The following is a 57,671-nucleotide window of genomic DNA, read 5'->3' as shown; positions in this document are numbered from 1 at the left end:
GCGCTCTATCCTAATGAACCGCACCAGATCGGGGCTGAAATTCTGCGCGTCGAGCATCTCACGGCCTGGCATCCGGTGAACCGGCATATCAAACGCGTCAACGACATCTCGTTTTCCCTGCACCAGGGGGAAATTCTGGGTATTGCGGGGCTGGTTGGCGCCGGGCGTACCGAAGCCGTGCAGTGCCTGTTTGGCGTCTGGCCGGGTAAATCAGAAGGCCAGATTTTCATTGATAACAAACCGGTCACCCTGAGTCACTGCCAGCAAGCTATCGCTCACGGCATTGCGATGGTGCCCGAAGATCGTAAAAAAGATGGCATCGTGCCGGTGATGGCGGTGGGGCAAAACATCACGCTGGCAGCACTTAGTCAGTTTTCGGGCGCGCTCACCCACCTTGACGATGCCGCCGAACAACACTGCGTGCTGCAATCCATCAGGCGGCTGAAAGTAAAAACCTCGTCGCCTGAGCTGGCGATTGGCCGGCTCAGCGGCGGCAACCAGCAAAAAGCGATTCTTGCGCGCTGTCTGCTGCTCAATCCGCGCATTCTGATCCTCGATGAACCCACGCGCGGCATCGATATCGGTGCGAAGTATGAAATCTACAAGCTGATTAATCAGCTGGTTGGGCAGGGGATTGCGGTGATTGTTATCTCATCGGAATTGCCGGAAGTCCTCGGTCTGAGCGACCGGGTGCTGGTGATGCATGAAGGGCGCATCAAAGCCGACCTGATTAACCACAACCTGACCCAGCAGCAGGTCATGGAAGCCGCACTGAGGAGTGAACAGCATGTCGAAAATCAAGCAGTCTGAAATGAAACTCACGGCGCACCCGGCCTCACCTTTTGCAGGTTTACGCACCCTCAATCTGCAGGTTTTTGTCATGATTGCGGCGATAGTAGCCATCATGCTTTTCTTCACCTGGACCACGGACGGCGCTTATCTCAGCGCCAGAAACATCTCTAACCTGCTGCGGCAAACGGCCATTACCGGGATTCTGGCCGTTGGCATGGTGTTCGTTATTATTTCGGCAGAAATCGATCTTTCCGTCGGCTCGATGATGGGGTTGCTGGGTGGCGTAGCGGCCATTTTCGATGTGTGGCTGGGCTGGCCTTTACCGCTAACGATTGCTGTCACCCTGCTGCTTGGGCTGGCGCTGGGCGCGTGGAATGGATGGTGGGTGGCGTATCGCAAAGTGCCGTCGTTTATCGTCACGCTGGCCGGAATGCTGGCGTTTCGCGGCGTGCTAATTGGCATGACTAACGGCACCACCGTTTCACCGACCAGCGCGGCGATGTCACAAATCGGGCAGAGCTATTTACCTGATGGCATTGGCTTTGGTATCGGCACATTAGGACTGGTCATTTTTGTGGCCTGGCAATGGCGTATGCGCACGCGCCGCGAAGCGCTAGGGCTGGCAACTCCCGCCTCGACGGGCGTCGTCGGGCGTCAGGCCATCACGGCGGTCATCGTGTTAGGAGCCATCTGGTTACTTAATGACTATCGCGGCGTGCCAACGCCGGTGCTGATCCTTACCTTATTGCTGCTGGCGGGGATGTTTATGGCGACCCGCACCGCGTTTGGGCGGCGTATTTACGCGATTGGCGGCAATATTGAAGCGGCGCGCCTCTCGGGTATCAATGTCGAGCGCACTAAGCTTGCGGTATTCGCCATTAACGGACTGATGGTCGCTATTGCCGGGTTGATTCTTAGCTCGCGCCTGGGCGCGGGCTCTCCGTCCGCCGGGAATATCGCTGAGCTGGACGCCATTGCGGCCTGTGTCATTGGCGGCACCAGCCTTGCAGGCGGCATAGGGAGCGTGGCGGGTGCGGTGATGGGCGCCTTTATTATGGCTTCGCTCGATAACGGTATGAGCATGATGGACGTCCCCACCTTCTGGCAATACATCGTCAAAGGGGCCATTTTGCTGCTGGCGGTGTGGATGGACTCGGCCACGAAACGCAGAGCGTAACTGTGGCAACGATCACAATGCCGGGGTAAGGTCCCCCGGCATTGGTGCCGTTGTGGTATTGCAGATACGGTTTTGTTATCAGGAATGAAAAGCATGTTTGAGAAGCGTCATCGCATTACGTTGTTATTCAATGCCAATAAAGCCTACGACCGCCAGGTCGTGGAGGGGGTGGGTGAATATTTGCAGGCCTCTCAATCCGAATGGGACATCTTTATCGAAGAGGATTTCCGCGCCCGCATCGACAATATCAAAGAGTGGCTGGGCGACGGGGTGATTGCCGATTTTGATGATAGTGAAATCCAGCGTTTGTTAGACGGGGCTGATGTGCCGATTGTGGGGGTGGGGGGCTCTTACCACTTACCTGAACACTATCCGCCGGTGCATTACATCGCCACCGACAACCATGCGCTGGTGGAAAGCGCCTTTTTGCATCTCAAGGAGAAAGGCGTTCAGCGCTTCGCCTTCTATGGTTTGCCGAACTCCAGTGGCAAACGCTGGGCGATGGAGCGTGAATATGCTTTTAACCAGCTTGTGGCGCAGGAAAAATACCGTGGAGTGGTGTATCAGGGAATAGAAACGGCCCCTGAGAACTGGCAACACGCGCAAAACCGCCTCGCGGATTGGGTGCAAACGCTGCCCCCACAAACCGGCATTATTGCCGTGACCGATGCGCGAGCGCGTCATCTTTTGCAAGTCTGTGAGCATCTGCATATTCCGGTGCCGGAAAAGCTCTGCGTGATTGGCATTGATAACGAAGAGCTGACCCGCTATCTGTCGCGGGTGGCGCTCTCATCGGTGGCGCAGGGGACAAGGCAGATGGGCTATCAGGCGGCTAAATTGCTGCATCGTTTACTGGATAATGAACCGCTGGCGCTACAGCGTGTGCTGGTGCCGCCGATGCGCGTGGTGGAGCGGCGTTCAACGGATTATCGTTCGCTGCACGATCCGGCGGTGATTCAGGCGATGCATTACATCCGCAACCATGCCTGCAAAGGGATTAAAGTGGAGCAGGTGCTGGATGCGGTAGGCATCTCGCGCTCCAATCTGGAGAAGCGCTTTAAGGAGGAAGTGGGCGAGACGATTCACGCCATGATTCATGCCGAAAAACTTGAAAAAGCCCGCAGCTTGCTGGTGTCCACCTCGTTGTCGATTAACGAAATATCGCAAATGTGCGGTTACCCTTCGCTGCAGTATTTCTATTCGGTATTTAAAAAAGAGTACGACGCAACGCCGAAGGAACACCGGGAAAGATATAGTGAAATATTAGTTTGAGTGAGGGTTGAGGCTAAAAAAAACGCCTTCATAGAGAAGGCGTGAATTATTACTTATTATTAACAATCTATTTTTAGTTAATTAGTTCGGTGCCATAAAGCGCTGATTGGATTGGTACATGGCAAACAGGTAGTTATTATAGCTGCTGCCGCGTGTGGAATACCCTTTCAGCTTATGGATCATATTACTGGCGGTCACTTCTTGATCCGCTTTACGCAATTGGGCGCGTGATTTACGGAAAGATTTATAGGCCGGGTGCGTATTCAGATTTGTTACGTACGCGTTAACGCCTTCTTTAACCGAATTGTAATGCAAATAGCCTTTAACTTTGCCAGGTTCGTTGTTGCAATGGCGCTTGCTGCACTTCATGCCGAACAGGTTGTTATTACTACGGGCAAGTTTAGAGGTGCCCCAGCCGCTTTCGGCTGCGGCCATCGTTGCCACCATATTGGTAGGAATAATGTCGACTTTTTCCATCAGCGTGTTCCACGGCACGTGCTTAGTATTACCATTCCACGCAATTTTATAGCGTTTAGTAATATCTTTCAGACGCGTACGCTCTGATGGTGACCAGCGTTTTTCATACTGCTTAGAAACCAACCAGTTACGGTCAGCAGTAATCGCTGCATTTTGACTTGTAATGTATGGCATGAGCGTCCGGAGAAACGCTTTTTTTCTCGGTGTTCCGGAAGGGTATTTTCGCAAATCAGGGAGCGATGCAATTTCACTATTGCGAGAATACTCTTTTTTACTGCTTGCCAGTTTCTTACCGTGTGTCGTAGTGCTTTTAGCGTTAACTAAATGGGCTTTATGCGATTTTGGCTCATGTTGACTTGCTAATACCCCAGTTGAAAAACTGCAGGTCAGTAACATCAGTATCGCAGCCCCAAATCGTCGGAATGGGGTTGATATCATTAGATCTCCTGGTCGGATCGTTGCGTTTGCCGTGCCTTATTTGTCAAAGGTTTCGAATAAACTAAACGCGGATACTAACAAAAATAGACTCCCGGAGCACCAAAAGAAATAATCCGATTCCTAAACGCTGTCGCCTGGAATGTTCTTCCGACGCTAAAAAGTAGCGAAATATGCGATGCTTATCGCATATTTTTAGCTAATAGATCGCGCCTTTACTCCCCCTGGTTCCTCATCCCCAATAATCCCCTGAGAGGATGAATTCAGTTAATTAAAACGGTGCCAGACTGAATAAAAGATCATCACCGGCTTAACCCTATGAAAAAATTACCGCTGCTCATTCTACTGTTCCCGGGGCTTGTGCAGGCCGCCTGGAACGCCCCCGGTTTGCCTGACTTTAAAATCCAGGGGCCGGGGCTGTTTGTCAGTGAAGGAAAGCTCGCAAAAGGGGCTTTGCCGCTAACGTTTACGCACGAACGGGCATGCTGGCAGCCTGCAGAATCAATAAAGCTCAACCAGATGCTGTCACTGAAGCCCTGCGCAGGAGAAGCTCCCGTATGGCGCCTGTTTCGTGCAGGTGAATACCGCATGCAAATCGATACGCGCAGCGGAACGCCAACGCTCAGCATCAGCGTGAAAGATGAGAAGCAGGCCGCTCCGGTTGATATTACCCGCCAGTGCCCGGTATGGGACGGTAAGCCGCTCACGCTGGATGTCAGCAAAACCTTTGCCGAAGGCAGCGAAGTGCGTGATTTTTACAGCGGCACGACGGCCACGGTTACGCAAGGCCAGATAACCCTGATGCCCGCAGCGAACAGCAATGGCCTGCTGCTACTCGAATCTGCCGCCACCCAACAGGCTGCGCCATTCAGCTGGCGCAACGCCACGATCTACTTTGTGCTGACCGACCGCTTTGCAAACGGCAATCCACAAAACGATAACAGCTATGGCCGCCATAAAGATGGCAGACAGGAGATAGGCACGTTTCACGGTGGCGATCTGGCCGGGCTAACGCAAAAACTCGATTATTTACAGAGGCTGGGAGTTAACGCGTTATGGATTAGCTCGCCGCTTGAGCAAATTCACGGCTGGGTTGGCGGCGGCACGAAAGGGGATTTCCCGCATTACGCCTACCACGGTTACTACACCATGGACTGGACAAAACTCGATGCCAACATGGGGACCGAAGATGAACTGCGCACGCTAGTGGATGAGGCGCATAAACGCGGCATCCGCATTTTGTTCGACGTCGTGATGAACCACACCGGCTACGCCACGCTTGCCGATATGCAGGAGTACCAGTTTGGCGCGCTGTATCTCAAGGGGGATGAGCTGACAAAAACGCTCGGCAAGCGCTGGAGCGACTGGAAGCCCGGCCCCGGCCAAAGCTGGCATTCCTTCAATGATTACATCAACTTTGGCGATAAAGCGGCCTGGCAAAACTGGTGGGGTAAGAACTGGATCCGCACCGACATTGGCGATTATAACCCCCCAGGCTTTGACGACTTAACCATGTCGCTGGCCTTCCTGCCGGATTTAATAACCGAATCAACGCAGCCCGCGGGTTTGCCGATTTTTTATCGCCATAAGCCTGATAGCGGCGCGCAAGAAATTGCGGATGCGACCGTGCGTGATTATCTGACCCATTGGCTCAGCCAGTGGGTGCGTGATTACGGCATCGACGGTTTCCGGGTGGATACCGCAAAACATGTCGAAAAAGCAGGCTGGCTGCAGCTTAAAGAGCAGTCTGTGGCGGCACTGGACGACTGGAAAAAAGCTAACCCGGAGAAGAAACTCGATGACGCCCCGTTCTGGATGACCGGTGAATCCTGGGGCCACGGCGTAATGCACAGCGATTACTACCGCAGCGGCTTTGATGCGATGATCAATTTTGATTATCAGGAACAGGCGGCAAAGGCCGTGGATTGCCTGGCTGATATCGATCTCACCTGGCAGCAGATGACGACAAAATTGCAGGATTTCAACGTTCTTAGCTACCTTTCCTCCCACGATACCCGCCTGTTCCGCGAAGGCGGCCCGCGTGCGGCTGAACTACTGTTGCTGGCACCGGGCGCGGTGCAGATTTTCTATGGCGATGAAACCGAGCGCCCGCCTGGTCCGACCGGTTCCGACCCGCTGCAAGGCACGCGTTCGGATATGAACTGGGGGCAAAACGTCGCCACGCTCGCGCACTGGCAGAAAATCAGCCAGTTCCGCGCCCGCCATCCGGCAATCGGGGCGGGAGAGCAAAACACGCTGAGTATCAAGCAGGGGTACGGCTTTAGCCGCGCCGCAGGCGATGACAAAGTGATGGTGGTGTGGGCGGGTAATCTTTAACTTTTTTGCGCTGTATGTCCTCTCCCTAACTCTCTCCCTCAGGGAGAGGCCGGGGTGAGGGTAGCCCGCTCTTCAACATTATGTGCTGCCCACCCGTCAATCTGCAGCATATTGCTCAGTGTCGGCTATCCTTAATGCGTTTGCACCGCGTCTTTTCCGGCGCTATGGTTAGCTTCTTTTGATAGTCAAAGACCTCTACGTTATGACGTTTTCACTTTTCGGCGACAAATTTACCCGCCATGCAGGCATTACTCGCCTGATGGAGGACCTCAACGACGGATTGCGTACGCCAGGCGCGATTATGCTCGGCGGCGGCAACCCGGCGCAAATTCCTGCCATGAACGACTACTTCCAGCAGCTGCTGGCTCAGATGCTGGCAAACGGGAAAATGGCCGATGCGCTATGCAATTACGATGGTCCACAGGGGAAAAGTGAGCTACTTGACGTGCTGGCGCAGATGCTGCGCAGCGAATTAGGCTGGGATATTACATCGCAGAATATTGCACTGACAAATGGCAGCCAGAGCGCGTTTTTCTACTTGTTTAACCTGTTCGCGGGGCGCTACGCCGATGGCAGCAGCAAAAAAGTGCTGTTCCCGCTGGCACCGGAATATATTGGCTACGCGGATTCCGGCCTTGAAGAAGAGCTGTTTGTCTCGACGCGCCCGAATATTGAACTGCTGCCGGAAGGCCAGTTTAAATACCATGTCGACTTCGAACACCTGCATATTGGCCCGGATACCGGAATGATCTGCGTGTCGCGCCCCACCAACCCGACCGGCAACGTCATTACCGATGAAGAGCTGATCAAGCTCGATGCGCTGGCAAATCAGCACGGTATCCCGCTGGTGATTGATAACGCGTATGGCGTGCCGTTCCCCGGTATTATTTTTAGCGAAGCCCGTCCGCTGTGGAATCCGAACATCATTCTGTGCATGAGCCTCTCGAAGCTCGGCCTGCCGGGCAGCCGCTGCGGCATCATTATCGCCAATGAAAAAATTATCTCCGCTATCAGCAACATGAACGGCATTATCAGCCTGGCTCCGGGCGGTATCGGGCCGACAATGGTGTGCGAGATGATTAAACGTAACGACCTGCTGCGCTTGTCTGAAACCGTGATTAAACCGTTTTATTACCAGCGTGTTCAGCAAACTATCGCCACTCTTCGCCGCTATTTGTCGCCAGAACGCTGCCTGATCCACAAACCGGAAGGGGCGATTTTCCTCTGGTTATGGTTTAAAGATCTGCCGATTTCCACCGAACTGCTGTATCAGCGCCTGAAAAAGCGCGGCGTGCTGATGGTGCCGGGGGATTACTTCTTCCCGGGCCTTGATAAGCCGTGGCCGCATACGCACCAGTGCATGCGCATGAACTATGTACCGGAACCTGAAAAAATCGAGGCGGGGGTGAAGATTCTTGCCGAAGAGATTGAGCGCGCCTGGGCCGAAGCGAAGTAAAAAGTTAACAGCCTTCTTCCCGGAAAGGGAGAAGGCTGGCCTGATTAACGAACCACCAAAGAGTCGTACCCTTTCCAGCGATAGTTCAGCATCGACACAATCCAGCAGGCGATAAACAGCCCAACCACGATAAAGCCCGCATTACCGAGGTTTTCATTGAGCGCATCAACCCATTTCCACAGGCCGGTATGCAGGTCGAATTTATCGGCTAACAGCCCTAATGCTTCCATGCCGCCGATAAACAGCGCCACCACAACCGAGGTGCCGGTGATGGTCATATTGTAATAGAGCTTGCGCTGCGGTTTGTTAAACGCCCAGCCATATGCGCCAACCATGATCATATTGTCGAGCGTATCAATCAGCGCCATGCCGCTGGCAAATAGCGCCGGGAACACCAGAATCGACCACATCGACATGCCGCTTGAGGCGCTGGCAGCAGAAATACCCAGCACGCCAATTTCCGTTGCGGTATCAAAGCCCAGGCCGAACAAAAAGCCCACCAGATACATATGCCAGCTTTTGTTGATCAGCCTGAACGTGGAGCGGAACAGCCAGCTCATCATGCCAGCGCCGTTAAAATCCGTCGCTTCAGCGCCGGGGGATTTACCGCGTTTTAACTGACGGAAGTTGCGCCATACGCCATGCAGAATCACCAGGTTGACCAGCGCCATCGCCAGCAAGAAACAGGCTGAAACTGCGGTGCCAATCACCCCGCCAACCTCATGAAACCAGTCCATATCGCTCTGGAAGGCTGCTGCCGTTGCGGCAATCGCCACGGATGCCAGCACCACGATGCTGGAGTGGCCGAGTGAGAACCAGGCGCCGATACCGAACGGGCGTTTTCCCTGCTGCATCATTTTGCGCGTCACGTTATCAATCGCCGCAATGTGATCGGCATCGACCGCATGGCGTAAGCCGTAGCACCATGCCAGCAGACTTGCCGCCATCAGCGCGGTGCTGTGGTGGAACGAAACCAGCGCCCAGGCCCAGGCGGCAAGATTGGCGGCGACTAAACCCGCGAGCAGAAAAGCAGCGCGTGGCTGGTCACGAAGAACACGCAATAACATCATTTTATCCTTGTGAAGGAAGGGGGAGACGGGCTGCGGCAATAAGAGCCTGGCCCAACGCAAGGGCACCGTCACCCGCAGGCAACAGTGTCGGGAAGAGCAGGGTAAAATCTGCGAGATGGTACGAAAATCTTTGGCGCAGCAGCTGGTTATGCAGTACGCCACCGCTGAATACGAGAGTGGTAATTGAGCGCTCATGCGCATGAATTCGGGCCAAATCGGCGAACCCTTTTGCCAGCGCATCATGAAATGCCCAGGCTCGGGCAGGCGCGTTGCCATGCCAGCTTAGCCATTGCCGCCAGAAGGTAGCCAAATTCAGCTTGCCGGCGATAACGGGCAGCGTGACGGGGTGGTTGCACCAGCCGCTTTGCGACGCCAGCGCTTCAAAGCGGCAGGCGGCTTCGCCTTCATAACTTTGTTGCAGCGGGGCGCAGTTCAGTGCCGCTGCGGCGGCGTCAAATAATCGCCCTGCGGAGGAAGCGAGAGGTGCGTTAATTCCACGCGCAATGGCCGTCGCCAGTAACGGCCAGTTTTGTGCACGTACCGCCTCGGTTTCAGGGAGTTGCTGCCAGTTCGCTACAAACGCCTCGCAATGAGCGAGTAGGTTTCGCCACGGCTGGCTGGCCGCGAGGTCACCACCCGGTAGCGCCACCGCCGGTAAGCCGCCGAGATGTTCGCACTCGCGGTAATTAACGCGTAAGCATTCACCGCCCCAAAGCTGGTTGTTCTCACCATAACCAATGCCGTCCAGGGTGAGCGCAATCACGTCTCCCCCTTCCCGCGGCCAGCCATGTTCGGCCATGCATGCCACAGCATGGGTGTGGTGGTGCAAAACACGGCTTACCGGCAAGCCCATTTCTTGCCCGATGCGGGCGCTGTGGTAACCGGGATGGGCATCAACAACGATCTGCTGCGGCGTAAAGTCATAGGCTTCGCACATCAGCTTTCGCGCTTTATGCCACTGCTGTTCAACGCCCTCTTCTGCAAGGTCGCCCAGATGCTGGCTCAGCACCGCCTGGTTACCGCGCAGTAAGCAGAAGGTATTTTTCAGATCCGCGCCAACCGCAAGTATCGGCGGTATGGCCTCAAAGCCTGGCGGCAGCGCCAGCGCATCCGGCACAAAACCTCTGGCACGGCGCAGCACTTCGCCGCCGGCGCGTACCACTGAATCATCCATGCGCTGCACGATATTGCGGTTGTGCAGCAGCCAGCCGTCAGCAATTGCGGCTAACTCTGCCAGCGCCTGCTGGTTGGTCATCGCGGGCGGTTTGCCGTTTAGATTACCGGAGGTCATCACCAGCGGGCCGCCGAAATCCTGCAGCAGCAGGTGTTGTAGCGGGTTGGCGGGCAGCATCACGCCCACTTCGCTTAAATGCGGAGCGATAAATTGGCTTAATCCGCAAAGATCGGACTTTGCCATTAGCACAATCGGGGCCGCTGGCGTGTTGAGTTGGGCGACCACATTGGCAGGCAGACCCTGTGAGTCCGGTAGCATGACCGCCAGCGGTTTTGTCGGGCGATGTTTGCGGGCGCGTAAGCGGGAAACGGCGGCGTCGTTACGTGCATCAACCGCCAGGTGGAACCCACCCAACCCTTTAATCGCAACGATTTTCCCGTCTTTTAACGCCGTAATGGCGGCCTGTAACGCATTTTCGCGCTCAAACTTTTGCTCGCCACAAAGCCATTCGATTTGCGGCCCGCATTCAGGGCAGGCAACCGGCTGAGCGTGGAAGCGGCGATCCATGGGGTCGCGGTACTCTTTTTCGCACGCCGGGCATAGCGGAAATGCTGCCATCACCGTGTTTGGCCGGTCATACGGCATCGCATTAATAATGGTGAAACGCGGGCCGCAGTGGGTGCAGTTGATAAATGGATAACGATAGCGGCGATCGTTCGGGTCGTTAAGTTCACGCAGGCAGTCGGGGCAGGTTGCCGCATCGGGGACAATTTGCGTATCCATCGTACAACTGGCGCTGTGGATGATGGTGAAATCCTGCGGGGCAGCGTTCCACTGCAGGGTCGATTGCTCAACGCTATCAATCCGAGCCAGCGGCGGGCAATGGGCGTGAAGCTCGCTGATAAACGCATCGGGCATCGACATCAGGCGCACCAACACACCTGCGCCGTCATTGCAGACGTCGCCGGTCAGGTTGAGTTTTTGCGCCAGTTGCCAGACGAATGGCCGGAAGCCAACGCCCTGAACTTTGCCGCGAATGCGTAGCATCACGCCGTTAAGATTCACAATTTGTACCCAATTTTAAGGAACTGGTAGAGTGGATAAGCGGAGCGCCATCCACCATTTTTTTAAACCTCCACAGCCTGGCGCAAACGCGCTTTCATCTTGCTGTATGTCGTCTGCGCGTAGTTTTCTGCCCATTGCTGGTCGGCAATCTGGCTGACGTTAACCGCGCAATACTTGGTTTCCGGCGTTTTGGAAATCGGGTCGAGATTGTCCTGCGTCAGCTCGTTACACGCGCCAATCCACCACTGGTAGGTCATATAAACCGAGCCGAGGTTGATGCGCTCGTTCACTTGCGCCCGGCTAATCACTTTGCCGCGGCGTGAACTGACCCACACCAGCTGTTGGTCTTTGATGCCGAGCTTTTCAGCGTCTGCCGGGTTCATCTGCACAAAGCCGGGTTCATCGGCCAGGGTTTGCAGTGCCGCGCAGTTGCCGGTCATCGAGCGGCAGGAGTAGTGGCCGACTTCGCGCACGGTACAGAGCACCAGCGGGTATTCGGCATCCGGCGTTTCGGCAGGCGCGCGCCACTCGGCGGCAAATAACTGGCCCTTACCGGTTGGGGTATCGAACTTGCTGTCTTTGTACAGATAGGGCGTGCCGGGGTGATCCAGCGTCGGGCAAGGCCACTGGACATGGCCCATATCGCCCATTTTTTCGTAAGTTACGCCGTAGAACAGCGGGCACAGCTCGCGCAGTTCATCCCAGATTTGCTGGTTGTTGTCGTAGTGCATTGGGTAGCCCATCTCGGTGGCGATGAGGCTGATAATTTCCCAGTCACGTTTGACGTTGTATTTCGGCTCGATGGCTTTCTCAAAGCGCTGGAAACCACGGTCGGCACAGGTAAACACGCCGCCGTGCTCGCCCCAGGAAGTGGCGGGCAAAATCACATCTGCCATTTCCGCGGTTTTGGTCATAAAGATGTCTTGCACCACCACAAAATCGAGCGCTGCAAAACCTTTGCGCACCAGGCCAAGATCGGCTTCGGTCTGCAACGGGTCTTCACCCATGATGTAGTAGGCTTTCATCTCGTCATGAATTGCCATGTGCGGCACTTCGGTAATACGCACGCCAACTTTGTCGTCCATATCATCGACGTTGATGCCCCAGGCCTTGGCGAATTTGGCGCGCACTTGCGGGTCAACCACATCCTGATAACCGGGGAACTGGTTGGGCAGCACGCCCATATCGCACGCGCCCTGCACGTTGTTCTGCCCACGCACCGGGCCAACGCCGACGTTTTCGCGGCCGAGGTTGCCGGTCAGCAGCGCAAGGCTTGAAAGCCCTTTTACGACATCCACTGCCTGGCCGAACTGAGTCACGCCCATGCCCCACATAATGGTGGCGGAAGGGGCAGCGGCAAATGTGCGCATCGCCTGGCGCACTTGATGCGCAGGCACGCCGGTCAGGTGCTCAACCTCTTCTGGCGCGTAGCCTTTAACCACCTCGCGGTAAGCATCCAGACCTGCGGCGAATTTTGCAACGTACTCTTGATCGTAGAGATTCTCTTCGAGCAGCACATAGCCAAACGCATTCACCAGCGCCATATTACAGCCGTTTTTCAGCTGTAAATGTTGATCGGCAATGCGCGCGGTTTCGATACGACGCGGATCGCAAACAATGATTTTTGCGCCGTTTTCTTTCGCTTTAATCACGCGACGCGCCACTATCGGGTGCGAATCGGCGCAGTTGTAGCCAAACACCAGCAGGCATTTTGAATTTTCGATCTCGCCGATGGAGTTACTCATCGCACCATTTCCCAGCGTCACCTGCAAACCGGCAACCGACGGCCCGTGGCAAACGCGCGCACAGCAGTCGACGTTGTTGGTATGCAGCACGGCGCGTGCAAACTTCTGCATCACATAGTTGGTTTCGTTACCCGTACCGCGCGAAGAACCCGTGGTCATAATTGAGCGCGGGCCATATTGTTCTTTAATCGCTTTCAGGCGTTTAGCGGTATAGCTAATGGCTTCTTCCCAGCTGACTGGCTGAAGTTTTCCGCCTTTTTCGTAACGAATCATCGGCTGCGTCAGACGCGGTGTGAGCAGCTTAGTGTCGTTGAGAAAATCCCAGCCGTAGTAGCCCTTCAGGCAGAGTTCATTTTGGTTTGTCACGCCATCAGCCGCTTCAGCGCGGATAATTTTGTTCTTCTCAACAACCAGTTTCAGTTTGCAGCCGGCACCACAGTAAGGGCAGACGCTGGTAATTTTTTTCATCAGTAACAGACCTGTTAAAAGTGAATAAGCGAAATTAGAAAATCAAAGATGAAGTGGCATCAAACGCGGCACGACGGCGTTTTTCGGCACTCATTTGTTCAAGTTTGTTGCGATCAACGCAGATAATGGCGTTAGTTGGACAGGCTTCCATACAGGCCGGGCCTGATGCGCGGGTGTGGCAAAGGTCGCATTTATTCGCTTCGGCTTTTTCGGCCATTACGTTAAGACCCGCGCCGCTGTTGCGCACAACCGGACGCACAACCACTTCCATTGCGCCGTACGGGCAAGCAACCACGCAGGTTTTGCAACCGATGCAGCGTTCCTGCATGACGTTGACAAAGCCATGCTCGCGGGCGATGGCCCCGTTCGGGCAGACGTTGGCGCAAGGGGCGTCTTCGCACTGGCGGCACATGGTCGCGGTAGAAACATTTACGCCTTTAATCACGTGAATACGTGGCAGGAAGGTTTGCGGGGTTAATGCGGCGCAATCCTGCGCTTCCTGGTGGGACACGACACAGGCCACTTCGCAAGTGCGACAGCCAATACATTTGCTTGAATCAGCAATGATGAATCGGTTCATCATAGCCTCCTGGAAAGAGTGTTTTTATCAGTCGGTGTTAGGCATACATAAAGTGTGCCAACTTTGAAACTAGCGTGATTCCGGGCGTGGCGCATTGATCCGGGGTGGGATGACAGTGACATCGACACATTTGACGATGTCATTTGGGCAGATGACAGAGGGTTTGCAAAGCCCCTCGCAATTCCTCAACGCCAAACCAAAAATGCGTCAGGGAAGGTTTCCCTCTTGATATGTTTTAACGAACGGAGGGGTTAATATGATTGACGCATGAAGCGGCAGCCGAAGAACTCGTGGCTTTACCCTCGCAATTGCGAGGCCGAATGTTTCGCTTAATTGAACGACTCGAATCTGAAGGAAATCAACTGCGAATGCCCCATAGCCGGGTGTTGGGTAACGGGCTTTTTGAACTGCGAGTGGGCGATAAAGAGATTGCTCGTACGGTCTATGCTTTTAGCTACGGGCAAACTATTTATATTCTGCATGCCTTTACGAAAAAGACACGCAAAACTCCGGATCAGGCCATTGAAATTGCACGTATAAGGTTGAAGGAGTTGATGAAGTGAAACCTGTCTGTCTTGATGAACTGAAAACAAGAATGCTTTGCGATGATGAGTCCGTGCAGGCATACCATGAAGCCGACCAGGAGATCCTGTTAATTCAGGCATTATATGAAATGCGTGAGAGAGCAGGACTGACGCAAATGGAGCTGGCAAACAAGCTTGGTACCAACGCGTTGGGTATTAGCCGTCTTGAGAAAAAACCGCTTAGCGCCAGCGTCAAAATGCTCAAGCGTTATGCCTCAGCCTGCGGCGCAAAGATCTCGCTCAATATCCACTACCTATAATTTGAATTATCAGCTGATGCTGCGCTTATTCAACCAGGCGGTTTTGCAGGGGAATAAGCGCAGCTCCAGCGACCAAAAATCACTCAAATTCAGGCGCTTCCAGCTGTGCGAAACCGCCTTTTCCTTCCCAGCCAGCCAGGCTTTGATATACCGTCTCAACTGCCGCTTTTACCGCGTCGGTCATTGGGTAGTAGAAGCCGATGATATCGGGCTGAATACCCAAGAAAATCACCTCGCCAACGTCTTCTTTCAGCTGATCGATCAGGTAGTTGAGCGGCATATTGTGGGTGGTCATCATAAACATTTCCGCGATGTCGTCCGGGTCGATGATGCGGATTTCGCCAGGATTGAGGCCCATATCCGTCGCATCCACCAGCAGCAATCTATCCGGGCGCAATTCACGAATCGCGACCACATCGTTTTCCGGCGCGCTGCCGCCGTCGATAACCACCCAGTCGCCTTGCGGGGCGGCCTGGCATTTCTCGGCAAGTAATGGGCCTGCGCCATCGTCGCCCATCATGCTGTTGCCGACGCACAGCAAAACATTAGTCATAACGCCTCCGAACCATCAAATAAATAGCGGGTTCTTGTTGAATAGCTTGCAGCATATCGAGCAATTCCTGGCTCCACTCTTGCTGCTGTTCAGTTTGCGTTGGTTTGGCGGCATCAAACGCTTTCGCCAGCAAAACCACATGGCTTTGGTCGATAACGATTTCACCGTAGCGCGGCACCCCTTCCATTTTGCGCCGCGCTTCGCTGCCCTCTTCAAGCGTGGCAATCCACGCTTTGTAAGGCTCATACGAGCAAACCAGGTTCTCTTTCAGGCAGTCGATAACGCCCAGATGGTGGCCGATTGCCAGGCTGTAATAGACCACCTGTTGCGCATCGCTCGGCGTGTTGTCGTTTTCATCGACAAACTTACGGCTAAGCTGGCAAAACACCACCGACTCGCTCATGGCACGCGCTCCTGCTTCACCAGCGCTTCCAGATTGCTGACGATTTCAGTCAGACGCGGATCGTTCTCGTGGGCCAGCCACTGCTGGACGCTGCCGTTTCCGGCGGTCAGGTTTTCCATATAGCTGTCGGCAATCTGGCGGCCATAGCGATAGCCTGCCAGACGACGTGCCTCGCGGTCGATGCGCACACGCAATGGCTGAACCATATCCGGGTGCAGAATCTGCGCCGGTTGAGCATCCATTTCGCTGGCTTCGCGGGCGTGGATTTTCTGCTCCAGCAAGCCTAATGCCATAGCAAAGCCGTACAGCGTTGCCGCAGGCGTTGGCGGGCAGCCTGGAATATAAACGTCTACCGGGACGATTTTATCGGTGCCGCCCCAGACGCAATACAGATCGTGGAAGATGCCGCCGCTGTTGCCGCATGCGCCGTAGGAAATACATATTTTTGGGTCCGGCGCTGATTCCCATGCGCGTAGCGCGGGGGAACGCATAGCGCGAGTCACAGCGCCGGTAAACAGTAAAATGTCCGCATGACGTGGCGACGGAACCACTTTGATCCCGAAGCGTTCTGCATCGAAAAGTGGTGAAAGGGTGGCGAAAATTTCGATTTCGCAGCCGTTACAGCCACCGCAGTCAACGCGGTAAACATAGGCGGAGCGTTTGATTTTTTTCAGCAGCGACGTTTTCATCAGGCTGATGGACTCATCCACCGTCATCGGCACTGGCATGCCTTTATCGTCGCGCGGGCCGAGTAACATACTCATGAGCGCACCTCTCTTATCTGGCGGCTAAGGTCGATCTGGTCGGAAGAGACCAGGCAAAGCTTACGTTTGCATTCGGGGCAGGTTTCGAACGAGGCGCGGTGCGCTTCGGCAAGTTTGTTGCCGTTGTGCTCAAGCAGCGCAATCGCGTAATCAATCTCTTTTTGCACGGCATAAGGCCTGCCGCACTGGCGGCAGTCGCACAGATCAAAGTGCGCCTGCTGCAGGAAATCCGCCTTGTTCCACACCGCCAGCTCATATTGCTGAGAAAGCTTGATGGCTGCCGTTGGGCAGACTTCTTCACAGCGCGCGCAGAAAATGCAGCGCCCCAGGTTAAAAGTCCACGCCAGTTGCCCCGCCATCAGATCGGTTTCCACCGTCAGGGCGTTGGAAGGACAGGCGTTCACGCAGGCCGCACAGCCGATACATTGCTGCGGGTTGTGTTCCGGTTTGCCACGGAAATTCGGGTCCACGGCGATCGGTTGAAGCGGGTACGACTCGGTGGCCACGCCGCCTTTAATGGCTTTTTTGATGAAGTTAAACATGGTGACTCCGTCTATTTCAGCGGCGAATTAGTACGTTCAATGCTGTAGCGCTCAAGCTCTTTGTACGGCACCACTTTGGTCTTGCGCTTGCGTACATCCACCACCGTCATGCGGTCGGTACAGGAGTAGCAAGGGTCCAGGCTGCCGATGATCAGTGGCGCATCAGAAACGGTGTTGCCGCGCAGCATGTAACGCAGCGTTGGCCAGTTGGCGTAGGTCGCCGCACGGCAGCGCCAGCGGTACAGTTTCTGGTTATCGCCGGTCATCGACCAGTGAATATCATCGCCGCGCGGGGCTTCAGAGAAACCAAGCGCGAAACGGTTCGGAATATAGGTGAAGCCGTCTACCGCCAGCGGGCCGCCAGGCAGGTTATCGAGGCCGAAATCAATCATATTCAATGCGGTATACACCTCGTTAATACGCACTTTCAGGCGTGAAAGCACATCACAGCCGGTTTCGCTGTGAACTTCCATTGGCAGCAGGCCGTAGCCGACAAACGGGTGATCGGCACGAGTGTCACGGGCGTGGCCGCTGGCGCGAACCATTGGGCCGACGTTGCTGAAATCGCGGGCGATTTGCGGGTCCAGGCGGCCAATGCCGACGGTGCGTTGTTCGATGTTTGGCGTGCTCATCAGGATATCGACCAGATCTTTCACTTCGCGACGCATCTGCTGTGCCAGCTGGCGCGTCTGGATCATGTCGTCTTTCAACAGATCGCGGCGAATCCCGCCGATCAGGTTCAGGCCGTAAGTTTTACGCGCGCCGGTGAGGATTTCTGCCATTTTCATCGACATCTCACGCACGCGGAAGAACTGCATAAAGCCGGAGTCGAAGCCGACGAAGTGGCAGGCGAGGCCGAGGTTCAGCAGGTGGCTGTGCAGTCGTTCTACTTCCAGCAAAATCGCGCGGATCATCTGGGCGCGTTCTGGCACCACGATGCCCATCGCGTTCTCAACTGAGGTGGTATAGGCGGTGCTGTGGGCGAAGCCACAGATGCCACATACGCGGTCAGACAAGAAGGTGACTTCGTTGTAGCCCATACGGGTTTCAGCCAGTTTTTCCATGCCGCGGTGGACGTAGAACAGACGGTAATCGGCGTCGATAATGTTTTCGCCATCAACGAACAGGCGGAAGTGGCCGGGTTCATCGCTTGTCACATGCAGCGGGCCAATCGGCACCACGTTGTTCTTTTTGCTGCCCAGTTCGTTGATGAACTCGTAAGTTTCCCGATCGCTGGTTGGTGCCGGGCGCTGGCGGTAATCCATGCTGTCTTTACGCAGCGGATACAGGTCGTCTGGCCAGTCATCCGGCAGCACTAAACGGCGCTCATCCGGCAGACCGACAGGCTGCAGGCCGTACATGTCGCGCACTTCACGCTCGCCCCAAACCGCAGCAGGTACGCGTGGCGTAACGGACGGGAATTCCGGTTTGTCGGCGTCAACTTCTACGCGCACGGTAATCCAGCATTTCACGCCGCTTTCCATGGAAAGCACGTAATACACCGCATAGTTACCGCACAGCTGGCGCTCATCGTTGCCGAACAGCACGGATAACCAGCCGCCCTGCTGGTAGTAAAGCCACTCCACCACTTCTGGCAGCATATTGAGCTTCACGGTGACGGTGATTTGGTCTTTGGTCTGCCACGCTTCGTCGATCACCGCATGAGGAAATTGCTTATGCAGCGCCGCGAGATAATGTTGGCCAATCTTTTCTTCAGACATAGATAAATTCTCTTAAATCACGCCGCCAGCAAGGAGACGAAGGCTAAAAAGGCAAAGCCAAAACCGGCCCAGGTAACCGTTGAGGTTTCCAGCATGCGCAAACGCGCCATGCTGTTCTCGAACAGCGCAATAATCAGTACGCCAGCAACCAGTTTTACCGCGGCCAGAACCAGCGCAATCGCCAGGCCGCCCCAGCTAAATTCGCTCATCTGGCCCCACGGCAGGAACACGCCAACGAACATTTGCAGCACTACCAGCTGCTTGAGGGAAATCCCCCATTTCAGCACCGCAAAACCTGCGCCGCTGTATTCGGTCAACGGCCCTTCCTGCAATTCCTGCTCGGCTTCTGCGAGGTCAAACGGCAGTTTGCCCATTTCGATAAAGGTGGCGAATGCGCAGGCGGCGAGCGCGAGGATCAGCGTTAAGCTTTGTGCGGCTGGCCAGTGATAAATGGTGGAAGCGATATTGCTGATATGCGTGCTACCTGCCACTTGCGCGGCAACCCACAGTCCCAGAATCAGGATGGGCTCAACCAGCACGCCCAACATCGCTTCACGGCTGGCCCCGATGGCGGTAAACGGGCTACCGGTGTCGAGACCCGCAATCGCAAAGAAGAAACGGGCGATGGCGAACAGATAGATAAGCGTTATCAAATCGCCCAGCGACGGCAGCGGTGAATACAGCGTTACCACCGGCAGAGCGGTGGCAATCGTCAGCATCACGCCAACCATCACAAACGGCATCAGGCGGAACACCCAGCCGGAGGCGGCTGGGGCCACGCTTTGGCGGCTAAATAATTTAAACAGGTCGCGATATTCCTGCAGTACGCCAGGCCCACGGCGGTTGTGCATACGGGCGCGAGTGACGCGGGTAATACCAGACAACAGCGGCGCGACGGCAAACAAAACCAGCGCCTGAATCAACGAAAAGAAAAGGGTATTCATCTCAGGCTCCTTAAGCGCAAACCGCAACCAGCAACACCGCCAGTTCGATCATCGCCAGGCGACGGAACGTACCGGCAAGGCAATCACACTGCCAGCCAGGCACCCACTTCACCGGGTTCAGGGTTTTGCGCAGTTTCAGCAGCGGCGCGAACGCCGCTTTCACTGGCTGAGCAAAACCGCCCGCCGTAATCACCATCGCCTGTTCGTGATCGTAACCGCAGACCCAGGCCGTGCCGCGTGTGCGGTTTGGCAGACGGTCGCCACGGAACATCACCATCAGAATGAAGGGCAGCAGCGGGCTGGCAATCAGCAGCAGGGTAATCATCGGTTGTGAAACGGTGGTATTCGCGGTTTGCAGCGGCAGCGGAATCGCGTTTTGCAGTAGCGGAATCAACCACGGAGCGGCAACCCCGGCAATCACACAACAGGCGGCCAGCGCTGCCACGGACAGGCTCATCAGGAAAGGTGCCGGGGTCGCGTTTTCAGCTTCTGGGGTGCGAGGCGCGCCGAGGAAAGTCACACCATAAACCTTCGCCATACACATCACCGCCAGCGCGCCGGTAATCGCCAGGCCTACAGCCAACAGCGGCCCTAAGAAATGTGCAATAAACAGCGGCAACGTGCCGAGGTGGAAGAAGGACTGGTAAATGACCCACTCACCGGCAAAACCGTTGAGCGGAGGCAGTGCAGCCATCGCCATTAAACCCACCAGCATGGCGATAGCAATCAGCGGCATACGTTTGCCAATCCCACCGAGCTTTTCGATATCGCGATGACCGGTACGGAACCAGACCGCGCCAGCGCCGAGGAACAACGTGGTTTTGAACAGGCTATGGTTGAACAGGTGATACAGGCCACCCACCATCCCGAGCGCCACCAGCGTTGATTCGTTTAGCGCAAGCCCCATCAGGCCACAGCCCAGGCCGAGCAGAATAATGCCGATGTTTTCCAGCGAGTGATAAGCCAGCAGGCGGTTGATGTTGTGCTCCATCAGCGCGTACAGGCCGCCGATAAACGCAGTAATTATCCCCAGAACTACGACTAAAATGCCCCACCATAACGGCATGACGTTGCTGATAAGCGAGAAACTCATGATGCCGTACAGGCCAATTTTCAGCACCACGGCGGAGAACAGCGCGGCTGCCGGAGCAGAAGCGTTGGCGTGTGCTTGCGGGACCCAGCCATGCAGCGGAATAATGCCTGCAAGCAGGCCAAAACCGACCAGGCTCAGCAGCCAGACTACGGAGCTGATTGGTGCGCCGTTGGTCATCTGGTGTAGTTCGGCATAGCTCAGCGTGCCGTACTGTTTCCACAGTAACCCGCAGGCCACCGCCAGCAGCATCGTACCCAGGCGGCCCAGCGCAAACCAAAGCTGGCCGGATTTCTGGCAGCCCGTCAGGAAGTAGCCGCTCAACGCCACGATTTCCGCCAGCACCACCAGCATGCCGAGGTTATCCGCAACCAGTGCCGCTACCGCTGCCGCCATCACCAGGTTCACCAGCAAGCCGTTCGCTTTAATGGCGTGATGACGATGCCAGTCGATGTTAAACAAAGAGATGAACAGGCCAGGCAGAGCCAGCGTCACCAGCCACACGCCGTTAAACGCGTTAAGCTGTACATGCAGCTGCCAGACTTGCGCCATACCGGTAAAGCCAGTTAAGGCATTGAAACCGGCGAGTAAAACCATGATCGAGCTGATGGTTCCGCCGATCCCAGCAATAAAACCGCTAATCGGCTTATTAAAGGCCGTGATACCTGCCAGCACCGCGCTTAGCACAAATCCCATCAGCGCCCAATGAATCAGGATAAAAGCACTCATTTTTTCACCTTCGGCTGGGTAAACAGGGTGAGATCGCCAGGCGTCGCGCCCAGGGTCAGTTCACGTTTGCGCTTGCTTGATTGGGCAATATCGTGGTTATCAACCACGCGCAATGCTTTGGTCGGGCAGGTGCGCACACACGCCGGGCCATTTTCATCGAAACTGCACAGGTCGCATTTCACCGCAATGGCGCGAATGCCGGGCACCCAGTCGATTAGCGAGCTGACGCGAGCAGGTGCGGGAGGGGCTGGTGGTGCCTTCGGGCTGTTGGCATTTGCCGGGATATGGATAGGACGGCTGCCGGAGAATTCAATCGAACCGAACGGGCAGGCGATGGCGCACAGTTTGCAGCTGACGCAGAGGCTTTCATTAAGCTGTACCGCGCCATCGATGCGAGTAATAGCGTTAGCCGGGCAAACGCCCGCGCAGGGCGCATCTTCGCAGTGATGGCACATTTGCGGCGCGGAATCATTCGCGTCACGCATCACTTTCAGGCGCGGCATGGATTGCAGGCCGTGCAGGCGGTGCGTTTCAGAGCAGGCCGCCTCGCAGGTATGGCAACCCATGCAGAGTTTGGAGTCGGCGATAATAAAGCGGTTCACCAGGTGTTCCTTAAAGCATCATCATTTTTGACGAAACCGTGCCGAAGCCTGTCGTTTCGACAGTTTTCGACACCCAGAGGAGCAATCAGGCCTGAGCACTTTGCTGCAGTTGACCCATCGACACTGGGGTATCGCTGTTCACTGCGCTGTACAGGCTTTCATAGACCGGACGAATTTTTTCGAGGTAATGATCGAGCACGTTTTCGCGGTCACGGTTACTGATGCTGTTGTCGATGCGGCCTTCGTCATCAAGCATCGCTTTGGCAATCAGGACTCTGTCTTCGCCGCTACGTTTTTCGACATAGTATTCAATGGTATGGCTGTTAAAGCCTTCGGCGAGGCGCACGTTAATAATGAAATGGTCAAATAAGAAGAAGCGCAGGGAATCATCAGGGTTGCAGCCTACCGCGTGATGCAGCCTGGCTTTAGAAAGGGTGATGCCCTGAATCAACGTATTGCAGTATTGCTGCCACTGCGTAAGCAAGCGCTGGTGCTTGTCGGCAATGTATTCGGCTTTTTCGCTCAGTTCCCAAATGTTCATTTTTAAATCACTCTGTTTTTGCTGATGCGTCTACAGAGCATGTTTCGTGCCAAGTTTGTATTTGTCTGAAATTGTTGGTTTTTGTGTGGATTCGTGGCGGGTAGCCGCAGAGTTGACATGTCATTTCGACATCTTTGACGGTGCGTTGATTGATCACCCTCACCCCGACTCTCCCCGAGGGTGAGGCTGCATCTGGCATCATCCTTGCATTACCTCTGCCAGATATCCCCGGAGGTACTATGCACGAAATCACCCTCTGCCAACGCGCACTGGAACTCATTGAAGCTCAGGCCCGCCAGCACGGCGCGACTCGCGTCACCGGCGTCTGGCTCGAAGTGGGCGCTTTCTCCTGCGTTGAGCAAAGCGCGCTGGAGTTCTGTTTCGACTTAGTGTGCCGCGACACCTTAGCCGAAGGCTGCCAGCTTCATATTCATCAACAGCAAGCGGAATGCTGGTGCTACGGCTGTCAGCAACACATCACCTTGTTAACGCAGCTGGTGCGGCGCTGCCCGCTGTGCGAAGGCAGCAACTTACGCATCGTGGCGGATGATGGCGTACAGATTAAACGTCTGGAAGTAGAGGAGACAAATCATGTGTAGCACCTGTGGTTGTGCTGAAGGCAACCTGTATATAGAAGGCGATGAGCGCAACCCGCACTCCGGTTTCCGTAGTGCGCCTTTTGCGCCAGCCGCGCGAGCGCTGACGCCAATCACCGGCATGAAATTTGCCCCCACTGCCGACGATCAGGGTGACCTGCATTACGGTCACGGCGCGGCGGGCACCCACGCGCCCGGTATGACGCAGCGCCGGATGCTGGAAATCGAACTTAACGTGCTCGATAAGAACAACCAGCTCGCCGTGTATAACCGCGAACAATTTGCTAAACGGCAACAGCTGGTGCTGAACCTGGTTTCCAGCCCAGGCTCCGGTAAAACCACGCTGCTGACCGAAAGCTTAAAACGCCTGCACGGTAATGTACCTTGCGCGGTTATTGAAGGCGATCAGCAAACGGTGAATGACGCGGAACGTATTCGCGCCACCGGCACGCCAGCCATTCAGGTGAATACTGGCAAAGGTTGCCACCTTGATGCGCAGATGATCCGCGATGCCATGCAGCGCCTGCCGCTTGAACGTAACGGCATTCTGTTTATCGAAAACGTGGGTAACCTGGTGTGCCCGGCGAGTTTTGATCTCGGCGAACGCCATAAAGTGGCGGTGCTTTCGGTTACCGAAGGCGAAGACAAACCGCTGAAATATCCCCATATGTTTGCTGCGGCTTCCCTCATGCTGCTCAACAAAATCGATCTGCTGCCGTACTTACAGTTCGACGTCGATAAATGCCTCGATTACGCCCGCCAGGTGAATCCGGATATTGAAATCATTCTGGTTTCCGCGACCAGCGGCGAAGGCATGGAACAATGGCTGAACTGGCTGGAGGCTGAACGATGTGCATAGGCATTCCGGGCCAAATCGTTGAGCGTTTGCCAGACGGTAGCGCCAAAGTCGATGTCTGCGGCATCAAACGCGACGTCAACCTGATGCTGGTGGGCGAGGCGCAACCTGGCCAGTGGGTGCTGGTTCACGTTGGTTTTGCGATGGCTATTATTGATGAAGCCGAAGCTCGCGACACGCTCGACGCATTGCAAAACATGTTTGAAGTGGAGCCTGACGTTGGCGGCCTGCTGTTTGGGGAAGAAAGTCGATGATGCGCTTTGTTGATGAATATCGTGCGCCGGAAAAAGTGATGCAGCTTATTGATGTGTTACGTGAACGCGCGCCTGAGCTGCCCTATACCGCACGGCGCCCGCTGCGCATTATGGAAGTCTGCGGTGGGCATACACACGCTATCTTTAAGTTTGGTCTCGACCAGTTACTGCCCGATAACATTGAGTTTATTCATGGGCCCGGCTGCCCGGTGTGCGTGTTGCCCATGGGGCGTATCGACACCTGTATCGAAATTGCCAGCCACCCGGAGGTGATTTTTTGCACCTTTGGCGACGCGATGCGCGTGCCGGGTAAAAACGGCTCGCTGATGCAGGCCAAAGCGCGCGGTGCGGATGTGCGCGTGGTGTATTCGCCGATGGATGCGCTCGCTTTAGCCAGTCAGAATCTGGATAAAAAAGTGGTGTTCTTTGGCCTCGGTTTTGAAACTACGATGCCGACGACCGCCATCACGCTGCAACAGGCGAAAGCGCAGGGCATCACTAATTTTTACTTTTTCTGCCAGCACATCACGCTGATCCCTACGTTGCGTAGCCTGCTTGAACAGCCGGATAACGGCATTGATGCGTTCCTCGCTCCCGGTCATGTCAGCATGGTGATCGGCACCGCCGCCTATCATTTTATCGCGACCCAGCATCAGCGCCCGCTGGTGGTGGCAGGCTTTGAGCCGCTGGATTTATTGCAGGGCGTGGTGATGCTGGTGGAGCAAAAAATCCAGCAGCGCAGCAAAGTGGAAAATCAGTACAAACGCGTGGTGCCGGATGCCGGAAACAACCTGGCGCAGCAGGCGATTTCAGAGGTGTTTACCGTGCGCGGTGATGCGGAATGGCGCGGGCTTGGCACCATCAGCGATTCCGGCGTACAGCTGACCGCAGACTATCGTCAGTTCGATGCGGAGGATCATTTCAAACCCGCGCCGCAGCAGGTGTACGACGACCCGCTCGCCCGCTGTGGCGATGTGCTCACCGGGCGTTGCAAACCGCATCAGTGCCCGATGTTCGGCCAAACCTGCAATCCTCAAAATGCCTTTGGCGCTTTGATGGTGTCATCCGAAGGTGCATGTGCCGCGTGGTATCAGTATCGCGGCCAGGAGTGCGAAGCATGAAAACGATAGAACTCGCCCACGGCAGCGGCGGCCAGGCAATGCAAAAGCTGGTAGCTGACTTGTTTATGCAGGCATTTGATAATCCGTGGCTGTCAGAGCAGGAAGATCAGGCCCGATTGCCGCTGGCTGAACTGACGGCCAGCGGTGACCGGCTGGCCTTTTCCACCGACAGCTATGTTATCGACCCGCTGTTTTTCCCCGGCGGCGATATCGGCAAATTAGCTATTTGCGGGACGGCGAACGACATTGCGGTCTGCGGGGCGACGCCGCGCTGGCTATCGTGCGGATTTATCCTTGAAGAAGGTTTACCCCTGGAAACGCTGGAGCGTGTTGTCACCAGTATGGCGGCGACGGCTAAAGCGGCCGGTATTGCCGTGGTGACGGGGGATACCAAAGTCGTGCAGCGCGGGGCGGCAGATAAGCTGTTTATCAACACCGCAGGGATGGGCGCCATTCCCGCAGGTCTGAACTGGGGCACGCAGCAGATCGGCGTGGGGGATGTCTTGATCGTCAGCGGGACCTTAGGTGACCACGGAGCGACTATCCTTAACCTGCGTGAATCGCTGGGTCTGGAAGGGGCGCTAAGCAGTGATTGTGCGGTGCTGGCCCCGCTAATCGCCCCTCTGGTGAAGATCCCCGGCGTAAAAGCGCTGCGGGATGCCACGCGCGGCGGCGTGAATGCGGTACTGCATGAGTTTGCGGCGTCCTGTGGATATGGAATGGAAGTGGCTGAAAGCCAGCTGCCGTTAAACCCGGCAGTGCGTGGCGTGTGTGAATTGCTCGGCCTTGACGCGCTGAATTTTGCCAACGAAGGTAAACTGGTGATTGCGGTTCAACGTGAATCCGCCGAAGCGGTGCTTGCGGCACTGCGCGCTCATCCGTCCGGCACAGAGGCGGCAATTATTGGCGATGTCGTTGAACGTAAAGGCGTACGCGTCGCCGGACTTTATGGGGTAAAACGGACCTTAGATTTGCCGCATTCTGAACCGCTACCACGCATTTGTTGACCCAGGCCCGGATTACCGCGTAGCACTCTGGCTACACTAAAGCATCGGGCGCGATTTATATGATAAATACACTCCTTACCCGGTCACTCGCCGGGTCTCTTTTTTTGGATAAGCAAAATGCCATACACACCGATGAGCGATCTCGGGCAGCAGGGGCTGTTTGATATTACGCGTACCCTGCTGCAGCAACCCGATCTCCCGGCCCTTGCCAGCAGCCTGACGCAGCTGGCGAAGCAGGGGGCGCTGGCGGACAGAGTGAATATTCTGCTTTATCATCCGCTGCACCAGCGCGTGGCCTTTTATGGCCTGGATAACCACGGCAAAGAGCTGCATTACGAAGATGAAATGGTGCTGGCAAATGGGCCGGTGCGGCGGGTGCTTTCGCGCCCGGAAGCGCTAGTTTGCACCCAGGAAGAGTTTAACGACACCTGGCCGCAGGTGATGAATCTCGAACTGTACGCGCCTTTCGGCCGCTACTGCCTGCTGCCGCTGGCCGCTGAAGGCAAAATTTTTGGCGGCTGTGAGTTCATCCGCAATAGCGATCAAAACTGGACGGATAAAGAGCTCAACCGTCTGCATACGCTGGCGCAGATAGTCGGGCTGGTGGCAGAACAAATCCAGAGCCGTATCGACTCACACCTTGGCTATCAGCAGCTGTGCCGCGAACGTGACGATTTCCGTATCCTGGTCGCGGTGACAAACACCGTGCTGTCAAAGCTCGATCTTGATGAACTGATCGGCGAGATTGCCCGCGAGATCCATCACTACTTCTCCATTGATTCCATCAGCATTGTTTTGCGCGGCAACCGCAAAGACCGGCTGACGGTCTATTCCACCCACTTTGTCGATGAGCAGTCGCCAATCCACGACCAAAGCGATGTGGCCCTGACGGGTACGCTCTCCGAACGGGTGTTTAAAAGCGGCGAAATGCTGCTGTTAAACCTCAATCAAGGCGACAGGCTTGCGCCCTATGAACGCATGCTGTTTGAAATGTGGGGCAACCAAATCCAGACGCTGTGCCTGCTGCCGCTCACTTTCGGCAATAACATGCTGGGCGTGTTGAAACTGGCGCAATGCAAGGCGGGCGTCTTCACCCCGCAAAACCTCAAGCTGCTGCGCCAGATTGCCGAGCGTATCGCGATTGCGGTAGATAACGCGCTGGCGTATCAGGAAATCAACCGCCTGAAAGAAAACCTGGTGGATGAGAACCTCTATCTCACCGAACAGATCAATAATGTCGCCAGTGATTTTGGGGAAATTATTGGCCGCAGCGACGTGATGTCCAACGTGCTTAAACAGGTTGAGATGGTGGCCAAAAGCGATAGCACCGTGCTGATCCTTGGTGAAACGGGGACGGGCAAGGAGCTGATTGCCCGAGCCATTCACAACCTGAGCGAGCGCAACAGCCGCCGGATGGTGAAAATTAACTGTGCGGCAATGCCCGCGGGGCTGCTGGAAAGCGACCTGTTCGGCCACGAGCGCGGGGCATTTACCGGCGCTAACACCCAGCGCATCGGGCGTTTTGAGCTGGCGGATAAAAGCTCGCTGTTCCTTGATGAAGTCGGCGATATGCCGCTGGAGCTGCAGCCGAAGCTGCTGCGCGTGCTTCAGGAACAAGAATTTGAGCGCCTTGGCAGCAATAAAGTGCAGCAGGTGGATGTGCGCTTAATCGCCGCCACCAACCGCAATCTTAAAGAGATGGTGGCGGAGCGCGAGTTTCGCAGCGATCTTTACTACCGCCTGAACGTGTTCCCGATTATGCTGCCGCCGCTGCGCGAGCGCCCGGAAGATATTCCGCTGCTGGTGAAATCCTTCACCTTTAAAATCGCCCATCGCATGAACCGCAATATTGACAGCATTCCGGCTGAAACCCTGCGTGCGCTCAGCCGTATGGACTGGCCGGGCAACGTGCGCGAGCTGGAAAACGTCATCGAACGCGCGGTGCTGCTGACCCGGGGCAATGTGCTGCATCTCTCCTTGCCTGAAATGGACTATCAGCCGCCGCAAGAAAAACCGGCACCGCTGGTGGCGAGCGAAGAGTTTCGTGAAGGGGAAAATGAGACGCAGAGAATTTTGCGCGTGCTCAAAGAGACCAACGGCGTGGTTGCTGGCCCGCGCGGTGCGGCGCAACGTTTAGGGTTAAAGCGCACCACGCTGCTTTCACGTATGAAACGTTTGGGGATTGATAAAGAGGGAAATTAACCGGAAACTGGTGATATCTCTGATTTGTATAATTGACAGGCGTTGACTATGGCTCTGATCCCGAAAAACTACACGCGGCTGGAAAGCGGCTATCGTGAAAAAGCATTAAAAATCTACCCGTGGGTATGCGGGCGCTGTTCGCGTGAGTTTGTTTATTCAAACCTGCGCGAGCTGACGGTTCACCATATCGACCATGATCATACCAATAACCCGGAAGACGGCAGCAACTGGGAGCTATTGTGCCTGTACTGCCACGACCATGAGCATTCCAAATACACCGAAGCCGACCAATACGGCACGCGTGTAGTAGCGGGTGAAGACGCTCAAAAAGAGGTCGGCGAAGCGACCTATAATCCCTTCGCGGATTTAAAATCGCTGCTTAATAAAAAGAAATAATTATTCGGTGGGCAAGCTTAACGCTGCCCACCGTTTTTGCTGGCCGCTCTAAGCCCAGCTTTAATTTGATTGAAAATAAATTTTTCCCGCTTCTGGTATATCTCAGGTGTGGATAAAGTATTTCTGGTTATATAAATATTTCGTTTGCAGTAATGGCAGAAGAACGCGGCGCATTTCATGAGGATTTTATTTATTTTTAAACTGCGGTCATGATGGCTATAATCAAAGTGAAATCATTGACCGAGGAAAACTGATGCCGTTATCTGCCCCCGCCAAACCGGATGACTCAATTGAGCGCCTGCTCGCCGCGCTGCTGCCGGAAAGCCATGAAATAAATGTGGTGCCGCGCAAGAGATTGCACTGGGAATACAAAGGAGAAGCGCAACTGTATCTCTTTATGCAAGGGGAAGTTTCGGTTTTACGCGCCACCGACGGGCTGGTGATTGCCAGCGCCTATGATTCACATCTGTTTGGTCTGGCTGAATCACTGCAATCGCTGCGCTGCCATATTCTGCGTGTCGAAACCGCATCAACCATACTGCGTGTCGGTGTGGGCAAGGCGATGGAGATATTCGATCGGCAAAATCTGTGGCGCGACGTCGCCATTACCCTGGCCTACTTTAATAGCTATCTCTTTTACCGCAATGACCTGGTGGTGCAGCAACGCACCTATTCTGTGATTCGCGATCATTTACAGGAGATGATTCAGCTGCCGCTCGCCACAAGAATGCGCACCTCTATTCTTGAGTATATTCAGGAAAGAACGCATTTATCACGCAGCAGCGTGCTCAATGTTATCTTTGCGCTGAAGTCAGGAAGCTATATTGAGGTTAAAAGAGGCGGTTATTTAATCGCTATGAAGCATTTGCCTGAGAAATTTTGATAGCAGCACGAAAAGTGAAGCTATTATTTTTTAGCCCAGCGTGTTAATGGTTTTTCTCCATTACAGAGTGATGCGGCAAACCGGATTTATTTAAAAATAAACTTATTAGAAATTTAAGCGGGCGAACTCTTGCCTTATTATTCCTGTCAACAAACTTATGGCAATTTAATTCTGAGTCGTTTGCTCAGATATTAGGATATGTTAGGGAATATATGAAAAAGACTCTTGTCGCTTTAATCGTGCTGAATGTCTGCGCCGTTTCTAACGTATTTGCTGCGGCAGATGCGAACACCTGGTACGGCGGCGCTAAAATGGGCTGGTCGCACTATTTTGATGCCAGCGGCGATAAAAACTTCAGCGATAACGCCAGCAGCGCCACCGACTTTGATTTCGATAAAGACAACGCCAGCGGCGGCGTGTTTGCCGGTTATCAGGTGCTTCCGTGGTTAGCCGTTGAAGGTGGCTACGACTACCTTGGGAATATGGGCATTAACGGCAACAACGGCGTCGCGGGCGCGAAAATGAAGAGCCAGGGCCTGCAGCTCTCTGTGAAAGCCAGCTACGGCCTGACGGATAGCTGGGATATTTACGGTCGCGCAGGTGTGATGGGTTACCGCGCCGAAACCAATAATGCGGGCCATAACAACTTTGAAACCGGTGTGCGCCCGCTGGCCGCGCTCGGTACTGAATATGCCTTTACTAAAAACTGGGCTGGCCGTCTGGAATACCAGTGGGTCAGCAATGTGGGCAACGCTAACCAGATTGGCATCAGCAGCGATGTAAGCTCTGTATCAGCGGGCATTGTCTATCGCTTTGGCCAGCATGATGACGCCGTTATCGCCCCTGCTGCAGCGCCAGCGGCGGCAGTGCCTGAAGTGAAAAAATTCAATCTGAAATCTGATGTGCTGTTTGGCTTTAACTCAGCGCAGCTGACCGCAGAGGGCCATGGGGCAATTCAGCAGCTGTATCACAGCCCTGAGATGCAGGCGGCGAAAAACAGTGCGACAACGGTCGTCGGCTACAGTGACCGCCTGGGAGCGGCCGATTACAACCAGCAGCTTTCTGCGCAACGTGCGCAAGCCGTCGTTGATGCGCTGGTAGCACAAGGAATGTCAGTTCAAAGCGTGCATGCGCAGGGGCGTGGTGAAAGCGATTCCGTCACCGGCAGCAGCTGCGACAGCCATATGCCGAAATCCCAGCTTGTTGACTGCCTGGCGCCAGATCGTCGCGTAGTGGTTGAGATTGCGGGCGAGCAGTAAGCATTATTCGTCAGCGCATGCGGTGCAAATGCACGCTGCACAGAGAGAAGCGCCTGAATACGTTGCCCGGCATCTTTGCCGGGTTTTTTTTGGCGTTATGGCTTCTGTTTTGCCAGCCAGACGGCACCCAGCATCCCCGCTTTATTCCCCAGTTTGCAGGGGCGAATCGGCACTTTCAGCACGTCCCAGAATTTAAATCCTTCCAGGTGGCGCTCCAGCATGGGATAGAGCATCGGTTGGGTACTGACGCCGCCGCCCAGTAAAATGGCCTGCGGATCAAATAGCGATACCACGCTATAAATCCCACGTGCCAGATGCTTCACCCAGTTGTCGATAACCCCCTGAATATGCAGATCCGTTTCGGCGCGGGCAAAGATCTCTTTGCCGTGGATTTTTTCTTCTGCGGGAATATTCATTTCACGTCGACAGGCTTCCATCAGCCCCCTGGCCGACGCCAGCTGATGCATATCTTCGCCATATTTGCCGACCGGCAACACGCCGAACTCCCCGGCGCGGAAGTGCGAGCCACGCATCAATTCGCGATCGACGATAATGCCGCCGCCGATGCCGGTGCCAATCGTCACGCAGACCAGCGAATCATATTCGTTACCTGCACCGAGCCACATTTCGCCGAGTGCGGCGCAGTTTGCATCGTTTTCTACGGTAATGGGAAGGTCCGTCAGCTCACCAAAAATCTCCAGCAAATTGCTGCCATCCAGGAACTCCAGCGCTCCTGCCTTAGGGACATTTCCGGTATGGGGATTGATATAGCCGGGGAAGCTGATAGCAATACCCGCAATTTCATTATGTTGCCTGTATCCCGCCACCACGCTTTGCCAGGCATTCAGAAACTGCTGGCGGTCGTAGTGGGTATCATACTCTTCGGCGATCAGCACCTCCCCCTCTTCGGTGAATAAACCATGCTTCACATGGGTACCGCCTACATCGAAACTGATAAACAGGCGCATGAGCAATCCTTGTAGCGAAACGGGAAAAGGTAAACTTTAAGTATGTATCAAAACCCATAACCTGCAGGCTGATTACTCCTAATCCGCTCATTGCCAATCCGTGACCTGCGTCGTAAAGCGCTTAAACACTGGCGAAGAAACCCGCGCCGACGACTACGCTTGAGAGTGCAAACCGACAAGGAGACTAAGATGACAAATAATCCTCCCGATACCCGCATTATCCCGGGCGAGTATGGTTTTCCGCTCAAGCTTAAACCGCGTTACGACAACTTTATTGGTGGCCAATGGGTTCCACCGGTCGACGGCAAATATGACGAAAACCTGACCCCGGTCACCGGTCAGCGGCTATGCGAGATTGCCAGCTCCAGCAAAGGCGATATTGATTTGGCGCTTGATGCCGCGCACGATGCGAAAGCCGCCTGGGGCAGCATGCCCGTGCAGGAGCGCGCCAATATCCTGCTAAAAATTGCCGATCGCATGGAGCAGAACATCGAGCTGCTGGCGGCGGCGGAAACCTGGGATAACGGCAAGCCGATTCGTGAAACCAGCGGCGCAGACGTGCCTCTGGCTATCGACCATTTCCGCTATTTTGCCTCCTGTATTCGTGCGCAAGAAGGTGGGATCAGCGAAGTTGACGGCGACACGGTGGCGTATCACTTCCATGAACCGCTTGGTGTGGTCGCGCAGATTATTCCGTGGAACTTCCCACTGCTGATGGCGAGCTGGAAGATGGCTCCGGCGCTGGCGGCAGGTAACTGCATTGTGCTCAAACCGGCACGCTTAACCCCGCTGTCGGTCCTGTTATTGATGGAGCTGGTGGGTGATTTACTGCCGCCAGGCGTGATTAACGTGGTGAACGGTGCCGGAGGGGAAATCGGCGAATATCTGGCAACTTCAAAACGCATCGCTAAAGTGGCGTTCACCGGCTCTACCGAAGTGGGCCAGCAGATCATGCAGTATGCCACCCGGAACATTATCCCGGTCACGCTGGAGCTGGGCGGCAAATCCCCGAATATCTTCTTTGCTGATGTGATGGACGAAGAGGATGCCTTCTTCGACAAAGCGCTGGAAGGTTTTGCGCTGTTTGCCTTCAACCAGGGCGAAGTTTGCACCTGCCCGAGCCGCGCACTGGTGCAGGAATCTATTTACGAACGCTTTATGGAACGCGCCATCCGCCGGGTGGAATCGATCCGCAGTGGAAACCCGCTGGATGTGAACACACAGATGGGCGCGCAGGTATCCCAGGGGCAGATGGAAACCATTCTGAACTATATTGATATCGGTAAAAAAGAGGGCGCAGATGTGCTGACCGGCGGGCGCCGTAAAATACTGGATGGCGATCTGCAAGCGGGCTACTACCTTGAGCCAACTATTCTGTTTGGCAAAAATAACATGCGCGTTTTCCAGGAAGAGATCTTCGGACCCGTGCTCGCGGTGACGACCTTTAAAACGATGGAAGAGGCGCTGGAGCTGGCGAACGATACCGAATATGGCCTGGGGGCGGGCGTCTGGAGCCGCAACGGCAATCTGGCCTATAAAATGGGCCGCGGGATTCAGGCGGGGCGGGTATGGACTAACTGTTACCACGCTTATCCGGCCCATGCTGCGTTCGGTGGCTACAAACAATCCGGTATCGGGCGTGAAACCCATAAAATGATGCTGGACCATTATCAGCAAACCAAGTGCCTGCTGGTGAGCTATTCCGATAAGCCATTAGGGTTGTTCTGATGGTGGATCCCTTTCCTCTATTCAGGAAAGGGATTCTAATAGCATTGTTAAATAAAGTGAGTGCGAAATTAATCGTACAAACAGGCCGTTGATTTCAAAATATCCGCGTGCTGGTAGATATCGTCTAAAGATGTTATTGGATGACGAGTTTCATTTTTATCTGCATCAAAAATACCAATGTATTTTTGATTGCGATTGAAATGTAAGCGGCATATTGGTTTGCGATTATTATCATCAAGTAAAATACCAAAATAGCTTTTCGTATCTCGCTGGCTGATTCGCCCTGCCTCAACTACTGTGCGTACTATTGATTTAACGATGTGGTAGCCCTCAAGCTCCTCAAGTGTAGTCTGGATTTCGTTCTCATCAGAAACTTCTTGCTCTCCATTGTATGGTTCAGGTGATGTTTCTGAAGCCACTACAGGAACTTGTATCCCGTTCATGGCCGATTTTAACCTTTCGTTTATCTGATCATTTAAGAACTGAGTCGTTGCTTTTTTTGTTAGCGCTGTAAAAGAATCACGAACTTTTTGTGTGATAATTCCGTCATAGACTCTTGATGCGAAGAATCGGACAAAGTCTTCATCAGGAGTAGAAAATTGAGCATTAATTAATTTTTTAATTTGACTAACATATTTCAGCTCACCTGCAGCATTAATAATCGATTCAACATCAAATGCAGATTTAGTTAGTTTGCGTAATTCTGGTAGCACATACTCATCAATATCTAATAAATCGAATTCAAGAAAAGGTTTTTCATCCATTTTATTAGGAGAATCAAGATCGGTGAAAAATTTATAAACTTGACCATTAGTTAGAATGGAAATACGTGCATTTGTGACGTGAAAATATCTGAATAATTGTGATGCGTGGTTTAGATTGAGCGCATCACCTATTTTTTTACATTCAATAAGAATTTGCACTTCGCCATTTTTAAAAATAGCATAATCGATCTTTTCACCTTTTTTAGTTCCCACATCACAGATAAACTCAGGAACAACTTCAGTGGGATCAAAAACATCATAACCTAATACATTATGGATAAATGGCATCACAAATGCTGTTTTTGTTGCTTCTTCAGTTTGAATTGCACTTGCTTGTTGTTTTATTTTTTCCGAAAGTGTATTTAATTTTTCCATAAAATCCATGGGTTATGCCTCAAAAATGGGTATCCATTGATACTCCTTTATGCAGGAAAATAAAAACTTGATATACATCACTTTGATCAACGTAATAGTCTAATTAAGCTAATTTTTTATCGATTTCTCTGGTGTTCAAGATTCTTGTTAGCTTTACAATAAAACCTTCTCCATATAGATAGAGAAGGTTTCTGTTTGCTGTGCGTTACATTGCTGCCAGATAAATAGCCACGATCTCTTCATGTGTCGCTTGTACTGGATTGGTCAATCCGCAGGCATCTTTCAGGGCGTTGGTCGCCAGTTCGGCAATATCTTTTTCTTTCACGCCCAGCTGGCGCAGACCGGCGGGTATATTGACGCTGCTTGCCAGCTCCTGAATGGCGCTGATACAGACTTGAGCACCTTCAGCATCGGACATGTTTGTCACCTCCACCCCCATTGCAGCGGCAACATCCCGCAGGCGTCCCGCGGCGGCAGAGCTATTAAATTGCTGCACGTAGGGTAGCAGGACTGCATTGCATACGCCGTGTGGTAAATCGTAGAAGCCACCAAGCTGGTGGGCCATCGCATGAACATAACCTAGAGAGGCATTATTAAATGCCATGCCTGCAAGGAACTGCGCATAGGCCATCTCTTCACGTGCTTGTGTGTTATCGCCATGGGCTACTGCGACAGGCAGGGAGCGGCAGATCATGGCGATCGCTTTGAGCGCACAGGCATCGGTAATGGGCGTTGCGGCAATCGAAACGTAAGCTTCGATCGCATGAGTCAGAGCGTCCATACCGGTCGCGGCGGTTAACGATTGCGGCATACCGACCATCAGTGCAGAGTCGTTAACGGACAGGATGGGTGTGACATGCTTATCGACAATCGCCATTTTAATGTGGCGCTTTTCATCAGTGATGATACAAAAGCGCGTCATTTCTGAGGCGGTGCCTGCTGTGGTATTGATAGCAACGAGCGGCAGCTGTGGGTGTTGAGAACGATCGACGCCTTCGTAATCACTAATTTTTCCGCCATTGGTCGCCACCAGCGCAATGCCTTTGGCGCAGTCATGAGGTGAGCCGCCGCCTAGCGAAATCACGCAGTCGCAATGATGCTGGCACAGCAGTGCCAGCCCGGCTTCAACGTTGCTGGTGGTGGGGTTAGGGTGAGTGCCGTCAAAGACGAAGCTTTGAATATTGCGGCTTGCCAGGGCCTGCTGCAGGTTTTTCGCCAGGCCCTGAGCTGAGAGCGTGATATCGGTGACGATTAAGGCGCGCTGCATGCCGTATTCGCGCAGGTGATTTAATGCATCGTCCAGGCAGTGGGTGCCGATGATGTTGACGGAAGGGATAAAAAATGTGGTAGCAGCCATAATAACTTCCCTTAGTTAATGATGATTGCTGACAACATATTCCTCTAAACGGAAAATTAAAGTTCAATAGCCGCTAAATGTAATCGAAGCCGCAAAAATAATCAGCCTGGCATTGGTGTTGTTTATAATATTTTATATATCATATAGATAACTACATCACTGAGAGTTTATTCCAGTGACGTAGCTATAGGGGAGGGTTTATTTTCCTGTCATAAATAGGGCTTGATCACGCAGCAAATGGTCGTTCCCACGGCGGCGGGTAAAGCCAATTCGGTCAAAGTACTCGAGGATTTGCACCGCAAGTTTGCGACCGACGCCGAGACTGTCACGGAAATCCGCCGCGCTGGTAGCGCCCTGCGTTTGATCCAATTCGCGGATCAAATTAGCGAAGGTTTGAATCCGATCGTTGCGGTAATAACGATCTTTTAAGATCGCCGTTACCAGCCCGAGCTGTGCGGCAAAGCGCAGCAACTGGCGCATGGTTTGTTCATCTTGCTGCGTTTCCCGCGCCAGATCGCGCACCCACCACGGGTCATCGCCAAACAGCACATCTACTTTTTCCCATATCGCCAGTTGTTCGGCGGAGAAACCCGGTTTGTGGTCTGGAAGATGCAGCCAGCCCTGGCGACTTGCGAGCAACTCTTCCTGACGCATTTTCTCGATTAACGCCAGAACCAGCGGTTCGTCTTCGCCAGGCAACGCCATGCGGCGCAGGCGCTCGCGCCCGGGGCCTGGCTGGTCGTCATGCTGTTGATGATAGCGCTCGAGGGCATCCAGCAGTTTCTGCTGCCAGCGTGCGGCAAGCGCCTCGCTAAGCAGGCTGTTGCCCGCGCGCAGATAATCGCTTCTGTTCAGCAGCTCCTGCAAACCCTGGGAGGTGAGCTGCCGCGCCCAGGAGAAATCCGGCAATGTCACGGCGCTACGCTGCAAATGAATGTCGAGCGCAAACCGATCGTTTTCTGCCTGTTTTAACTGGTGTAGCCAGTTCAAAAATGCAGGCTGGCGCTTGCCGCGACGTGGGGCATGCAGAAGAATGGCTCGCGCACCGGCAAGAGTGGCGCGGGCGCTGATATCACGTAGTACCAGGCGGTCGTTGTCTGCAAGCCACAGCGGAACATCCAACACCAGTTCAGCCAGGTCATCTTCCAGCAGCGAGATACGCCCGGTGACGTGGCTTGCGGCATGATGAATATGCAGCGGTTGCCACTGCTGCAGCGGTGCATGGCTTTGTAGTTGAACAATTACGCGCTCCACCGGCTGGAGTGGTCGTTGCGCCAGTAACCAGTCGCCGCGTTTGATCTCCATTTTTTCCGCATCACCGCTGATATTCAGAGCGATACGTTGCCCGGCAGACGCCGTTTCTGTTTTGCTGTTTTGCGCATGCAGGCCGCGCACGCGCATCGGCTTATCGGCGCCGGTTAACCACAGCGTGTCGCCAATGTTGACTTCGCCGCTTAACGCGGTACCGGTGACCACCAGACCTGCGCCTTTCACCGTAAATGCGCGGTCAATGGCGAGGCGGAAGCGATGGTGGCGCGGATGAGGGCGTTCCGGTAGCGCAAGCAGGTGAGCGCGCAGCTCATCAATGCCGATGCCGCTGGTGGCTGCGGTGACAAACAAAGCAGCATCTTGCCAGCCAAATTCTTTGACCGTTTCCAGCACTGATTCACGGACTTCATCGATACGCGCTTCGCTCACCCGGTCGGCTTTGGTTAAAGCCACGGTCAGCGACGGTTTGCCGGTTAATTGCAAAATGGCAAGATGCTCACGGGTTTGAGCCATCACGCCATCGTCGCAGGCGACGACCAGCAGCGCATGGTCAATACCCCCTACGCCTGCCAGCATATTGGCGAGGAATTTTTCATGCCCTGGCACGTCGATGAAACCGGGAATTCGGCCGTCGGGCTGTGGCCAGTAAGCGTAGCCCAGGTCGATGGTCATGCCGCGCTTTTTCTCTTCCGGCAGACGGTCAGCATTCACGCCGGTTAAGGCCTGCAGCAGGGTGGTTTTGCCGTGGTCAACATGCCCGGCGGTTGCAATAATCACGGGTGTAAATTCTCCAGCAGGCCAGCTTCATCTTCAAGACAGCGCAAATCGAGCCATAAACGCCCATCGCTGATGCGGCCAATAATGGGTTTAGCCAGTTCGCGCAGGCTTTGGGTGAGCGTGGCAAGCGTGGTGCCACGGCCATCTTTAGGGGTGAAAGTTAACGCCGCGCTCGGTAGCCTGTCCACAGGCAGAGAGCCGCTGCCAATTTGCGATAAACAGGGTTCGACAAGCAGGGTGAAATGTTCGCCAAATTTGCCTTCAAACGCAGGTAGCAGCCGTTGCGCGAGCGTTGTGATTTCGCCGGCATCACGCGTTAATAGGCGCAACGTCGGCAATCTTGCGGCCAGCGTTTCCGGGTGCTGATATAAGCGCAGGGTGGCTTCCAGTGCCGCCAGCGTCATTTTATCGGCGCGTAAAGCGCGTTTCAGCGGGTGCTGTTGGATACGGGCGATAAGCTCTTTTTTGCCAACAATAATCCCCGCCTGCGGGCCACCGAGCAGCTTGTCCCCGGAAAAACTCACCAGGCTTACGCCTGCAGCTATCAGCTGCTGCGGCATCGGTTCTTCCGGTAGCCCCCATTGGCTAAGATCGACCAGCGAGCCGCTGCCTAAATCGGTGACAACCGGAATGTTCAGCTCGTTGCCAAGCTCCACCAGTTCGGCCTCGCTGACGGTTTTAGTAAAGCCCGCAACCTGATAGTTGCTGGTGTGGACTTTCATCAGCAATGCGGTGTTTTCGCCCGCCGCCTGGCGATAATCTTTCAGATGGGTACGGTTGGTGGTGCCGACTTCGACAAGCTGGCAACCGGCCTGGCGCATCACATCCGGAATGCGGAACGCGCCGCCAATTTCCACCAGCTCGCCGCGAGAAACCACTACTTCTTCACCGTTGGCGCAGGCTGCCAGCATCAGCAGCACCGCCGCTGCGTTGTTATTGACGATGCAGGCGTCTTCCGCACCGGTCAGCTCGCACAGCAGGCCGGACAAGGCTCTGTCACGATGGCCGCGTTGTGCGCCGTGCAGGTCATATTCCAGCGTCACCGGGTAGCGCATCGCCCGGGTGACCGCTTCAATCGCCGCTTCTGCCTGCAAGGCCCGCCCAAGGTTGGTGTGTAACACCGTGCCGGTCAGGTTAAATACCGGCAGCAAGGCGCTGCGCTGCGCTGAGGCAAGCTGCAACTGAGCATGGGCTGCCCAATCGTCGTTCCAGCAGGGTAGCGCTTGCTGAGTGCGGATATGCTCCCGGGCAATGTTCAGCATCTCACGCAAGATGTTAACCACCTGGGTGTGGCCGAAGGTATTGAGCAAAGTGCTGAAAGAGGCGTCGCGTAATAGCTTATCAATGGCAGGAAGCTGGCTGTACAAGGGGCGATGGGTAGTCATGGCAAGCCGCAGAGTGGTGAAATATCGCGATAGTTTACAGGGGGAGTTGCCCCCCTGTCATGGCGATAGATCATGCCGTCGGCGGTTCGGTACGGGCAAAACTTTCACGTGTGAAAAGTTTCTCTACCAGTTTCACCAGATGCGGGCGCTCCACGCACCAGCCCGGGGAAACGCGCCGGAAGTTGAGGTAGCCCACCGCGCACGCTACCGCGATGGTCGCTACGCTGAGGTTTTCCGCATCCAGTTTTTTATCCGCGGCGTACTGTTCGAGCAGCGTCAGCCCACGGCTGATTTTCTCACGCTGGCGCAGCAGCTCCGTTTCAGATTGTTGCTCAATCGGGCGCTGCCGCTCGCGCACTGAAACCAGCGCTGCGTCCATAATGCCGTCGGCCAGCGCCTCTATCTGGCGCATTTGCAGAGCGGCTAATGGTTCGCGTGGAATAAGAGGTGGGGCGATAGCCAACAGTTCGAGATACTCGGCAATCACCGGGGAGTCGAACCAGCACTGGCCGTCGTCGGTCACCAGCGCCGGGACTTTTCCCAGCGGGTTATATTGCGGCGTGCTGCTTTCTGCCGTCCACGGGTTATCGTTGACAAACTCAAACGTGATGCCCTTTTCCAGCAAGATTACCGATATTTTGCGCACGTATGGGCTGGTGTAATTACCGATAAGTTTCATGACATCGTCCATTTTTAATCGACAAAGGGTAAGTATGGTTCAGGTTGCCTGAAAAAGTAGTACACAGTCGCCTGCCGCTGCGCTGTAGTTTTCAGACAAAATGAAATCCACGCCTCGCCCTGGATCACACTAGTGAACAATGGCATAAAATATTTTGTGAGGTAACTCACATTTAAATAACAAAGTGATAATCGTAAAGTGTGACTTTCATCACATAAAGATGTCAGAGATGAACAAAAAATGGCTGATGCGTTTTTTTTACCCGGCCATTATGTGATTCAGATCGCTAGATCTGGCTTCAGCCTCCCCCGTAATGAGTGATCTTTGTCACACAAATTTGCCACTACTGGACAGCTTAACGATCACGTGCCAGATTTCGCCTCACTAGAGCATCTGGCAACCCTGCGTTGCCGCCACATTAACAATAATTCTCGGGCTACTTTTTCAGCACGTAAACACAACAAGGGGTGTGCGTATGTCATCCGATATCAAGATCAGAGTGCAAAGCTTTGGTCGTTTCCTGAGCAACATGGTCATGCCAAACATCGGCGCATTTATCGCCTGGGGTATTATCACCGCTTTATTTATTCCAACCGGATGGTTGCCAAACGAGACGCTGGCGAAACTGGTCGGCCCGATGATTACCTACCTGCTGCCGTTGCTCATCGGTTATACCGGTGGTCGCTTAATCGGCGGCGACCGTGGTGGGGTAGTCGGCGCCATCACCACCATGGGCGTTATCGTCGGTGCGGATATGCCAATGTTCCTCGGCGCGATGATCGCAGGTCCTCTGGGCGGTTGGGCGATTAAACATTTCGACGCATGGGTTGATGGCAAAATCAAATCCGGCTTTGAAATGCTGGTGAACAACTTCTCCGCTGGCATCATCGGTATGATTCTGGCGATTCTGGCGTTCATGGGTATCGGCCCGGCAGTTGAAGTCCTCTCCAAAGTTCTGGCGGCGGGCGTTAACTTCATGGTGGTTCATGACATGCTGCCGCTGGCGTCTATCTTCGTAGAACCGGCAAAAATCCTGTTCCTGAACAACGCCATCAACCACGGTATCTTCTCGCCGCTGGGCATTCAGCAGTCTCACGAGCTGGGCAAATCAATCTTCTTCCTGATTGAAGCCAACCCGGGTCCGGGTATGGGCGTGCTGCTGGCGTACATGTTCTTCGGCCGTGGCAATGCTAAGCAGTCTGCGGGCGGCGCGGCAATCATCCACTTCCTGGGCGGTATTCACGAAATTTACTTCCCGTACGTGCTGATGAACCCACGTCTGATCCTGGCCGTTATCCTCGGTGGTATGACCGGCGTGTTCACTCTGACTCTGCTGAACGGCGGTCTGGTTTCTCCGGCATCTCCGGGTTCCATCCTTGCGGTTCTGGCAATGACGCCAAAAGGTGCTTACTTCGCGAATATCGCGGCAATCGTTGCAGCAACAATCGTCTCCTTCGTGGTTTCAGCGATTTTGCTGAAAACCAGCAAAGTGAAAGAAGAAGATGATATTGAAGCCGCGGCTCGCCGTATGGCTGAGATGAAAGCGGAATCCAAAGGTGCAACCGCGCCACTGGCGGTAGGTGCTGGCTTGTCTAACGACCTGAGCCACGTACGCAAAATCATCGTAGCGTGTGACGCCGGTATGGGTTCAAGCGCCATGGGTGCTGGCGTGCTGCGTAAGAAAGTCAGCGATGCGGGCCTGAAAAATATCTCGGTGACAAACTGCGCAATCAACAGCTTGCCGGATGACGTTGACCTGGTAATTACGCACCGTGACCTGACCGAGCGTGCGATGCGCCAGGTGCCACAGGCACAGCATATTTCCCTGACCAACTTCCTCGACAGCAGCCTGTATTCCAACCTGACCGAGCGTCTGGTGGCCTCTCATAACCTGAGCGAGAAAGAAGTGAAGGTCATGAGCAGCCTGGAAGACAGCTTCGTTGCTGACGAAGAGATGCTGTTCCGTCTGGGCGCTGGCAACGTGTTCCTCGGCCTGACGGCGACCACCAAAGAAGAGGCGATTCGCTTTGCCGGTGAGCAACTGGTAAACGGTGGCTATGTCCAGCCGGAATATGTGGATGCGATGTTCGAGCGCGAAAAACTGACCCCAACTTACCTGGGTGAAGGTATCGCGGTTCCACACGGTACGGTTGAAGCGAAAGACCGCGTGCTGAAAACCGGCGTAGTGTTCTGTCAGTATCCACACGGCGTGCACTTTGGTGAAGAGAGTGAAGATATTGCCCGCCTGGTTATCGGTATTGCTGCCCGCAATAACGAACACATCCAGGTGATCACCAGCCTGACCAACGCGCTGGATGATGAGTCGGTGATTGACCGCCTGGCGAATACCACCAGCGTTCAGGAAGTGCTCGACCTGCTGGCCGGTAAGAAGTAAGTCTTAGTTTCCCTCTCCCGGATGGGAGAGGGTTCCGGTGAGGGGCGTTTCCCTAAACGACTCACCCGAACCCTCTCGGGTAATTCAAATTTAAGAAGGTGAACGACATGAAAGCATTACATTTTGGCGCAGGTAATATCGGCCGTGGCTTTATCGGAAAACTGCTGGCAGACGCGGGTATCCAACTGACCTTCGCAGACGTTAACCAAACCGTGCTGGACGCGCTGAACGAACGCCATAGCTACCAGGTGCGCGTGGTGGGCGAGCAAGAGCAAATCGATACGGTTTCTAATGTCAATGCCGTCAGCAGCATCGGCGACGATGTTGTTAGGTTGATTGCCGACGTTGACCTGGTGACCACCGCCGTCGGGCCGGTTGTGTTGGAGCGTATCGCGCCAGCTGTCGCCAAAGGTTTGGTGCTGCGCCGTAGCAACGGTAATGAAAAACCGCTGAACATTATCGCCTGTGAAAATATGGTGCGCGGTACCAGCCAGCTGAAAGCTCACGTGATGAAGGCACTTTCTGAAGATGATCAGGCCTGGGTTGAGCAGCACGTTGGTTTTGTTGATTCTGCCGTTGACCGTATCGTTCCGCCTTCAGAATCTGCCACCAATGACCCGCTTGAAGTGACCGTTGAAACCTTCAGCGAGTGGATTGTGGATAAAACCCAGTTCAAAGGTGAGCTGCCTGACATTGCTGGCATGGAGCTGACTGATAATCTGATGGCGTTTGTGGAGCGTAAGCTCTTCACGCTCAATACCGGGCATGCTATAACCGCGTACCTTGGTCAGCTGGCCGGTCATCAGACCATCCGCGATGCCATTCTGGATGAGAAAATCCGTGCGGTGGTGAAAGGGGCGATGGATGAAAGCGGCGCGGTGCTGATCAAGCGTTATGGCTTTGATGCAGACAAGCACGCGGCCTATATCCAGAAAATTCTGGGCCGTTTCGAGAATCCGTATCTGAAAGATGATGTGGAACGTGTGGGCCGCCAGCCGCTGCGTAAACTGAGTGCGGGCGACCGCCTGATTAAACCGCTGCTGGGCACGATTGAATACGGCCTGCCGCGCCAATTCCTGATTGCCGGCATTGCGGCGGCGATGCATTACCGCAGCGAGCAAGATCCGCAGGCGCAAGAGCTGGAGAAACTGCTGGCGGCTAAAGGCCCGCAGGCCACGCTTGCGGAGATCTCCGGCCTTGATGTCAATAGCGATGCGGTGGCAGAAGCGGTGAGCGCCTATAACGGCAAATAGCTATAGAGAACGGGTGCCGCGGACGCTGCACCCAATAATACTTTGAGTGATGTAGGCAAAGATGGAAGAAACCCAGGCCTTTGAAAACCGTGTGCTTGAGCGTCTTAATGCCGGAAAAACCGTACGCAGCCTGCTGATTGCCGCAGTCGACCTTCTTACCGAAGCGGTGAATATCCTGGTATTGCAGGTCTTCCGTAAAGATGATTATGCGGTGAAATACGCGGTGGAACCGCTGCTGGATGGCGATGGCCCGTTAGGGGATCTTTCCGTGCGCCTCAAGCTAATCTACGGCCTTGGCGTGCTCAATCGCGCCGAGTACGAAGATTGTGAATTGCTGATGGCTCTACGCGAAGAGTTAAATCACGACGGTAATGAATATAATTTTACCGATGATGAAATGCTTGGCCCGTTTGGTGAACTGCACTGCGTTTCAGCGCTGCCGCCGACGCCCAAATGGGTTGATGGCAGCGATCCTGAACTGTTTGCCATGCAAAAACAGCGCTACCAGCAGATTGTCCGCTCAACGATGGTGCTCTCTTTAACCGAGCTGATCTCACGGATCAGCTTAAAAAAAGCCTTCCAGAAGTAATCTCACGCAAAGTCCCTTTTCGCCCTCTTACGCCGAATGGTGTATCCTTGCCAGCAATGAAAGTTATTCACGGTTAATCAAAAATGAAAGAAATCGAAAAAGCAGAAATCAAACGTCTTAGCGATCGTCTGGACGCCATCCGTCACGAAATGCCGCAATTGCATCTGATCAACGATGTTGAAAAGTATGCTGAGCTGGAAAAAGAGAAAGCGAAGCTGGAGATTGAAATTGTGCGCCTGCAAGCGGTGCGCAACCAGAAGCTGAGCAAAGAAGCGCAAAAGCTGATGGCGTTGCCGTACAAACGTCCTATCACTAAGAAAGAACAGGCTGATATGGGCAAGCTGAAAAAAGCGGTGCGTGGCCTGGTGATTGTGCATCCCATGACGGCGTTAGGCCGTGAAATGGATCTCGAAGAAATGACCGGTTTTGCTAATACCGATTTCTAATTTTTCCCGCTTTTAAAAAAGGGATAGGCCGTTCTGGTTTATCCCTTTATTTTGCTCACGATTTCCTTTTTGCGAAGCTTCCCCAGTATTTCTGCTCCCTTTATTTATTGAATTTCTTTCCCGTCATATCGTTCTTAAATTGTTTAGCTATCCACTGTTGCGTAAAAAGGAACAGTGGTGATATTGTTCCTTGTGAGGGAACAGGATGTGCGGATGATCAGAAGTTTTAAGCACAAAGGACTCAAAAACTTGTTTTTAAAAAAACAGCCTCAGGGGCTGTCCCGGGAGCATGTACCGCGTTTACGTAACCGCCTGGCTATTATTGATGCGGCTGAAAAAATAACTGATATAGATATGCCAGGTTATCGTCTTCATGCCCTGAAAGGGGAACGAGAAAACTTATGGTCCATTACTGTTTCCGGGAACTGGCGTATTACTTTTGAATTTTATCAGGGTGATGCGTGGAATTTGAATTACGAGGACTACCATTAATGAAAATGAAAAACCCTCCGCATCCAGGGGCAATTATCCAGGAAGCGCTTGATGAACTTAACGTAAGTCTGCGTGAGTTTGCCAAAGCGATGGATATCGCACCTTCAACCGCAAGCCGCTTGTTAACTGAAAAAGCAGCCCTTACGCCTGAAATGGCGGTTAAGTTAGCTATTGTAATCGGCAGTTCTGCCAGCGTGTGGATGAAGCTACAAAATGCGCATAGCCTTGCGGCGGCGGAAAGCGCGGTTGATACCTCTAAGTTGCAGGCCTTGCGCGATAAACTTACCCGTTCCTCCATCCAGGCAGAAGCCGCTAATTTATATGATGGAGATGAGGTTTTTGACAAGTTAATACAAAACCTTAGTTAAACGCCGATAGCTTCATAGGGCGGATAAGCGCAAGCGTCATCCGCCACAATAATTACTTCAGTACCTGCGGATTGACGCAGTTCTCTTTCACATTGCCACTCAGCGCAGCAATCAGGTTATCTACCGCGCAGGCCGCCATGTTGTAGCGGGTTTCGTGCGTCGCAGATCCGATATGCGGCAGCGCCACCACATTTGGCAGACTAAGCAGCGGTGAGTCAGGCGGCAGCGGCTCTTGCTCAAATACGTCGAGACCTGCGGCGTGAATTTTGCCTTCAATTAGCGCCTGAATTAACGCTTTCTCGTCGATAACCGGGCCGCGTCCGGCGTTAATCAGAATGGCGGAGGACTTCATTCTTGCCAGCTGCCCGGCACCAATCAGGTGCCAGGTTTCCTCAGTCAACGGCAGGGAAATACAGACGAAATCGGATTCGGCCAGCAGGGTATCGAGGTCGCAATAACGCGCGTTAAAGCGCTCCTCTGCTTCCTGATGATGGCGGCGTGCGTTATACAGAATCGGCATGTTAAAGCCAAAATGCGCGCGTTGCGCCAGCGCAAGGCCAATGCGGCCCATGCCTAAAATCCCCATCGTCTTGTGGTGCACGTCGATACCAAACCAGTCCGGCCCGATGCTGCCCGTCCACTCGCCCGTTTTTACGCGTTCCGCCACTTCCAGCGCCCGGCGAGCAGTTGCCAGCACCAGTGTCATCATGGTGTCGGCGACGGTTTCGGTTAACACGGTTGGCGTGTGCATCAACGCAATACCGCGCTCGCTCAGCGCCGCCACGTCAAAATTGTCGTAGCCAACGGAAACCGTGGAGGCGGCGCGCAGCCCAGGCGTGTGCTCTAAAAATGCCTTATCCACTTTCTCGCTCGAACCAAGAATTCCTTCCGCACGGGCAAAAGTCTGTGCGTTTTGTCTGACGGTTTCCGGGCTTAAATCGGCAAGCTGGGTCACGGTAAAGTGGCTTTCCAGGCGGGCAAGCAGGTCGTCAGGTAACGTTTTATAGAGGATAACGGACGGCTTCATAGCGTTCTCCGATAAACAGTTTGAATACAGCCAGGCGGTGAAAATGGCCGCCTGGCTTGAGATTAGGCGTGGTGTGCTGCCACCGGAACCTGTTGGTTTATCGCTGGTTTCACCATCAGAGTTAGCCACACCGAAGCCAGCAATGCTACCCCCATAAATATGTAGGAAGCGGCAGGACTGCCCGTTATACCGTTAAGGTAGCCAACAAACCAGGAGCCGACAAACGAACCGAGCGCCCCCATGCTGTTAATTAATGCCATCGCGCCACCGGCAACGTTGCGTGGCAGCATTTCAGGAATAATGGCAAAAAAGGGGCCGTAGGGGGCATACATTGCCGCACCGGCAATCACCAGCAGAGTATAAGAAACCCAGAAATGGTCAGCGCCAACCAGCCAGGAGGCGAGGAATGCCAGCGCGCCAATCAGCAGCAGCGGCCAGACGAACAGCTTGCGGTTCTGCATTTTATCTGACGCCCACGACACCACAATCATCGCGATAGTTGCCGCCAGATAAGGAACCGATGACAGCCAGCCCACTTCCACCATCCCCATGCCCGCAGCGCCAGCATTGCGGATAATCGACGGCAGCCACAGCACGAAGCCGTACACACCAATACTCCAGCAGAAATATTGCATACACAGCAGCACGACGTTGCGCGAACGGAACGCTTCGCCGTAATTGCGCACCGCTTTAATTCCCTGCTGTTCTTTTTCCAGTTGAGCCTGCAACGTGGATTTTTCTGCATCAGACAACCAGCCAACTTGTGCAGGTTTATCTTTGGCCAGCATCCACCAGGCGAATGCCCAGATAATGGCCGGGATCCCTTCAAAGATAAACATCTCACGCCAGCCGAAGGCCTGAATCAGATAGCCTGAAACCACCGACATCCACAGTACCGTCACTGGATTACCGAGGATTAAGAAAGTGTTAGCCCGCGAGCGCTCGGACTTAGTGAACCAGTTACTGATGTAAATCAGCATGGCGGGCATCACCGCCGCTTCTACCACGCCGAGGATAAAACGGATCGCCGCCAGCGCCGGAATATTGCTGACCACACCGGTCAGCGACGCGCAGCCACCCCATAAGATCAGGCAGACAAAGATCAGCTTGCGCACGCTGCGACGTTCGGCGTACATCGCTCCTGGGATCTGGAAGAAAAAATAGCCGAGGAAGAACAAAGCCCCCAGCAGCGACGAAATCCCTTTGGTGATCCCGAGGTCTTCGTTAATCCCTGCGGCAGAGGCAAAACTAAAGTTGGCACGGTCCAGGTACGCCAGGCTATAGGTGATAAACACGATTGGCATGATGTACCACCAACGTTTTGGCGCGATTGTATGGGTTTTCATAGGCTAGCCTCGGTGTTGAGAACGTTGCATCATGCCGGGTGTAGGGCACAGCTGATGCAGTCTTTGTTTATTCGCCAAGCGAGCTACGGGTCGGTAACCCTTCGCTATCGCCGATGGCTTGAATCGCCAGTGAGCCGATTTTATTTCCGCGGCTGATGGCATGTTCTAAGGTTTTCCCTTCGAGCAGGGCGCTTATCACTCCCACCGCAAAACCGTCGCCAGCGCCGACGGTATCGACGACGTTCTCGACTTTTACCGCACTTACTGCCCCTTTATCACCTGAGGCCGTTTTGTACCATGCGCCATCAGCGCCCGTTTTCAGCACCACGGTCTTAACGCCGTGGTCGAGATAGAAATCGGCAATCGCTTCTGGTGTTTTATGCCCGGTCAGAATGGCGCCTTCGCTTAATCCTGGCAGCACCCAGTCTGCCTGGAAGGCGAGTTGGTTCAATTGTTTCACCATTTCTGCTTCACTCTTCCAGAGCACCGGGCGCAGATTAGGGTCAAAAGAGATCGTTTTGCCTTGCTGCTTCATCACGCGAGCGGCGTGATTGAGCAGTTCTAATGAACTATCCGACAGTGCTGCCGCCACGCCGCTTAAATGTAGATGGCGTGCCGAGCCAAAATACTCTTCATTAAAATCAGCGCTAGAAAGATGGCTGGCCGCCGATCCTTTACGGAAGTATTCCACAATGGGATCGGTTCCATTTTCTGCTTTAGATTTAAGCTGAAAGCCTGTAGCAAAGCGCTCGTCTGTCGTCACGCCACGGCTGTCGATATTCTCTTTCGCCAGCTGCTGCAGCACAAAACGGCCAAAGGAATCATTGCCCACGCGACTGACCCAGCCCACATTGAGGCCAAGGCGCGCAAGCCCGGTGGCGACATTAAGCTCTGCGCCTGCGACTCGCTTAACAAAATGTTCGGCGGCGGCTAAATCACCAGCATCGTCTGCGACAAACATTGCCATCGCTTCACCAATGGTTATCACATCCAGTTGATTCGACATCATTTACACCTCGCGTAATACAGTGACGTAATGGCGCGTGACCACCGTCAGGTCGCGGCCTTCGAGCGGGAATTCAATTGCGCGCGGGGCATCGGCGGGCAGATTTTTTAACAGTTCCAGCCAGCGCGGTTCGGCGTCATCCAGCGCAATTGCCCGGTAGTGATAATGATGCGCCACGGCGGCTTTGACGTGGATATAGCTGACCGATGGCGCAAGCACGCGTGCCGCAGCTTCAGGTGATTCATCGACCCACAGCCAATTGGCCATATCAAACGTTAGCGTCACGGGGAGGTTTAGCACCTTACAGGCGGCCTGAAAGCGCTGCATCGGGGCGAGTTTGCCGCAGTTTGTCTGATCGTTTTCCACCACCAAAGCCACCTCTGTTTCTGCAAGCCACTGTTGCAGGAGGGAAAACTGTTGGCTGCTACGGAAGTGGCCGAGAGAAAGTTTTAGCCATGTTGCACTGAGCTGGTGGGCTTCAAGCAGCAAAGAAGGGATCAGCGGATTAAGTTTGCCGTCTTCTACAAACAGCGGCTCCGGTGCGGAATAACAGGCTTCGAGTTGATGTGCAGCAATTTGCCGGGCCAGTTCTGGCAAGGCATCAAGCTGTGTGTGATCGAATAACTCGCGGCGAATTTCCACGCCGTCAGCACCGGCGTTGGCGATAATCGGCAACAGCGCTTGTTGGCCGCCCATTGCGGCGATGCGGTCATGCCCGTAAGCGGCGGTGACGACAATAATTTTTCTCGGCATTCAATTCTCCGGGCAGCTTCATCTCGTTAACATCATTATTACGCTAGATGGAACCGGTTCCAAAGAAAAGTCAGGCATCTTCAATTTATGATCGCTATCACGAACATTGATTAACGGACGGTAGAACCGCGAACGATTAATTCGCCGGAAAAGACCTGTTCATAAACGGTGTCGCTGCCGCCTTCAATGCGCTTCACGACCTGTTCGAGCGCGGCGTAACCAATCTGCCAGGTCGGCTGTTTAAGAGTGGTGATGCCGACTCCGGCAAGCTCCGCCCATTCGAGTTCATCGAAGCCAAGCAAGCCAATATCACTGCCCCAGTGCAGACCGATGCGGCGCAGCGAACGGGCCACCTGAAGGGTAAGCGCACCATTCGCTGAAATCACCGCTTTGCGCATGCCACGGTGTGCGGAATGGAAGTGGCGCAGGGTATTGTCCATCAAATCGCCTTCGTGCAAAGGCACTTCGGCGTTTTCGGCAACAATGCCCGGGTAGCGTTTGAGAGTAGCGTGGAACGCCTTCAGGCGCTCGCGGCGAGTGTTCACTGTACCGAGCGGTTCGCTGAGGAACAGAATTGCTTCAAAGCCTTGTTCCACGAGGTGTTCGGTGGCGGTCGTTGCGGCCTGCGTGTTATCCAGACCGACCATGTCGCAGGCAAAATCAGGAATTTTGCGGTCAATCAGCACCATCGGCAGCGCAGATTGTTGCAGGCGATTTAAGCCCTCTTCACGCATCCCTACCGCATTCACCACAATCCCTTCCACCTGATAACTGCGCAGCAAATCCAGGTAATGCAGCTCCTGATCCACTTCGTTATTGGTGTTACAGACCAGCGGCGTAAAGCCCTTTTCACGGCAGGCGGCTTCGATACCGCTCAACACATCGACGGAGTAGGGGTTGGTGATATCGGCGATGATCAGGCCAATTAAGCGGGTTCGCCCACGTTTCAGGCCGCGAGCCATTTGGCTTGGGCGGTAATCGAGTTCGGCGATCGCCGTTTCAATGCGTAAACGCAGACCGTCGGACAGCGCGTTCTGCTCGCCGTTCAGATAGCGGGAAACACTGGTTTTTCCGGTCTTTGCCGCTTTCGCGACGTCGCTTATCGTGGGGCGTGCCGCCTTGCTGTTCATCATGTTCTCCGTATTTTTCTGGAGAGTAACATAATTTGCTGGCGAATCAGGTGGGCTGTTTAGGGTTTTCCTTCGCGGCTGACAACGGGTCCCGATCCACCCTCATCCTGTCCGTTTTTGGTCTTAGCAACCGCGCTAACCCTTGTCACAATGGGTTCATACCCAGTGATAAGGAGTACCAAAATGTCCCGTTCTGCCCTGATAAATATCGACACCCAGCAATCTTTTTTCCAGCGTGATTACTGGCAGGAGGCTGATTTTCCTGCGTTCCAGCAGGCCATTTCAGCGCTGATTTCCGGCTGCCAGGATTTGAAAATACCGGTGGTGGATATTTTCCACGTTGACGATTCAGGCCCGTTTGCGCTGGAGTCCGGCTATGTTAAACCTATGCCTTTCTTGCAGCATCGAGCCGATGTGACGTTTCAGAAACACGTCCATAATGCCTTCACCGATACCGGCCTCGACCTGTGGTTGCGTAAAGGTGATATTAACCACCTGATTATCTGCGGGCTCCGTACCGAACAGTGCTGCGAAACCACCACGCGGGTAGCAGCGGATCTGGGTTATCGTGTCTCCTTTATCAGTGAAGCGACGCTCACCTTCCCGATGAGCTGGAAAGGCGTTACGCTGGATACCCAAACCCTGCGCCACCGTACGGAAACGGTGTTGGCAGGGCGATTTGCGGAAATTCAAACCGTTGCCGAATGCCTGGAGTCTTTATCGTGAGTATTGGGGTCTGGTTCGTGGTTTTGCCTGGCGTATTGTCCCTCGACCTGACCGGGCCTGCGGAAACGCTGGCGCTGGCGGGCGACGCCTTTCACCTGAGCTTCATCGGACCGGACCCGCAGGTCGCCACCTCCATCGGGCTTAATTTTTCGGGTATTGAGCCGCTGCCGGAAAGTTTTCCTCCCGGCAGCCTGTTAGTGTTGCCGGGCTCTTGCGATTCCAGTCATTACTTCGACATACCACAGGCGGAAACGGTACGCCGCTGGCTGACGCGCCTGCAACCGCACATTCACGGCCAGCAGCTTAATCTGATGTGTGTCTGTTCGGGAGCGCTGCTGGCGGCAAAAGCCGGGTTGCTGAACGGCGTGCAGTGCACCACGCATCATGATGTTCTCGCGCGACTACGCGTAGCGGCCCCCAGAGCGCAGGTGAAAGATAACCGCATATTTGTTGAAGATCGGGGGATTTGGACCAGCGCGGGGATCACTTCCGGCATCGATTTGTCGCTGCATCTGATTAACCGCTACTGTGGGCCAAAAGCTGCGCTGGATGTGGCGCGCGAAATGGTGGTGTGGTTTCGCCGCTCCGGCGATGACCCGCAACTATCGCCGTGGCTGCGCTACCGTAACCACATTCACCCGGCCGTGCATCGCGCTCAGGATCTGCTTTCGGCAGCACCAGAGTCCGCGTGGGATGTGCAGGAAATTGCCGCCAAAGTTCACGTCAGTTCGCGCCACTTATCGCGCCTTTTCCAGCAGCATTTGGGGATTTCGGTGCGGGATTACCTGGAGCAATTGCGCCTGGCGGTTGCCGAACAGCGCTTGTTGCAGGGGCAGCGCATGGAGCAGGCGGCGATAGCAGCGGGGTTTTCTTCCCCCCGACAGCTGCATCGCGCCCGCGCCCGTCACGCCTAGCTCACCATTTTTCGGGTGTCGATGCGCTGCAATGCTATGGAAAGTAACAAACTTCCGGCAAGCGTTGCGCCGAAAATCCACAAAATATCGAGCACCGGCGAGCGGGTTATCTGGTAGCCGTGGGTGCGCAGGAAGTGGATAATCAGCGCGTGGAAGCCGTAAATCCCCAGCGAATGTTTTGATATCAACGCCAGCCCCGGCAGCGGGCGGCTATTCAGGCAGTTTTTCACCAGCACCAGCAGGCTAATTGCCGCGATAAACACCAGCGGCCCGCAGTAAACATAAAAAGTATCGGCAAAGTTACCGTTCACTTCTAATTGATGGCGCGTGCCGGTCGCAATCGAAAAAATACACAGCGCAAATAAACCCGCAGCCAGGCCGCTAACCCAGCGTTTGTCGGTTTCCAGCATCCCAATTGCGCGCCCTAATAAGCCGTACAGCACGTAATAAAACGTATCGCCGCGAATATATAAATTAATCGGTAGCCATTTTACGCCATCCAGGGTCTGCGGCACGGTATTGGGGTTGGCCGCCACGCCAAATAACACCATCAGCCCCAGAATCACCATCGCGTTCACCTTCTTCACCTGAATGAGTGGCGACAGCAAATAGATAACCACGATGGCGAAGAAAAACCACAGGTGGTAGAACACCGGTTTTTGCAGGATATAGCGCAGCGACAGTCCGGCGTTGATGGGGGTAAAAAATTTGATGTAAATCAGGGCAAGTACGCTATAAAACAGCAGGCAGGTGACGATACGCAAAAAGTGGCGCTGCTGCGCGCTGCGTTCGCCGAAAAACAGATAGCCTGAAATCATGAAAAACAGCGGTACGCTCACCCGGGATGCGGAATTCAGCACGTTCGATAAATCCCAGCTAAACGGGCTGACGATATTGGCGTTGGTGATGTACCAGGTTGTGGTATGAATCATGACGACCATCAGGCACGCAATCCCGCGCAGGTTATCAACCCAGTTAATTTTCTGCTGCATTCGTTCCTCTGGCGCCTTTACGGGTATTTATCTGAGTTTGCATTCGTTCTCTTGTCAGGTGAAATGCGGGTTTGCAGAATGCGTAATACCGGTTAATGATTGAATAACAATAACGATTTTAACGTACAGATAACCAATGATGATGCGAAAAATAAAAAATAGCCGTTGGCTGCTAATTTTAGCCGCCCTTTTACTTAGTGCCTGTAGTACCCCGGAGCGACACCCGCAATATGCACAAGTTGCGCAGTCTCCTGCGATTCAGGGGGACGCGATGATTGAAACCTGCAAAGGTGAAGCGGCGCATCGTTACAATACGCGCGTCGAACGCATCAGCGTGGTGGATTTGAAGCAGTACCAGGGAAGCTATGAGATTTCTGGCAGCACCCCGCGCCGGGAGGGATTCACCTGCTCCTTCGACGAAAGCGGTCAATTCTTACACCTTTCGACGACATAACGCCGCAACATCAGGCAAAGGTACGCCGATTCGGGCTGTTTATCTTCCACTCAACAGGTATACTGGCCGCTTCCCTTTTTAACCCTCTCGAACGCGTGCGAAATCAACATGCAAAAGTTTGATACCAAGACCTTTCAAGGCCTGATCCTGACGTTACAGGACTACTGGGGTCGCCTGGGCTGCACCATTGTTCAACCTTTGGACATGGAAGTCGGCGCCGGCACCTCTCACCCAATGACCTGCCTGCGGGCTTTAGGGCCAGAACCGATGGCGACTGCTTATGTGCAGCCATCGCGCCGTCCTACCGATGGCCGCTACGGTGAAAACCCGAACCGCTTACAGCACTACTATCAGTTTCAGGTGGCTCTCAAGCCCTCCCCTGACAACATTCAGGAGCTGTACCTTGGGTCGCTTAAAGAGCTGGGTATGGACCCAACGATTCATGACATTCGCTTCGTAGAAGACAACTGGGAAAACCCAACGCTGGGCGCCTGGGGTCTGGGCTGGGAAGTGTGGCTCAACGGCATGGAAGTGACGCAGTTCACTTACTTCCAGCAGGTGGGCGGCCTGGAATGCAAACCGGTTACCGGTGAAATCACCTACGGTTTAGAGCGCCTGGCGATGTATATCCAGGGCGTAGACAGCGTTTATGACCTGGTCTGGAGCGACGGCCCGCTGGGTAAAACCACCTATGGCGACGTGTTCCACCAGAACGAAGTTGAGCAATCAACTTATAACTTCGAACACGCCGATGTGGATTTCCTGTTCTCCTGCTTCGAGCAGTATGAGAAAGAGGCACAGCATCTGCTGGCGCTGGAAAACCCGCTGCCGCTGCCTGCTTACGAACGCATTCTGAAAGCCGCGCACAGCTTTAACCTGCTTGATGCCCGCAAGGCCATCTCGGTGACTGAACGCCAGCGCTACATTCTGCGTATTCGTACTCTGACCAAAGCCGTGGCCGAAGCCTATTACGCTTCTCGTGAAGCGCTTGGCTTCCCGATGTGCAATAAGAATAAATAAGAGGCTGCCATGTCTGAAAAAACTTTTCTGGTGGAGATCGGCACTGAAGAGCTGCCACCAAAAGCCCTGCGCAGCCTGGCGGAATCCTTTGCTGCGAACGTGACTGCGGAACTGGATGCGGCGAACCTCGCTCATGGCGAAGTCAAATGGTTTGCGGCTCCGCGCCGTCTGGCGCTGAAAATTTCTAATCTGGCGCAGTCTCAGCCTGACCGTGAAGTTGAAAAACGCGGCCCGGCAATTTCTGCGGCGTTCGACGCAGAAGGTAAACCAGGCAAAGCTGCTGAAGGCTGGGCTCGTGGCTGTGGCATCACCGTCGATCAGGCTGAACGTCTGGTGACGGATAAAGGCGAGTGGTTGATGTACCGTGCGCACGTTAAGGGCGAAAGCGCGCAAGCGCTGCTGCCGACGATGATTGCTACCGCACTGACCAAATTGCCGATTCCAAAGCTGATGCGCTGGGGTGATAACAACACCCAATTCGTGCGTCCGGTTCACACCGTGACTCTGCTGCTTGGCGACGAAGTGATCCCGGCCACCATTCTGGGTATCACATCCGACCGCATCATTCGTGGCCACCGCTTTATGGGCGAGCCGCAATTCACCATTGATAACGCCGAACAGTATCCTGAAATTTTGTTCACGCGCGGCAAAGTTATTGCCGACTACGAGCAGCGTAAAGCGGCGATCAAAGAAGGCGCTGAAGAAGCGGCCCGCAACATTGGCGGTAAAGCCGATCTGAGCGAAAGCCTGCTGGAAGAAGTGACTTCTCTGGTGGAATGGCCGGTAGTGCTGACGGCGAAATTCGAAGAGAAATTCCTCGCGGTGCCTGCGGAAGCGCTGGTTTACACCATGAAAGGTGACCAGAAGTACTTCCCGGTGTACGCCGAAGACGGCAAACTGCTGCCGAACTTTATCTTCGTCGCCAATATTGAATCAAAAGACCCGATTCAGATTATCTCCGGTAATGAGAAAGTTGTGCGCCCGCGTCTGGCGGATGCCGAGTTCTTCTTCAATACCGACCGCAAAAAGCGCCTGGAAGATAATCTCCCGCGTCTGGAAACCGTGCTGTTCCAGCAACAGCTCGGCACGCTGCGCGACAAAACCAACCGTATCGAAGCCCTTTCTGGCTGGATCGCGGGCCAAATTGGCGCGGATGTAAACCACGCAACGCGCGCCGGTTTACTGTCCAAATGCGACCTGATGACCAACATGGTGTTCGAGTTTACCGACACCCAGGGCGTGATGGGCATGCACTATGCGCGTCACGACGGCGAAGCTGAAGACGTTGCGGTTGCGCTCAACGAGCAGTATCAGCCGCGTTTTGCGGGCGACGAACTGCCGTCTAACCTGGTGGCCTGCGCGGTAGCGATCGCCGATAAAATGGATACCCTCGCGGGCATCTTCGGTATCGGCCAGCATCCAAAAGGCGACAAAGATCCGTTTGCTCTGCGTCGTGCCGCCCTTGGTGTTCTGCGTATCATCGTGGAGAAAAACCTGCCGCTGGATCTGCAAACTCTGACCGAAGAGGCCGTGCGCCTTTACGGCGAGAAGCTGACTAACCAGAAGGTTGTCGACGAAGTCATCGACTTTATGCTGGGCCGTTTCCGCGCCTGGTATCAGGAAGAAGGCCACAGCGTGGATACTATCCAGGCGGTGCTGGCGCGTCGTCCAACCAAACCTGCTGATTTCGATGCGCGTATGAAGGCGGTGTCCCACTTCCGTACGCTGGACTCTTCATCTGCACTGGCGGCGGCGAACAAGCGTGTTTCTAACATTCTGGCGAAGTCAGACGAACAGCTGAACGACCACGTTCACGCCTCCGTTCTGAAAGAAGCAGAAGAGATCCGCCTGGCCACGCATCTGGTGGTGCTGCGCGACAAACTGGAACCGTTCTTCGCTGAAGGCCGTTACCAGGAGGCGCTGGAAGAGTTAGCCAACCTGCGCGAGCCGGTGGATGCCTTCTTTGACAAAGTGATGGTGAACGCAGAAGAGAAAGAGCTGCGTATCAACCGTCTGACCCTGCTTTCCAAACTGCGTGAGCTGTTCTTGCAGGTTGCGGATATCTCTCTGCTGCAGTAAGTATGTCGTATGCCAGTGAAAACC

Annotated in this window: 53 protein-coding genes and 1 pseudogene (1 of these 54 running past the window's edge); 28 read left to right on the top strand and 26 right to left on the bottom strand. The window is 54.3% G+C overall.

The window, feature by feature from the left end:
* From EHN07_RS08065 to xylR, 3 genes are all read left to right on the top strand, one after another.
* On the top strand, positions 1-810 hold the 3' portion of the coding sequence (locus EHN07_RS08065; protein WP_124023658.1) for a xylose ABC transporter ATP-binding protein. 732 nt of this gene lie to the left of the window's left edge; the window shows 810 of its 1,542 coding nt (coding positions 733-1,542); its start codon lies beyond the left edge, outside the window; its stop codon occupies positions 808-810.
* Positions 788-1,969, top strand: coding sequence for a xylose ABC transporter permease XylH (gene xylH, locus EHN07_RS08060; RefSeq protein ID WP_124023657.1), 1,182 nt, complete (start codon positions 788-790; stop codon positions 1,967-1,969). The genes EHN07_RS08065 and xylH overlap by 23 nt, the downstream gene beginning before the upstream one ends.
* A 93-nt stretch (positions 1,970-2,062) precedes the next feature.
* Positions 2,063-3,241 (top strand): D-xylose utilization transcriptional activator XylR, encoded by a 1,179-nt coding sequence (gene xylR, locus EHN07_RS08055; RefSeq protein ID WP_124023656.1) that lies wholly within the window; start codon positions 2,063-2,065, stop codon positions 3,239-3,241.
* Between the two features lie 81 nt (positions 3,242-3,322).
* On the opposite strand, the gene EHN07_RS08050 is transcribed toward xylR, so the two are convergent.
* The gene (locus tag EHN07_RS08050; protein ID WP_124023655.1) at positions 3,323-4,156 is read right to left on the bottom strand and encodes a protein bax; all 834 of its coding nucleotides are present in this window, start codon (positions 4,154-4,156) and stop codon (positions 3,323-3,325) included.
* A 315-nt stretch (positions 4,157-4,471) separates the two neighbouring features.
* On the opposite strand from EHN07_RS08050, the gene EHN07_RS08045 reads away from it, so the two are divergent.
* On the top strand, positions 4,472-6,490 hold the full coding sequence (locus tag EHN07_RS08045) for an alpha-amylase (protein WP_124023654.1): 2,019 nt from the start codon (positions 4,472-4,474) through the stop codon (positions 6,488-6,490).
* A 202-nt stretch (positions 6,491-6,692) separates the two neighbouring features.
* Positions 6,693-7,946, top strand: coding sequence for a valine--pyruvate transaminase (gene avtA / locus EHN07_RS08040; RefSeq protein WP_124023653.1), 1,254 nt, complete (start codon positions 6,693-6,695; stop codon positions 7,944-7,946).
* Between the two features lie 44 nt (positions 7,947-7,990).
* Here avtA and EHN07_RS08035 read toward each other — a convergent pair whose 3' ends face one another.
* From EHN07_RS08035 to hydN, 4 genes are all read right to left on the bottom strand, one after another.
* A complete protein-coding gene (locus tag EHN07_RS08035) occupies positions 7,991-9,013 on the bottom strand; it encodes a HoxN/HupN/NixA family nickel/cobalt transporter (protein WP_124023685.1) in 1,023 nt (340 codons plus the stop codon).
* Between the two features lie 4 nt (positions 9,014-9,017).
* Positions 9,018-11,237, bottom strand: a complete 2,220-nt coding sequence (hypF, locus tag EHN07_RS08030; protein ID WP_124023686.1) for a carbamoyltransferase HypF — start codon at positions 11,235-11,237, stop codon at positions 9,018-9,020.
* 80 nt (positions 11,238-11,317) lie between these two features.
* Positions 11,318-13,468: a formate dehydrogenase subunit alpha gene (gene fdhF, locus EHN07_RS08025; protein WP_124023652.1), complete on the bottom strand. Its 2,151-nt coding sequence runs from the start codon at positions 13,466-13,468 to the stop codon at positions 11,318-11,320.
* Positions 13,469-13,502: 34 nt separating this feature from the next.
* Entirely contained in the window at positions 13,503-14,048 is a 546-nt protein-coding gene (hydN, locus tag EHN07_RS08020; RefSeq protein ID WP_124023684.1) for an electron transport protein HydN, read from the bottom strand.
* Between the two features lie 260 nt (positions 14,049-14,308).
* On the opposite strand from hydN, the gene EHN07_RS08015 reads away from it, so the two are divergent.
* Entirely contained in the window at positions 14,309-14,611 is a 303-nt protein-coding gene (locus EHN07_RS08015) for a type II toxin-antitoxin system RelE/ParE family toxin (RefSeq protein WP_279630490.1), read from the top strand.
* Positions 14,608-14,892 carry a helix-turn-helix domain-containing protein gene (locus tag EHN07_RS08010; RefSeq protein ID WP_124023651.1) on the top strand — a complete coding sequence of 95 codons (285 nt, stop codon included), beginning with the start codon at positions 14,608-14,610 and terminating at the stop codon, positions 14,890-14,892. Before EHN07_RS08015 ends, EHN07_RS08010 begins: the two co-directional genes overlap by 4 nt.
* Positions 14,893-14,971: 79 nt before the next feature.
* Here the strand turns inward: EHN07_RS08010 and hycI are convergent, their stop codons facing one another.
* From hycI to hycA, 9 genes are all read right to left on the bottom strand, one after another.
* A complete protein-coding gene (gene hycI / locus EHN07_RS08005) occupies positions 14,972-15,445 on the bottom strand; it encodes a hydrogenase maturation peptidase HycI (protein WP_124023650.1) in 474 nt (157 codons plus the stop codon).
* A complete protein-coding gene (locus EHN07_RS08000) occupies positions 15,438-15,848 on the bottom strand; it encodes a formate hydrogenlyase maturation HycH family protein (RefSeq protein ID WP_115626923.1) in 411 nt (136 codons plus the stop codon). The genes hycI and EHN07_RS08000 overlap by 8 nt, the downstream gene beginning before the upstream one ends.
* Positions 15,845-16,612: an NADH-quinone oxidoreductase subunit B family protein gene (locus EHN07_RS07995; protein ID WP_124023649.1), complete on the bottom strand. Its 768-nt coding sequence runs from the start codon at positions 16,610-16,612 to the stop codon at positions 15,845-15,847. Before EHN07_RS07995 ends, EHN07_RS08000 begins: the two co-directional genes overlap by 4 nt.
* On the bottom strand, positions 16,609-17,154 hold the full coding sequence (locus EHN07_RS07990) for a formate hydrogenlyase complex iron-sulfur subunit (RefSeq protein ID WP_124023648.1): 546 nt from the start codon (positions 17,152-17,154) through the stop codon (positions 16,609-16,611). The genes EHN07_RS07995 and EHN07_RS07990 overlap by 4 nt, the downstream gene beginning before the upstream one ends.
* Positions 17,155-17,165: 11 nt before the next feature.
* Positions 17,166-18,875, bottom strand: a complete 1,710-nt coding sequence (locus EHN07_RS07985) for a hydrogenase large subunit (protein ID WP_124023647.1) — start codon at positions 18,873-18,875, stop codon at positions 17,166-17,168.
* A gap of 17 nt (positions 18,876-18,892) precedes the next feature.
* Positions 18,893-19,819: a respiratory chain complex I subunit 1 family protein gene (locus tag EHN07_RS07980; RefSeq protein ID WP_124023646.1), complete on the bottom strand. Its 927-nt coding sequence runs from the start codon at positions 19,817-19,819 to the stop codon at positions 18,893-18,895.
* Between the two features lie 10 nt (positions 19,820-19,829).
* The gene (gene hycC / locus EHN07_RS07975) at positions 19,830-21,638 is read right to left on the bottom strand and encodes a formate hydrogenlyase subunit 3 (protein ID WP_124023645.1); all 1,809 of its coding nucleotides are present in this window, start codon (positions 21,636-21,638) and stop codon (positions 19,830-19,832) included.
* Positions 21,635-22,240, bottom strand: coding sequence for a 4Fe-4S dicluster domain-containing protein (locus tag EHN07_RS07970; RefSeq protein WP_124023644.1), 606 nt, complete (start codon positions 22,238-22,240; stop codon positions 21,635-21,637). Before EHN07_RS07970 ends, hycC begins: the two co-directional genes overlap by 4 nt.
* An 85-nt stretch (positions 22,241-22,325) precedes the next feature.
* The gene (gene hycA / locus EHN07_RS07965) at positions 22,326-22,781 is read right to left on the bottom strand and encodes a formate hydrogenlyase regulator HycA (protein WP_124023643.1); all 456 of its coding nucleotides are present in this window, start codon (positions 22,779-22,781) and stop codon (positions 22,326-22,328) included.
* 239 nt (positions 22,782-23,020) lie between these two features.
* Between hycA and hypA the strand changes: the two genes are divergently transcribed.
* The 9 genes from hypA (at position 23,021) to ompA (ending at position 31,355) form a co-directional block, all read left to right on the top strand.
* Complete coding sequence (gene hypA / locus EHN07_RS07960) at positions 23,021-23,380, top strand: hydrogenase maturation nickel metallochaperone HypA (protein ID WP_124023642.1); 360 nt, start codon at positions 23,021-23,023, stop codon at positions 23,378-23,380.
* Entirely contained in the window at positions 23,373-24,236 is an 864-nt protein-coding gene (gene hypB, locus EHN07_RS07955) for a hydrogenase nickel incorporation protein HypB (protein WP_124023641.1), read from the top strand. Before hypA ends, hypB begins: the two co-directional genes overlap by 8 nt.
* Positions 24,227-24,487: a HypC/HybG/HupF family hydrogenase formation chaperone gene (hypC, locus tag EHN07_RS07950; RefSeq protein WP_124023640.1), complete on the top strand. Its 261-nt coding sequence runs from the start codon at positions 24,227-24,229 to the stop codon at positions 24,485-24,487. The genes hypB and hypC overlap by 10 nt, the downstream gene beginning before the upstream one ends.
* Positions 24,487-25,608 (top strand): hydrogenase formation protein HypD, encoded by a 1,122-nt coding sequence (gene hypD / locus EHN07_RS07945; protein WP_124023682.1) that lies wholly within the window; start codon positions 24,487-24,489, stop codon positions 25,606-25,608. The genes hypC and hypD overlap by 1 nt, the downstream gene beginning before the upstream one ends.
* Positions 25,605-26,615 (top strand): hydrogenase expression/formation protein HypE, encoded by a 1,011-nt coding sequence (gene hypE / locus EHN07_RS07940; protein ID WP_124023639.1) that lies wholly within the window; start codon positions 25,605-25,607, stop codon positions 26,613-26,615. Before hypD ends, hypE begins: the two co-directional genes overlap by 4 nt.
* A 117-nt stretch (positions 26,616-26,732) precedes the next feature.
* On the top strand, positions 26,733-28,817 hold the full coding sequence (gene flhA / locus EHN07_RS07935) for a formate hydrogenlyase transcriptional activator FlhA (protein ID WP_124023638.1): 2,085 nt from the start codon (positions 26,733-26,735) through the stop codon (positions 28,815-28,817).
* A 48-nt stretch (positions 28,818-28,865) separates the two neighbouring features.
* Positions 28,866-29,213 (top strand): HNH nuclease YajD, encoded by a 348-nt coding sequence (gene yajD / locus EHN07_RS07930; RefSeq protein ID WP_124023637.1) that lies wholly within the window; start codon positions 28,866-28,868, stop codon positions 29,211-29,213.
* Between the two features lie 253 nt (positions 29,214-29,466).
* Entirely contained in the window at positions 29,467-30,096 is a 630-nt protein-coding gene (locus EHN07_RS07925) for a helix-turn-helix domain-containing protein (protein ID WP_124023636.1), read from the top strand.
* Positions 30,097-30,308: 212 nt separating this feature from the next.
* Positions 30,309-31,355: a porin OmpA gene (gene ompA / locus EHN07_RS07920; protein ID WP_124023635.1), complete on the top strand. Its 1,047-nt coding sequence runs from the start codon at positions 30,309-30,311 to the stop codon at positions 31,353-31,355.
* A gap of 95 nt (positions 31,356-31,450) precedes the next feature.
* On the opposite strand, the gene EHN07_RS07915 is transcribed toward ompA, so the two are convergent.
* Complete coding sequence (locus tag EHN07_RS07915; RefSeq protein ID WP_124023634.1) at positions 31,451-32,323, bottom strand: ROK family protein; 873 nt, start codon at positions 32,321-32,323, stop codon at positions 31,451-31,453.
* Positions 32,324-32,512: 189 nt separating this feature from the next.
* Here EHN07_RS07915 and exaC point away from each other — a divergent pair, with 189 nt between their 5' ends.
* Positions 32,513-34,051: an acetaldehyde dehydrogenase ExaC gene (gene exaC, locus EHN07_RS07910; RefSeq protein ID WP_124023633.1), complete on the top strand. Its 1,539-nt coding sequence runs from the start codon at positions 32,513-32,515 to the stop codon at positions 34,049-34,051.
* Between the two features lie 68 nt (positions 34,052-34,119).
* Here exaC and EHN07_RS07905 read toward each other — a convergent pair whose 3' ends face one another.
* The 5 genes from EHN07_RS07905 to EHN07_RS07885 all read right to left on the bottom strand — a co-directional run bounded on the left by EHN07_RS07905 (position 34,120) and on the right by EHN07_RS07885 (position 40,657).
* The gene (locus EHN07_RS07905) at positions 34,120-35,199 is read right to left on the bottom strand and encodes a type I restriction endonuclease (RefSeq protein WP_124023632.1); all 1,080 of its coding nucleotides are present in this window, start codon (positions 35,197-35,199) and stop codon (positions 34,120-34,122) included.
* A 196-nt stretch (positions 35,200-35,395) separates the two neighbouring features.
* Positions 35,396-36,547: an L-threonine dehydrogenase gene (yiaY, locus tag EHN07_RS07900; protein ID WP_124023631.1), complete on the bottom strand. Its 1,152-nt coding sequence runs from the start codon at positions 36,545-36,547 to the stop codon at positions 35,396-35,398.
* Between the two features lie 198 nt (positions 36,548-36,745).
* Positions 36,746-38,593: a selenocysteine-specific translation elongation factor gene (gene selB / locus EHN07_RS07895; RefSeq protein WP_124023630.1), complete on the bottom strand. Its 1,848-nt coding sequence runs from the start codon at positions 38,591-38,593 to the stop codon at positions 36,746-36,748.
* Positions 38,590-39,978 (bottom strand): L-seryl-tRNA(Sec) selenium transferase, encoded by a 1,389-nt coding sequence (selA, locus tag EHN07_RS07890; protein ID WP_124023629.1) that lies wholly within the window; start codon positions 39,976-39,978, stop codon positions 38,590-38,592. The genes selB and selA overlap by 4 nt, the downstream gene beginning before the upstream one ends.
* A 70-nt stretch (positions 39,979-40,048) precedes the next feature.
* On the bottom strand, positions 40,049-40,657 hold the full coding sequence (locus tag EHN07_RS07885; RefSeq protein ID WP_124023628.1) for a glutathione S-transferase: 609 nt from the start codon (positions 40,655-40,657) through the stop codon (positions 40,049-40,051).
* Between the two features lie 475 nt (positions 40,658-41,132).
* Between EHN07_RS07885 and EHN07_RS07880 the strand changes: the two genes are divergently transcribed.
* The 6 genes and pseudogenes from EHN07_RS07880 to EHN07_RS07855 all read left to right on the top strand — a co-directional run bounded on the left by EHN07_RS07880 (position 41,133) and on the right by EHN07_RS07855 (position 46,200).
* Positions 41,133-43,052, top strand: coding sequence for a PTS mannitol transporter subunit IICBA (locus tag EHN07_RS07880; protein ID WP_124023627.1), 1,920 nt, complete (start codon positions 41,133-41,135; stop codon positions 43,050-43,052).
* A 107-nt stretch (positions 43,053-43,159) separates the two neighbouring features.
* Positions 43,160-44,305: a mannitol-1-phosphate 5-dehydrogenase gene (gene mtlD, locus EHN07_RS07875; RefSeq protein ID WP_124023626.1), complete on the top strand. Its 1,146-nt coding sequence runs from the start codon at positions 43,160-43,162 to the stop codon at positions 44,303-44,305.
* A 42-nt stretch (positions 44,306-44,347) separates the two neighbouring features.
* Positions 44,348-44,894 (top strand): annotated as a pseudogene (gene mtlR, locus EHN07_RS07870) (mannitol operon repressor MtlR).
* A gap of 83 nt (positions 44,895-44,977) precedes the next feature.
* Positions 44,978-45,340 (top strand): YibL family ribosome-associated protein, encoded by a 363-nt coding sequence (locus tag EHN07_RS07865; protein ID WP_124023624.1) that lies wholly within the window; start codon positions 44,978-44,980, stop codon positions 45,338-45,340.
* 213 nt (positions 45,341-45,553) lie between these two features.
* Positions 45,554-45,832 carry a type II toxin-antitoxin system RelE/ParE family toxin gene (locus EHN07_RS07860; protein WP_124023623.1) on the top strand — a complete coding sequence of 93 codons (279 nt, stop codon included), beginning with the start codon at positions 45,554-45,556 and terminating at the stop codon, positions 45,830-45,832.
* Positions 45,832-46,200 carry a HigA family addiction module antitoxin gene (locus EHN07_RS07855; protein ID WP_124023622.1) on the top strand — a complete coding sequence of 123 codons (369 nt, stop codon included), beginning with the start codon at positions 45,832-45,834 and terminating at the stop codon, positions 46,198-46,200. Before EHN07_RS07860 ends, EHN07_RS07855 begins: the two co-directional genes overlap by 1 nt.
* A gap of 52 nt (positions 46,201-46,252) precedes the next feature.
* Here the strand turns inward: EHN07_RS07855 and ghrB are convergent, their stop codons facing one another.
* The 5 genes from ghrB to EHN07_RS07830 form a co-directional block, all read right to left on the bottom strand.
* Positions 46,253-47,227, bottom strand: a complete 975-nt coding sequence (gene ghrB, locus EHN07_RS07850) for a glyoxylate/hydroxypyruvate reductase GhrB (protein WP_124023621.1) — start codon at positions 47,225-47,227, stop codon at positions 46,253-46,255.
* A 62-nt stretch (positions 47,228-47,289) separates the two neighbouring features.
* On the bottom strand, positions 47,290-48,573 hold the full coding sequence (locus EHN07_RS07845) for an MFS transporter (protein ID WP_124023620.1): 1,284 nt from the start codon (positions 48,571-48,573) through the stop codon (positions 47,290-47,292).
* Between the two features lie 67 nt (positions 48,574-48,640).
* Positions 48,641-49,579 (bottom strand): sugar kinase, encoded by a 939-nt coding sequence (locus EHN07_RS07840; RefSeq protein WP_124023681.1) that lies wholly within the window; start codon positions 49,577-49,579, stop codon positions 48,641-48,643.
* 3 nt (positions 49,580-49,582) lie between these two features.
* Positions 49,583-50,332, bottom strand: coding sequence for a sugar phosphate isomerase/epimerase family protein (locus tag EHN07_RS07835; protein WP_124023619.1), 750 nt, complete (start codon positions 50,330-50,332; stop codon positions 49,583-49,585).
* A gap of 110 nt (positions 50,333-50,442) precedes the next feature.
* The gene (locus EHN07_RS07830; RefSeq protein WP_124023680.1) at positions 50,443-51,462 is read right to left on the bottom strand and encodes a LacI family DNA-binding transcriptional regulator; all 1,020 of its coding nucleotides are present in this window, start codon (positions 51,460-51,462) and stop codon (positions 50,443-50,445) included.
* A gap of 183 nt (positions 51,463-51,645) precedes the next feature.
* Here EHN07_RS07830 and EHN07_RS07825 point away from each other — a divergent pair, with 183 nt between their 5' ends.
* Both EHN07_RS07825 and EHN07_RS07820 read left to right on the top strand, forming a co-directional pair.
* On the top strand, positions 51,646-52,188 hold the full coding sequence (locus tag EHN07_RS07825) for an isochorismatase family protein (RefSeq protein ID WP_124023618.1): 543 nt from the start codon (positions 51,646-51,648) through the stop codon (positions 52,186-52,188).
* Positions 52,185-53,102 (top strand): GlxA family transcriptional regulator, encoded by a 918-nt coding sequence (locus tag EHN07_RS07820; RefSeq protein ID WP_124023617.1) that lies wholly within the window; start codon positions 52,185-52,187, stop codon positions 53,100-53,102. Before EHN07_RS07825 ends, EHN07_RS07820 begins: the two co-directional genes overlap by 4 nt.
* Here the strand turns inward: EHN07_RS07820 and EHN07_RS07815 are convergent.
* Entirely contained in the window at positions 53,099-54,094 is a 996-nt protein-coding gene (locus EHN07_RS07815) for an acyltransferase (protein ID WP_124023616.1), read from the bottom strand. The two genes, EHN07_RS07820 and EHN07_RS07815, sit on opposite strands and share 4 nt — an antisense overlap.
* Positions 54,095-54,230: 136 nt before the next feature.
* On the opposite strand from EHN07_RS07815, the gene EHN07_RS07810 reads away from it, so the two are divergent.
* From EHN07_RS07810 to glyS, 3 genes are all read left to right on the top strand, one after another.
* Positions 54,231-54,548 carry a YsaB family lipoprotein gene (locus EHN07_RS07810; protein WP_244202378.1) on the top strand — a complete coding sequence of 106 codons (318 nt, stop codon included), beginning with the start codon at positions 54,231-54,233 and terminating at the stop codon, positions 54,546-54,548.
* Between the two features lie 108 nt (positions 54,549-54,656).
* Positions 54,657-55,568 (top strand): glycine--tRNA ligase subunit alpha, encoded by a 912-nt coding sequence (gene glyQ / locus EHN07_RS07805; RefSeq protein ID WP_124023615.1) that lies wholly within the window; start codon positions 54,657-54,659, stop codon positions 55,566-55,568.
* 9 nt (positions 55,569-55,577) lie between these two features.
* Positions 55,578-57,647, top strand: a complete 2,070-nt coding sequence (glyS, locus tag EHN07_RS07800; RefSeq protein ID WP_124023614.1) for a glycine--tRNA ligase subunit beta — start codon at positions 55,578-55,580, stop codon at positions 57,645-57,647.
* The last annotated feature ends 24 nt before the right edge of the window (positions 57,648-57,671 follow it).

The sequence above is a fragment of the Buttiauxella warmboldiae genome, from assembly GCF_003818135.1.
GTDB classification, from domain to species: domain Bacteria; phylum Pseudomonadota; class Gammaproteobacteria; order Enterobacterales; family Enterobacteriaceae; genus Buttiauxella; species Buttiauxella warmboldiae.
Note: the sequence above shows the minus strand (reverse complement) of the source record. Positions and strands in the feature narration are given on the sequence as shown.

Coding starts and splice junctions, on each gene's coding strand:
- xylH (WP_124023657.1), top strand. CDS start 788: ATGTCGAAAATCAAGCAGTCTGAAATGAAACTCACGGCGCACCCGGCC.
- xylR (WP_124023656.1), top strand. CDS start 2,063: ATGTTTGAGAAGCGTCATCGCATTACGTTGTTATTCAATGCCAATAAA.
- EHN07_RS08050 (WP_124023655.1), bottom strand. CDS start 4,156: ATGATATCAACCCCATTCCGACGATTTGGGGCTGCGATACTGATGTTA.
- EHN07_RS08045 (WP_124023654.1), top strand. CDS start 4,472: ATGAAAAAATTACCGCTGCTCATTCTACTGTTCCCGGGGCTTGTGCAG.
- avtA (WP_124023653.1), top strand. CDS start 6,693: ATGACGTTTTCACTTTTCGGCGACAAATTTACCCGCCATGCAGGCATT.
- EHN07_RS08035 (WP_124023685.1), bottom strand. CDS start 9,013: ATGTTATTGCGTGTTCTTCGTGACCAGCCACGCGCTGCTTTTCTGCTC.
- hypF (WP_124023686.1), bottom strand. CDS start 11,237: ATGCTACGCATTCGCGGCAAAGTTCAGGGCGTTGGCTTCCGGCCATTC.
- fdhF (WP_124023652.1), bottom strand. CDS start 13,468: ATGAAAAAAATTACCAGCGTCTGCCCTTACTGTGGTGCCGGCTGCAAA.
- hydN (WP_124023684.1), bottom strand. CDS start 14,048: ATGAACCGATTCATCATTGCTGATTCAAGCAAATGTATTGGCTGTCGC.
- hycI (WP_124023650.1), bottom strand. CDS start 15,445: ATGACTAATGTTTTGCTGTGCGTCGGCAACAGCATGATGGGCGACGAT.
- EHN07_RS08000 (WP_115626923.1), bottom strand. CDS start 15,848: ATGAGCGAGTCGGTGGTGTTTTGCCAGCTTAGCCGTAAGTTTGTCGAT.
- EHN07_RS07995 (WP_124023649.1), bottom strand. CDS start 16,612: ATGAGTATGTTACTCGGCCCGCGCGACGATAAAGGCATGCCAGTGCCG.
- EHN07_RS07990 (WP_124023648.1), bottom strand. CDS start 17,154: ATGTTTAACTTCATCAAAAAAGCCATTAAAGGCGGCGTGGCCACCGAG.
- EHN07_RS07985 (WP_124023647.1), bottom strand. CDS start 18,875: ATGTCTGAAGAAAAGATTGGCCAACATTATCTCGCGGCGCTGCATAAG.
- EHN07_RS07980 (WP_124023646.1), bottom strand. CDS start 19,819: ATGAATACCCTTTTCTTTTCGTTGATTCAGGCGCTGGTTTTGTTTGCC.
- hycC (WP_124023645.1), bottom strand. CDS start 21,638: ATGAGTGCTTTTATCCTGATTCATTGGGCGCTGATGGGATTTGTGCTA.
- hycA (WP_124023643.1), bottom strand. CDS start 22,781: ATGAACATTTGGGAACTGAGCGAAAAAGCCGAATACATTGCCGACAAG.
- hypA (WP_124023642.1), top strand. CDS start 23,021: ATGCACGAAATCACCCTCTGCCAACGCGCACTGGAACTCATTGAAGCT.
- hypB (WP_124023641.1), top strand. CDS start 23,373: ATGTGTAGCACCTGTGGTTGTGCTGAAGGCAACCTGTATATAGAAGGC.
- hypC (WP_124023640.1), top strand. CDS start 24,227: ATGTGCATAGGCATTCCGGGCCAAATCGTTGAGCGTTTGCCAGACGGT.
- hypD (WP_124023682.1), top strand. CDS start 24,487: ATGCGCTTTGTTGATGAATATCGTGCGCCGGAAAAAGTGATGCAGCTT.
- hypE (WP_124023639.1), top strand. CDS start 25,605: ATGAAAACGATAGAACTCGCCCACGGCAGCGGCGGCCAGGCAATGCAA.
- flhA (WP_124023638.1), top strand. CDS start 26,733: ATGCCATACACACCGATGAGCGATCTCGGGCAGCAGGGGCTGTTTGAT.
- yajD (WP_124023637.1), top strand. CDS start 28,866: ATGGCTCTGATCCCGAAAAACTACACGCGGCTGGAAAGCGGCTATCGT.
- EHN07_RS07925 (WP_124023636.1), top strand. CDS start 29,467: ATGCCGTTATCTGCCCCCGCCAAACCGGATGACTCAATTGAGCGCCTG.
- ompA (WP_124023635.1), top strand. CDS start 30,309: ATGAAAAAGACTCTTGTCGCTTTAATCGTGCTGAATGTCTGCGCCGTT.
- EHN07_RS07915 (WP_124023634.1), bottom strand. CDS start 32,323: ATGCGCCTGTTTATCAGTTTCGATGTAGGCGGTACCCATGTGAAGCAT.
- exaC (WP_124023633.1), top strand. CDS start 32,513: ATGACAAATAATCCTCCCGATACCCGCATTATCCCGGGCGAGTATGGT.
- EHN07_RS07905 (WP_124023632.1), bottom strand. CDS start 35,199: ATGGATTTTATGGAAAAATTAAATACACTTTCGGAAAAAATAAAACAA.
- yiaY (WP_124023631.1), bottom strand. CDS start 36,547: ATGGCTGCTACCACATTTTTTATCCCTTCCGTCAACATCATCGGCACC.
- selA (WP_124023629.1), bottom strand. CDS start 39,978: ATGACTACCCATCGCCCCTTGTACAGCCAGCTTCCTGCCATTGATAAG.
- EHN07_RS07885 (WP_124023628.1), bottom strand. CDS start 40,657: ATGAAACTTATCGGTAATTACACCAGCCCATACGTGCGCAAAATATCG.
- EHN07_RS07880 (WP_124023627.1), top strand. CDS start 41,133: ATGTCATCCGATATCAAGATCAGAGTGCAAAGCTTTGGTCGTTTCCTG.
- mtlD (WP_124023626.1), top strand. CDS start 43,160: ATGAAAGCATTACATTTTGGCGCAGGTAATATCGGCCGTGGCTTTATC.
- EHN07_RS07865 (WP_124023624.1), top strand. CDS start 44,978: ATGAAAGAAATCGAAAAAGCAGAAATCAAACGTCTTAGCGATCGTCTG.
- EHN07_RS07860 (WP_124023623.1), top strand. CDS start 45,554: ATGATCAGAAGTTTTAAGCACAAAGGACTCAAAAACTTGTTTTTAAAA.
- EHN07_RS07855 (WP_124023622.1), top strand. CDS start 45,832: ATGAAAATGAAAAACCCTCCGCATCCAGGGGCAATTATCCAGGAAGCG.
- ghrB (WP_124023621.1), bottom strand. CDS start 47,227: ATGAAGCCGTCCGTTATCCTCTATAAAACGTTACCTGACGACCTGCTT.
- EHN07_RS07845 (WP_124023620.1), bottom strand. CDS start 48,573: ATGAAAACCCATACAATCGCGCCAAAACGTTGGTGGTACATCATGCCA.
- EHN07_RS07840 (WP_124023681.1), bottom strand. CDS start 49,579: ATGTCGAATCAACTGGATGTGATAACCATTGGTGAAGCGATGGCAATG.
- EHN07_RS07835 (WP_124023619.1), bottom strand. CDS start 50,332: ATGCCGAGAAAAATTATTGTCGTCACCGCCGCTTACGGGCATGACCGC.
- EHN07_RS07830 (WP_124023680.1), bottom strand. CDS start 51,462: ATGAACAGCAAGGCGGCACGCCCCACGATAAGCGACGTCGCGAAAGCG.
- EHN07_RS07825 (WP_124023618.1), top strand. CDS start 51,646: ATGTCCCGTTCTGCCCTGATAAATATCGACACCCAGCAATCTTTTTTC.
- EHN07_RS07815 (WP_124023616.1), bottom strand. CDS start 54,094: ATGCAGCAGAAAATTAACTGGGTTGATAACCTGCGCGGGATTGCGTGC.
- EHN07_RS07810 (WP_244202378.1), top strand. CDS start 54,231: ATGATGATGCGAAAAATAAAAAATAGCCGTTGGCTGCTAATTTTAGCC.
- glyQ (WP_124023615.1), top strand. CDS start 54,657: ATGCAAAAGTTTGATACCAAGACCTTTCAAGGCCTGATCCTGACGTTA.
- glyS (WP_124023614.1), top strand. CDS start 55,578: ATGTCTGAAAAAACTTTTCTGGTGGAGATCGGCACTGAAGAGCTGCCA.